This window comes from Azohydromonas lata, from assembly GCF_034427735.1.
Classification (GTDB): Bacteria; Pseudomonadota; Gammaproteobacteria; order Burkholderiales; family Burkholderiaceae_C; genus Azohydromonas; species Azohydromonas lata.
The window spans coordinates 1-57,335 of record NZ_JAXOJX010000029.1; the positions used below are offsets into that span (position 1 = coordinate 1).

The 57,335-nt window shown below is 68.7% G+C and carries 49 protein-coding genes (1 of these 49 running past the window's edge); 32 read left to right on the plus strand and 17 right to left on the minus strand.

The window, feature by feature from the left end; all coding sequences use genetic code 11:
• The first annotated feature begins 107 nt into the window (after nt 1-107).
• Entirely contained in the window at nt 108-455 is a 348-nt protein-coding gene (locus tag SM757_RS17420) for a 2Fe-2S iron-sulfur cluster-binding protein (RefSeq protein ID WP_066341916.1), read from the plus strand.
• Between the two features lie 72 nt (nt 456-527).
• Here SM757_RS17420 and corA read toward each other — a convergent pair whose 3' ends face one another.
• Nucleotides 528-1,496 carry a magnesium/cobalt transporter CorA gene (gene corA / locus SM757_RS17425; RefSeq protein WP_066341921.1) on the minus strand — a complete coding sequence of 323 codons (969 nt, stop codon included), beginning with the start codon at nt 1,494-1,496 and terminating at the stop codon, nt 528-530.
• Between the two features lie 244 nt (nt 1,497-1,740).
• Between corA and nifE the strand changes: the two genes are divergently transcribed.
• The 15 genes from nifE (at nt 1,741) to fdx (ending at nt 16,432) form a co-directional block, all read left to right on the plus strand.
• A complete protein-coding gene (gene nifE, locus SM757_RS17430) occupies nt 1,741-3,150 on the plus strand; it encodes a nitrogenase iron-molybdenum cofactor biosynthesis protein NifE (RefSeq protein WP_066341915.1) in 1,410 nt (469 codons plus the stop codon).
• Between the two features lie 27 nt (nt 3,151-3,177).
• Complete coding sequence (nifN, locus tag SM757_RS17435; protein ID WP_322466459.1) at nt 3,178-4,581, plus strand: nitrogenase iron-molybdenum cofactor biosynthesis protein NifN; 1,404 nt, start codon at nt 3,178-3,180, stop codon at nt 4,579-4,581.
• Nucleotides 4,582-4,612: 31 nt separating this feature from the next.
• Entirely contained in the window at nt 4,613-5,023 is a 411-nt protein-coding gene (gene nifX, locus SM757_RS17440; protein WP_066341913.1) for a nitrogen fixation protein NifX, read from the plus strand.
• Entirely contained in the window at nt 5,020-5,496 is a 477-nt protein-coding gene (locus SM757_RS17445) for a NifX-associated nitrogen fixation protein (protein ID WP_066341912.1), read from the plus strand. Before nifX ends, SM757_RS17445 begins: the two co-directional genes overlap by 4 nt.
• Nucleotides 5,489-5,692 (plus strand): CCE_0567 family metalloprotein, encoded by a 204-nt coding sequence (locus SM757_RS17450; RefSeq protein WP_066341911.1) that lies wholly within the window; start codon nt 5,489-5,491, stop codon nt 5,690-5,692. Before SM757_RS17445 ends, SM757_RS17450 begins: the two co-directional genes overlap by 8 nt.
• Before the next feature lie 115 nt (nt 5,693-5,807).
• Nucleotides 5,808-6,113 (plus strand): ferredoxin III, nif-specific, encoded by a 306-nt coding sequence (gene fdxB / locus SM757_RS17455; protein ID WP_066341910.1) that lies wholly within the window; start codon nt 5,808-5,810, stop codon nt 6,111-6,113.
• 2 nt (nt 6,114-6,115) lie between these two features.
• On the plus strand, nt 6,116-6,517 hold the full coding sequence (locus tag SM757_RS17460) for a nitrogen fixation protein NifQ (protein ID WP_084267894.1): 402 nt from the start codon (nt 6,116-6,118) through the stop codon (nt 6,515-6,517).
• A gap of 170 nt (nt 6,518-6,687) precedes the next feature.
• Nucleotides 6,688-10,566, plus strand: a complete 3,879-nt coding sequence (locus SM757_RS17465) for a Calx-beta domain-containing protein (protein ID WP_322466460.1) — start codon at nt 6,688-6,690, stop codon at nt 10,564-10,566.
• A 380-nt stretch (nt 10,567-10,946) separates the two neighbouring features.
• Nucleotides 10,947-11,300 (plus strand): ribonuclease HepT family protein, encoded by a 354-nt coding sequence (locus tag SM757_RS17470; protein WP_322466461.1) that lies wholly within the window; start codon nt 10,947-10,949, stop codon nt 11,298-11,300.
• 258 nt (nt 11,301-11,558) lie between these two features.
• Nucleotides 11,559-12,773 (plus strand): IscS subfamily cysteine desulfurase, encoded by a 1,215-nt coding sequence (locus SM757_RS17475; protein WP_322466462.1) that lies wholly within the window; start codon nt 11,559-11,561, stop codon nt 12,771-12,773.
• Between the two features lie 62 nt (nt 12,774-12,835).
• Nucleotides 12,836-13,255 (plus strand): Fe-S cluster assembly scaffold IscU, encoded by a 420-nt coding sequence (gene iscU, locus SM757_RS17480; RefSeq protein ID WP_066341907.1) that lies wholly within the window; start codon nt 12,836-12,838, stop codon nt 13,253-13,255.
• A gap of 59 nt (nt 13,256-13,314) precedes the next feature.
• On the plus strand, nt 13,315-13,728 hold the full coding sequence (erpA, locus tag SM757_RS17485; RefSeq protein ID WP_084267893.1) for an iron-sulfur cluster insertion protein ErpA: 414 nt from the start codon (nt 13,315-13,317) through the stop codon (nt 13,726-13,728).
• 78 nt (nt 13,729-13,806) lie between these two features.
• On the plus strand, nt 13,807-14,130 hold the full coding sequence (locus tag SM757_RS17490) for a HesB/IscA family protein (protein ID WP_066341906.1): 324 nt from the start codon (nt 13,807-13,809) through the stop codon (nt 14,128-14,130).
• Nucleotides 14,131-14,144: 14 nt separating this feature from the next.
• Nucleotides 14,145-16,040: a Fe-S protein assembly chaperone HscA gene (hscA, locus tag SM757_RS17495; protein ID WP_066341905.1), complete on the plus strand. Its 1,896-nt coding sequence runs from the start codon at nt 14,145-14,147 to the stop codon at nt 16,038-16,040.
• Nucleotides 16,041-16,051: 11 nt separating this feature from the next.
• A complete protein-coding gene (gene fdx, locus SM757_RS17500; protein ID WP_322466463.1) occupies nt 16,052-16,432 on the plus strand; it encodes an ISC system 2Fe-2S type ferredoxin in 381 nt (126 codons plus the stop codon).
• A 55-nt stretch (nt 16,433-16,487) separates the two neighbouring features.
• On the opposite strand, the gene SM757_RS17505 is transcribed toward fdx, so the two are convergent.
• From SM757_RS17505 to SM757_RS17515, 3 genes are all read right to left on the minus strand, one after another.
• Nucleotides 16,488-17,417, minus strand: a complete 930-nt coding sequence (locus SM757_RS17505; protein WP_322466464.1) for a LysR family transcriptional regulator — start codon at nt 17,415-17,417, stop codon at nt 16,488-16,490.
• Between the two features lie 111 nt (nt 17,418-17,528).
• Complete coding sequence (gene cowN / locus SM757_RS17510; RefSeq protein ID WP_157119245.1) at nt 17,529-17,885, minus strand: N(2)-fixation sustaining protein CowN; 357 nt, start codon at nt 17,883-17,885, stop codon at nt 17,529-17,531.
• A gap of 35 nt (nt 17,886-17,920) precedes the next feature.
• Nucleotides 17,921-18,649: a Crp/Fnr family transcriptional regulator gene (locus tag SM757_RS17515; protein WP_322466465.1), complete on the minus strand. Its 729-nt coding sequence runs from the start codon at nt 18,647-18,649 to the stop codon at nt 17,921-17,923.
• Between the two features lie 268 nt (nt 18,650-18,917).
• Between SM757_RS17515 and nifV the strand changes: the two genes are divergently transcribed.
• From nifV to SM757_RS17560, 9 genes are all read left to right on the plus strand, one after another.
• Nucleotides 18,918-20,060 (plus strand): homocitrate synthase, encoded by a 1,143-nt coding sequence (gene nifV, locus SM757_RS17520; RefSeq protein WP_322466466.1) that lies wholly within the window; start codon nt 18,918-18,920, stop codon nt 20,058-20,060.
• A gap of 25 nt (nt 20,061-20,085) precedes the next feature.
• Nucleotides 20,086-20,436 (plus strand): nitrogenase stabilizing/protective protein NifW, encoded by a 351-nt coding sequence (gene nifW / locus SM757_RS17525; protein WP_066341899.1) that lies wholly within the window; start codon nt 20,086-20,088, stop codon nt 20,434-20,436.
• A 52-nt stretch (nt 20,437-20,488) separates the two neighbouring features.
• Nucleotides 20,489-21,337: an electron transfer flavoprotein subunit beta/FixA family protein gene (locus tag SM757_RS17530; protein ID WP_066341898.1), complete on the plus strand. Its 849-nt coding sequence runs from the start codon at nt 20,489-20,491 to the stop codon at nt 21,335-21,337.
• Between the two features lie 25 nt (nt 21,338-21,362).
• Nucleotides 21,363-22,460: an electron transfer flavoprotein subunit alpha/FixB family protein gene (locus SM757_RS17535; protein ID WP_066341897.1), complete on the plus strand. Its 1,098-nt coding sequence runs from the start codon at nt 21,363-21,365 to the stop codon at nt 22,458-22,460.
• A 9-nt stretch (nt 22,461-22,469) separates the two neighbouring features.
• Nucleotides 22,470-23,786 carry an FAD-dependent oxidoreductase gene (locus tag SM757_RS17540; protein ID WP_322466467.1) on the plus strand — a complete coding sequence of 439 codons (1,317 nt, stop codon included), beginning with the start codon at nt 22,470-22,472 and terminating at the stop codon, nt 23,784-23,786.
• Nucleotides 23,783-24,082: a ferredoxin family protein gene (locus SM757_RS17545; RefSeq protein ID WP_322466468.1), complete on the plus strand. Its 300-nt coding sequence runs from the start codon at nt 23,783-23,785 to the stop codon at nt 24,080-24,082. The genes SM757_RS17540 and SM757_RS17545 overlap by 4 nt, the downstream gene beginning before the upstream one ends.
• 9 nt (nt 24,083-24,091) lie before the next feature.
• Complete coding sequence (locus tag SM757_RS17550; protein ID WP_322466469.1) at nt 24,092-24,547, plus strand: ferritin-like domain-containing protein; 456 nt, start codon at nt 24,092-24,094, stop codon at nt 24,545-24,547.
• A 323-nt stretch (nt 24,548-24,870) separates the two neighbouring features.
• Nucleotides 24,871-26,658: a nif-specific transcriptional activator NifA gene (gene nifA / locus SM757_RS17555; protein ID WP_322466470.1), complete on the plus strand. Its 1,788-nt coding sequence runs from the start codon at nt 24,871-24,873 to the stop codon at nt 26,656-26,658.
• 288 nt (nt 26,659-26,946) lie between these two features.
• The gene (locus SM757_RS17560) at nt 26,947-28,104 is read left to right on the plus strand and encodes an HD-GYP domain-containing protein (RefSeq protein ID WP_238455948.1); all 1,158 of its coding nucleotides are present in this window, start codon (nt 26,947-26,949) and stop codon (nt 28,102-28,104) included.
• Nucleotides 28,105-28,165: 61 nt separating this feature from the next.
• Here the strand turns inward: SM757_RS17560 and SM757_RS17565 are convergent, their stop codons facing one another.
• The 6 genes from SM757_RS17565 to SM757_RS17590 all read right to left on the minus strand — a co-directional run bounded on the left by SM757_RS17565 (nt 28,166) and on the right by SM757_RS17590 (nt 36,007).
• Nucleotides 28,166-30,718: a catalase gene (locus tag SM757_RS17565; protein ID WP_322466471.1), complete on the minus strand. Its 2,553-nt coding sequence runs from the start codon at nt 30,716-30,718 to the stop codon at nt 28,166-28,168.
• 140 nt (nt 30,719-30,858) lie between these two features.
• The gene (locus tag SM757_RS17570; protein ID WP_322466472.1) at nt 30,859-31,914 is read right to left on the minus strand and encodes an acyltransferase family protein; all 1,056 of its coding nucleotides are present in this window, start codon (nt 31,912-31,914) and stop codon (nt 30,859-30,861) included.
• Between the two features lie 366 nt (nt 31,915-32,280).
• A complete protein-coding gene (locus tag SM757_RS17575; RefSeq protein ID WP_322466473.1) occupies nt 32,281-33,135 on the minus strand; it encodes a FecR domain-containing protein in 855 nt (284 codons plus the stop codon).
• Nucleotides 33,136-33,139: 4 nt separating this feature from the next.
• A complete protein-coding gene (locus SM757_RS17580) occupies nt 33,140-34,834 on the minus strand; it encodes a CHASE2 domain-containing protein (RefSeq protein WP_322466474.1) in 1,695 nt (564 codons plus the stop codon).
• Between the two features lie 137 nt (nt 34,835-34,971).
• Nucleotides 34,972-35,478, minus strand: coding sequence for a hemerythrin domain-containing protein (locus SM757_RS17585; protein WP_322466475.1), 507 nt, complete (start codon nt 35,476-35,478; stop codon nt 34,972-34,974).
• 112 nt (nt 35,479-35,590) lie between these two features.
• Nucleotides 35,591-36,007 (minus strand): hypothetical protein, encoded by a 417-nt coding sequence (locus SM757_RS17590; RefSeq protein WP_322466476.1) that lies wholly within the window; start codon nt 36,005-36,007, stop codon nt 35,591-35,593.
• 110 nt (nt 36,008-36,117) lie between these two features.
• Here SM757_RS17590 and SM757_RS17595 point away from each other — a divergent pair, with 110 nt between their 5' ends.
• The 3 genes from SM757_RS17595 to SM757_RS17605 all read left to right on the plus strand — a co-directional run bounded on the left by SM757_RS17595 (nt 36,118) and on the right by SM757_RS17605 (nt 38,544).
• Entirely contained in the window at nt 36,118-36,387 is a 270-nt protein-coding gene (locus SM757_RS17595) for a response regulator (protein WP_322466477.1), read from the plus strand.
• Between the two features lie 182 nt (nt 36,388-36,569).
• Nucleotides 36,570-37,853: a PAS domain-containing sensor histidine kinase gene (locus SM757_RS17600; protein WP_322466478.1), complete on the plus strand. Its 1,284-nt coding sequence runs from the start codon at nt 36,570-36,572 to the stop codon at nt 37,851-37,853.
• A 1-nt stretch (nt 37,854) separates the two neighbouring features.
• Entirely contained in the window at nt 37,855-38,544 is a 690-nt protein-coding gene (locus SM757_RS17605; protein ID WP_322466479.1) for a response regulator transcription factor, read from the plus strand.
• 812 nt (nt 38,545-39,356) lie between these two features.
• On the opposite strand, the gene SM757_RS17610 is transcribed toward SM757_RS17605, so the two are convergent.
• The 3 genes from SM757_RS17610 to SM757_RS17620 all read right to left on the minus strand — a co-directional run bounded on the left by SM757_RS17610 (nt 39,357) and on the right by SM757_RS17620 (nt 42,364).
• Nucleotides 39,357-39,641 carry a hypothetical protein gene (locus tag SM757_RS17610; RefSeq protein ID WP_322466480.1) on the minus strand — a complete coding sequence of 95 codons (285 nt, stop codon included), beginning with the start codon at nt 39,639-39,641 and terminating at the stop codon, nt 39,357-39,359.
• A gap of 89 nt (nt 39,642-39,730) precedes the next feature.
• Nucleotides 39,731-40,705: a bestrophin family protein gene (locus SM757_RS17615; RefSeq protein WP_322466481.1), complete on the minus strand. Its 975-nt coding sequence runs from the start codon at nt 40,703-40,705 to the stop codon at nt 39,731-39,733.
• 132 nt (nt 40,706-40,837) lie between these two features.
• Nucleotides 40,838-42,364, minus strand: a complete 1,527-nt coding sequence (locus tag SM757_RS17620) for an acetyl-CoA hydrolase/transferase family protein (RefSeq protein WP_322466482.1) — start codon at nt 42,362-42,364, stop codon at nt 40,838-40,840.
• A gap of 114 nt (nt 42,365-42,478) precedes the next feature.
• On the opposite strand from SM757_RS17620, the gene SM757_RS17625 reads away from it, so the two are divergent.
• Complete coding sequence (locus SM757_RS17625; RefSeq protein ID WP_322466483.1) at nt 42,479-43,444, plus strand: LysR substrate-binding domain-containing protein; 966 nt, start codon at nt 42,479-42,481, stop codon at nt 43,442-43,444.
• 22 nt (nt 43,445-43,466) lie between these two features.
• Here the strand turns inward: SM757_RS17625 and SM757_RS17630 are convergent, their stop codons facing one another.
• From SM757_RS17630 to SM757_RS17645, 4 genes are all read right to left on the minus strand, one after another.
• Complete coding sequence (locus SM757_RS17630) at nt 43,467-46,628, minus strand: efflux RND transporter permease subunit (protein ID WP_322466484.1); 3,162 nt, start codon at nt 46,626-46,628, stop codon at nt 43,467-43,469.
• Nucleotides 46,628-47,806 carry an efflux RND transporter periplasmic adaptor subunit gene (locus SM757_RS17635; RefSeq protein WP_322466485.1) on the minus strand — a complete coding sequence of 393 codons (1,179 nt, stop codon included), beginning with the start codon at nt 47,804-47,806 and terminating at the stop codon, nt 46,628-46,630. The genes SM757_RS17630 and SM757_RS17635 overlap by 1 nt, the downstream gene beginning before the upstream one ends.
• A 43-nt stretch (nt 47,807-47,849) precedes the next feature.
• Complete coding sequence (locus tag SM757_RS17640) at nt 47,850-49,142, minus strand: TolC family protein (RefSeq protein WP_322466486.1); 1,293 nt, start codon at nt 49,140-49,142, stop codon at nt 47,850-47,852.
• Nucleotides 49,143-49,341: 199 nt separating this feature from the next.
• On the minus strand, nt 49,342-49,581 hold the full coding sequence (locus SM757_RS17645; RefSeq protein ID WP_322466487.1) for a hypothetical protein: 240 nt from the start codon (nt 49,579-49,581) through the stop codon (nt 49,342-49,344).
• Nucleotides 49,582-50,245: 664 nt separating this feature from the next.
• On the opposite strand from SM757_RS17645, the gene glgB reads away from it, so the two are divergent.
• The 3 genes in view from glgB to treS are tightly spaced (at most 7 nt apart) and all read left to right on the plus strand, a layout consistent with a single transcriptional unit that may run on beyond the window.
• Nucleotides 50,246-52,171: a 1,4-alpha-glucan branching protein GlgB gene (gene glgB, locus SM757_RS17650; protein ID WP_322466488.1), complete on the plus strand. Its 1,926-nt coding sequence runs from the start codon at nt 50,246-50,248 to the stop codon at nt 52,169-52,171.
• Entirely contained in the window at nt 52,113-54,314 is a 2,202-nt protein-coding gene (locus tag SM757_RS17655) for an alpha-1,4-glucan--maltose-1-phosphate maltosyltransferase (RefSeq protein WP_322466489.1), read from the plus strand. The genes glgB and SM757_RS17655 overlap by 59 nt, the downstream gene beginning before the upstream one ends.
• A gap of 7 nt (nt 54,315-54,321) precedes the next feature.
• Nucleotides 54,322-57,335 carry the 5' portion of a maltose alpha-D-glucosyltransferase gene (treS, locus tag SM757_RS17660; protein ID WP_322466490.1) on the plus strand. Its footprint extends 328 nt past the window's final position, so 3,014 of the gene's 3,342 nt are visible here — the first part of the coding sequence; it begins with the start codon at nt 54,322-54,324; its stop codon lies off the right edge, out of view.

The window sequence follows — 57,335 nt, forward strand, 5'->3', positions numbered from 1 at the left end:
CATCCGCTGATCACGCCGTTTTCCGATCAGCATCCCCGGCCCGCCCGGCATGGCAAGTTTGCCCATGCCTGGTGGGCCTTTTTTCGAGGTAGACCAAGGAGACTCCCATGGCCAATGTGACTTTCTCTTCCCCAAGCATGAAGAAGGACGTGACGGTGTATGCCGTCGCGGGCGACACGCAGACGCTGCTGAGCGTGGCCCAGGCGCACAAGATTCCCGTGCACTTCGAGTGCGAGAACGGCGAATGCGGCTCGTGCGCCGTGGAGGTCATGGTGCTGTCGAACAAGACGCCGTGCGCCGTGGCCCTGACGGAGAAGGAAAAGGCCGTGCTGCGCCTGTCCGGCAAGATCACGCCGGAGCAGATCGCCCAGGCCGAGAACGCCGACACGCCGCCGCCCTACCGCCTGGCGTGCCAGTTCATCGTCCGCAACGAGGACATCGTGGTGAAGTTCTGATCGGTCGGCGATCGGCCGGGCTCGCCCGCCCCAACCGAAAAGCGGCCCGCGGGCCGCTTTTTCATGGGAGCTTCATAGCCAGCCGGCCTTCTTGAAGCGCCGGTACAGGAACACGCAGGTCAGCACGATGGTGCTCAGGGCCAGCGGGTAACCGTACTTCCACTTCAGCTCCGGCATGGTCTCGAAGTTCATGCCCCAGATGCCCGCAAACGCCGTGGCCGCGGCGAAGATGCCCGCCCAGGCCGCGAGCTGCTTGGTGATCTCCGACTCCTCGATGGTCACCATGGACAGGTTGACCTGTATGGCCGTGCCTATGGTGTCGCGCAGCGAGTCCAGGCTGGCGTTGATGCGCAGCAGGTGGTCGTAGACGTCGCGGAAATATTCACGGTTGCCTTCGCACACGGCGGGCACGCGCCCGCGCCAGAGCTTGCTCACGGCTTCCAGCAGCGGGGTGACGGCGTGGCGCACGGTCATGATGCGCTGCTTGAGGTGGTAGAGCTGGCGGATGTTCTGCCGCGCCGCGCCGGACTCGAAGATCTGCGCCTCCAGCGCTTCCAGTTCGGTTTCCATCATGTCGATGAGCGGGAAGTAGCGGTCCACCACCGCGTCCAGCAGGCCATACAGCACGAAGCCGGCACCATGGCGAAGCAGGTGGGGCTCCTGTTCGGCGCGCTGGCGCACGCCCAGGAGGCTGTGGCGGCTGCGGTTGCGCACCGAGAGCACGAAGTTGCGGCCCACGAAGGCGTCCACCTCGCCCAGTTGCAACTGGTCCAGCGCGTCTATCTCCACGGTGTGCATCACCACGAAGAGCTGGTCGCCGTACTCCTCCACCTTGGGCCGCTGCTGGCCGTGGCTGGCGTCCTCGATGGCCAGGTCGTGCAGGCCGAACTCGCGCTGCATGGTGGCCAGCTCCTCGTCGCTGGCATCGCGCAGCGCCACCCACACGAAGCAGTCCGGCCGCTCCACGTAGCGGCTGATGTCTTCCACGGAGATGTCGGAGAGCTTTTTCCCCTCCTGATAGACGACGCAGTTGATGAGCATGGCGGCTGGCTTTCTGGACAACCCGCCATTCTTGCGCATCGTGAAACCCATCACGGCTGGAAGCGGGGCGGGCGGCACGGCGGCCAGGAGCATCGGGCTTTGGCGCCGCCCATGTCGCAATTGTCGCGAACCGTCCAAGCCGCGGCCACTAAACCCGCGCCGCGCGGCCGATTTGTTCCAGATCATGCGGGGAAAACCCTGGCATCGAACCTGCATAGGAGACAGCGCACGCCTAGGAGAACCCATGCTGCCCAGCCTGAAGGACAAGATTGCGCAGGTCTTCGATGAGCCCGGTTGTGAAATCAACCAGGCCAAGGATGAGAAGGCGCGCAAGAAGGGTTGCACCAAGCAGCTCACCCCCGGTGCCGCCGCAGGCGGCTGCGCCTTCGACGGCGCCAAGATCGCGCTGCAGCCCATCGTGGACGTCGCGCACCTTGTGCATGGCCCCATCGCCTGCGAGGGCAACTCGTGGGACAACCGGCACAGCGCCTCCTCCGGCTCGGAGCTGTACCGCATCGGCTTCACCACGGACATCAACGAGCTCGACGTCATCTACGGCGCCGAGAAGCGGCTGTTCAAGGCCATTCGCCAGATCCTGGACACGCAGGACCCGGCGGCGGTGTTCGTCTACCAGACCTGCGTCACCGGCCTGATCGGCGACGACATCGAGGCCGTTTGCAAGCGCGCCGCGGAGAAGTTCGGCCGCCCGGTGATCCCGGTGAACGCGCCCGGCTTCGCGGGCCCCAAGAACCTGGGCAACAAGCTGGGCGCCGAGGCGCTGCTGGACTACGTGGTCGGCACCATGGAGCCGGAGTACACCACGCCCTACGACATCAACATCATCGGCGAGTACAACCTCTCCGGCGAGCTGTGGCAGGTCAAGCCCATGCTCGATGCGCTGGGCATTCGCATACTGAGCTGCATGTCCGGCGACGGCCGCTACCGCGAGGTGGCCAGCGCACACCGCGCCAAGGTCAACATGATGGTGTGCTCCAAGTCGATGATCAACATCGCCACGCGCATGCAGCAGCGCTGGAACATCCCGTTCTTCGAAGGCTCGTTCTACGGCATCTCGGACATGAGCATGACGCTGCGCGAGATCGCGCGGTTGCTGGTGGAGCAGGGCGCCGACGCCGAGCTCAAGGACCGCACCGAGGCGCTCATCGCCGTGGAGGAGGCGCGCGCCTACGAGCGCATCCGCGCCTACCGCCAGCGCCTCGCGGGCAAGAAGGTGCTGCTCATCACCGGCGGCGTCAAGAGCTGGTCGGTGGTCTCGGCGCTGCAGGAGGCCGGCCTGGAAGTGGTGGGCACCAGCGTCAAGAAGAGCACCCGGGAAGACAAGGAAAAGATCAAGGAAATCATGGGCGACGACGCCCACATGATCGACGACCTGAGCCCGCGCGAGATGTACGCCATGCTGCGCGACGCCAAGGCCGACATCATGCTCAGCGGCGGCCGCAGCCAGTTCGTGGCCCTCAAGGCGCGCATGCCCTGGATGGACATCAACCAGGAGCGCCACTACGCCTTCGCCGGCTACGAGGGCATGGTCACCATGATCAACGAGATCGACAAGGCGATCTTCAACCCCGTGTGGCAACAGGTGCGCGCGCCGGCCCCGTGGGAAGACACCGCCCAAGCTGCATTGCCCGTCTGAGCCGCAGTCCACTTACCGGAGCAAGCCATGGCACTGGTCACCGAGTCGAAGAAAGCCGCCGCCGTCAATCCGCTCAAGATGAGCCAGCCCCTGGGCGCGAGCTACGCCTTCATGGGCCTGGCCTCGTGCATGCCCGTGATGCACGGCTCGCAGGGCTGCACCTCCTTCGGCCTGGTGCTGCTGGTGCGCCACTTCAAGGAGGCCATCCCGCTGCAGACCACGGCGATGAACGAGGCCACCACCATCATGGGCGGCTACGACAACCTGGAAAAGGCGCTGATCAACATCCGCACCCGCGCCAAGCCCAGGCTCATCGCCATCTGCTCCACGGGCCTGACCGAGACCAAGGGCGACGACGTCGAGGCGTTCATCAAGCTGGCCTACGAGAAGCACCCGGAGCTCAACGACACCGCCGTGGTCTACGTTTCCACGCCGGACTACGTGGGCGCCTTCCAGGACGGCTGGGCCGCCGCCGCCGCCGCGCTGGTGGCCAAGCTGCCGCGCCAGGACGAGCCCAAGGTGGCCGGCAAGGTGGCCGTGCTGCCGGGCTGCCACCTCACGCCGGGCGACATCGAGGAGCTGCGCGAGATCATCGAATCCTTCGGCCTGCAGCCCGTGTTCGCGCCGGACGTGTCCGGCTCGCTGGACGGCCACATCCCCGACGCCTGGCTGGGCACGACGCTGGGCGGCACGGCGCTGGAAGACCTGCAGGCCCTGGGCGGCGCGCAGCACACCATCGCCATAGGCGAGCAGATGCGCGCGGCCGCCGCAGCCCTGCAGGCCCGCTGCGGCGTGCCCTACACGATGTTCGACCGGCTCACCGGCCTGACGGCATCGGACGCCCTGATCAAGTTCCTGGCCCAGCTCAGCGGCAAGCCCGTGCCCGCGAAACTGCGCCGCCAGCGCAGCCAGCTGGTGGACGCCATGCTGGATGGCCACTTCCACTTCGGCAACGTCAAGGTGGCGTTGGGCGCCGAGCCGGACCTGCTGTGGTCGGCCGGCAACTTCCTCGCCGAGATGGGTGCGGAGCTGTCGGTGTGCATCACCACCACCAAGTCGCCGCTGCTGGAGCGCATGCCCACGGGCGAAGTGCTGATCGGCGACCTTGAAGACCTGGAGCGCAGCGCACAAGCCGCGGGCTGCGACCTGTTGATGACGCACTCGCATGGCCGGCAGGCCGCGCAGCGTCTGAACAAGCCGCTGTTCCGGCTTGGCATTCCGACGTTCGACCGCATCGGCAACTCGCACATTTGCCACGTCGGTTACCGCGGCAGCCGAAACTTCGTCTACGAAGTCGGCAACCTGTTGATGGATCAGATTCACCATGCAAGCCCCGACGATTGGCCGCTCACGCCTGCGGCCCGTGCAGCGGCCGCCGGTCTGGCGCAGCCTGCTGCCGCGAGCGATGACGTTGCCGAAATCGGACTTTGAACCGTACCGCCCCCTCAAGGAGTACCCGCCCATGAAAGTTGCCTTCGCCACCCAGGACCAGCAGCGCGTGGACGCGCACTTCGGCTGGGCCAAGCACCTGGCCGTGTACGAGGTGAGCGCCGACGGCGCCACCTTCATCGAGGACTATGCCTTCGGCGACAACCTGGCCGAGGACGGCGACGAGGACAAGCTCGCGCCCAAGCTCGCCGCCATCCACGACGTGGCCATCGTCTACGTGGCGGCCATCGGCGGCTCGGCCGCCGCGCGCGTGGTGGCCAGCGGCATCCATCCCGTCAAGGTGACGGGCCCGGACCCCATCAGCGAAATTCTGGAAAAACTCCAGGGGGTGCTCAAGGGCACGCCGCCGCCCTGGCTGCGCAAGGCGCTGCAAAAGGGCAAGGAAAAGAGCTTCGATTTCGACGAAGAAGAGGTGAAACAATGAGCGAAGAAGTGCAGGAGCACGGCACCGACGAGGCGCTGCTGCAGGACCGCTTCATCCGCGAGCTGATCAAGCAGCTGCGCGCCCAGGACACCCACGGCACGTGGGAAGGCAAGAGCGACCTGAATCTGCTGGAGCCCTACATCATCACGGCCGAACAGCGCCGGCAGATGCCGGTCATGGGCGACCCCGATCCCGATACGCTGTGGCGGCTGGACCTGTTCCACAACGCCATCGGCCTGGCCATCGAGCGCGCCACGGGCTGCATGGTGTCGCCCATGATGAAAATGAGCCACGAAGGCTTCGGCCGCGCGGTGCTCACCACCGGGCGCCTCATCGTCGTCAACCGCTACCTGCGCGACGTGCACCGCTTCGGCTACGCCTCGCTGCAAAAGCTCGCCGACGCGGGCAACAAGCTGGTCGACGAGGGCATCTCGATGATCGAACAGTACAAGGAGGTTGCGACCTATGGCTGACATCGACGCGATCAAGGCGGAGCTCAAGAAGCTCAACGCCAAGGCCACGCAGGCCAAGATGGACCTGCACGACCTCAGCGAAGACTTGCCCACCAACTGGGAACGCATTCCCGAGGTGGCGCGCATCGCCCACGAGGCGCACGAGGCCCTGATGGCCGCGCGCGCCAAGCTGGCCGCGGCCCAGGCGGCGGCCTGACCCCAGGCCGCCGGATCATCGGAAGAGGAATCCTTTCGGACTGAGGTATCGAGGCCTGGCCGCGGGCCCCTCGATACCTCAGGGCGACAGGACATCACGACACACAGAGACTGTCATGGCTAATTTCAGCGTCACCATGCCCTCGGGCGAAAGCTGGACCCCGGCTTTCGTTGAAGAAATCAACGAAGACAAGTGCATCGGCTGCGGCCGCTGCTTCCGCGTTTGCCCGCGCGGCGTGCTCGAGCTCATCGGCCTCGACGAGGACGGCGAGCGCATCTCGCTGGACCCCGATGGCGACGATGACGAGGAATACGAGAAGAAAGTCATGACCATCGCCCACAAGGAGCTTTGCATAGGCTGCACCGCCTGCTCCAAGATCTGCCCCAAGAAGTGCTACACGCACGCTCCCGCGGCGGCCTGATCATGCTCTCCCAGCAGCGTTTCCTTCCCCAGCCCCTGCCCATGGCCCTGTCGCGCCGCGCCACGCGCGACGACGAGGTGCAGGACGTGAGGCAGCTGCTGCTGGACCATGCCGATCCATCGGCCGGCACACCGGCCGAGATCGAGCACATGGCCGACACCGTGGCCGTGGCCTGCCTGGGTGACAACCACCTCTGGCAGGACCTGCAACTGGCTTCGCGCGCCGAGCTCTCGGCGCTGATGAGGCACTGGTTCCCCTCGCTGGTGGTACGCAATACCGGCGACATGAAATGGAAGAAGTTCCTCTACAAGCAACTGTGCGAGCGCGAGGAAATCTTCATCTGCAAGGCGCCCAGCTGCGCCGTGTGCACCGACCATCCGGTGTGCTTCGGCCCCGAAACCTGAAGCGCGGCAGATGTGTTTGGTCACCGTGCGTGGCACGGTGCAATAGCTCATTACATCCTTAGCCCAGACCCGGGGAAGCCCCGAGGGGAGGCGATACCTAAGCTCACTTGCGGAGCCGGCGCACACAAAGCTTGCGTCCGGCATCCCATAACCGCAAGGAGAGCTGCGCCATGCCCATCACGGTGGACGACGTCGACGTCGACGAGTCAAGTACGGTTGCCCGTTTCACATTGCGCCTGACTGCGCCCAGCGCGCTGCCCGTCAGCGTCAGCTACAGCAACTCCAACGCCACGGCCGCCAACGGCTCCGACTACAGCGCGCGCTCAGGCACCGTGACCTTCGCGCCCGGCCAGACCGTGCTGACCGTGGACATCCCCATCCTGGCCAACACCACTGCGGAGCGCACCGAGTTCTTCCTGCTCAACCTGTTCAGCCCGGTCAACGACACCATCGCCCGCAACACCGCCTGGGCCACCATCTACGACAACGACCAGATCCTGCCCGGCGCGCCGGTCATCCGCGTGGGCGACAGGGTGGTCGACGAAAGTGCCGGCGTGGTGAGCTTCACGGTCACGCTGGACCGGCCGGCGACTGGCAACGTCAGCGTCCACGTCGCCACGGCCAACGGCACGGCACTGGCCGGGTCGGATTACACCGCACTGTCGCAGACGCTGCTGTTCTCGCCAGGCCAGACGGCCAAGACGGTCAGCGTGGCGCTGATCAACGACGCGGTGGCCGAGGGCGCGGAGACTTTCGATCTCGTGCTGTCCGCCCCCGCGGGCGGCGTACTGGCGGCGCCTGCCTTGGGCCGCGCCACCATAGGCGCCAACGACGCCACGCCGGTGATTTCACCGCTGATCAGCGTTTCGGACGCGGTTGCCGACGAAAGCGATGCGAGCCTGCGCTTCGTGGTCAGCCTCAGCGCTCCCGCCACCCAACAGGTGAGCGTGAGCTACAGCAATTCCAACGTCACCGCGGCCAACGGGTCCGACTACCTGGCAGGGAGCGGCACGCTGGTCTTCCTGCCTGGGCAAACCACGCAGGTCGTGACGGTGCCCGTGCTCGACGACACCACGGCGGAGCGGACGGAACTGGTACGCCTGAACCTGTTTTCCGCGGTCAACGGCACCATCGTGGACAACGACGGCCTGGGCACCGTCCATGACAACGACGCGCTCAGCGGGACGCCCGTCATCCGCGTGGCCGATACGGTCGTGGACGAGTCCGCGGGTTTCGTCACTTTCACGGTGGCACTGGACCGGCCCAGCACCAGCAACGTCAGCGTCAACGTCGCCACGGTCAATGGGACGGCCATTGCCGGCTCGGACTACACCGCGCTGGCGGCGCAGACATTGACCTTCACCCCGGGGCAAGTCGCCAAGACCGTCAGCGTCGCGCTGGCCAACGATGGCGTCGCGGAACTGGACGAAACCTTCATGCTGCAGTTGTCCGCCGCGGTGGGCGGCGTGTTGGCAGCCCCCACCTTTGGGCGCGCCACCATAGGCGCCAACGACGCCACGCCCGTGGCGCAGCCGCTCATACGCGTTTCCGACGCCGTGGCTGATGAAAGCGACACGGCATTGCGCTTCGTGGTGAGCTTCAGCGCGCCGTCCAACCAGACGGTGAGCGTGAGCTACAGCAATTCCAACGTCACGGCCGCCAACGGCAGCGATTACGTGGCCTTGTCCAACACGCTGGTGTTCGCGCCCGGGGAGACCACCAAGGTGGTCGTGATTCCCGTGCTGAACGACACCACGCAGGAGCGCGTGGAGTTCGCCCGCCTGAACCTGTTCTCCGCCGTCAACGGCGTGATCGTGGACAACGATGGGCTGGGCACCCTTTACGACAACGACGCCCCGAGCGGCACGCCCGTCATCCAGGTGGCGGACAGCGTGGTGGACGAGGCCGCAGGCAGCGTCACCTTCACCCTTGCGCTGGACCGCCCAAGCACCAGCAACGTGAGCGTCAACGTGGCCACGGCCAACGGCACGGCGCTGGCGGGCGCCGACTACAGCGCACAGGTGCTTCAAACCCTGACCTTCACCCCCGGCCAGACCGTCAAGACGGTGACCGTCGCACTGGCCAACGATGCGCTGGCCGAGGGCACCGAGTACTTCGACCTGGTGCTGTCCTCGCCCGTGAACGCCACGTTGCCGGACAACGGCGCACGGGCCTTCATCGGTGCCAACGATGCGCCGGCGGCCATCCTGCCGCTGGTGAGCGTGTCGGACGCCCAAGCCGGCGAGAGCGACGGTGCGCTGCAGTTCATCGTCAGCCTCAATGCGCCCTCGACGCAGCAAGTCAGCGTGAGCTACAGCAACAGCAATCTCACGGCAGCCAATGGCAGCGACTATGCCGCCCAGTCGAACACGCTGGTGTTCGCGCCCGGGGAGACCACCAAGGTGTTGTCCATCCCCGTCCTGGACAACACCACGGCCGAACCTGCCGAGCTGCTGCGCTTGAACCTGTTCAGCGCCGTCAACGCCACCATCGTGGATGGCGCGGGCCTGGGCTGGATCCAGGACAACGACGCGCCCAGCGGCGTGCCCGTCATCAGGGTGGACGATGGCATCGCGGACGAGGGCGGCGGGTTCGCGCGCTTCAACGTCACGCTGGACCGTCCAAGCACCAGCCAGGTCACGGTGGTGGCGGCAACCGCGGACGGGACGGCCTCGGCCGGGGCGGACTACGACGCGCAGGCCGCCCAAGTCCTGGTGTTCGCCCCGGGCGAGACCAGCAAGACCGTGCTGGTGCCGATGCGCAACGACGCAGTGGCCGAAGGCGTGGAGTTCTTCGACCTCCAACTCAGCAGCGCAGTCAACGCCACCATCGGCGACGTGCGCGGGCACATGGCCATCGCACCCAGCGATATGGCGACGGCGGCCACGCCCACCGTATCGGCCGCCGCGATTTGGGCGCCGGAGGCGGGCACGGCACTGGACTTCGTGGTCAGCCTCAGCGCGCCGTCGGCGCAGCAAGTCAGCGTCAGCTACAGCAACTCCAACGGCAGCGCCGCCAATGGCAGCGACTACGTCGCGCTCAGCGGCACGCTGGTGTTCGCGCCCGGCCAGACCATGCAGGTGGTCCGCATTCCGCTGCTGGACAACCTGGTGGCGGAAACGCCGGAAACCTTTGCCCTCAACCTCTTTAGTGCGGTCAATGCGGTGGTCGGCGGCACGCCGGTGGTGGCGACCATCGTCGACGACGACCCGGCGCCGGCCGGGCAGCTCACCATCGCCGGCACCGGCAACGCCGACGTTCTCGTCGGCCGGCCCGGGGCCAACATCGTCAACGGCGGAGCCGGCAACGACCTGCTGGATGGCGAAGCCGGCGTCATCATGCGCGGCGGCGCGGGCAACGACGTCTACATCGTCGAGGCCGCCGGTGACACGGCGGACGAGACCGGCGGGTCGGGTACGGACACCGTGGTCGCCTACATCAACCACACGCTGGCCGCCGGACTGGAAAACCTGCTGCTGCGAGGCGCGGCTGTCAGCGGCGCGGGCAACGCCGCGACGAACTTGCTGCAAGGCAACGCGTTGGGCAACACGCTGTCCGGGGGCGCCGGCAACGACACGCTGCGCGGTGCCGCTGGCGCCGACACGCTCAGCGGCGGCACGCAGGCCGACAGCTTCGTCTTCGACAACCTGGCCGGCATGGACAGCATCACCGACTGGAGCAGCGCCGACGACAGCCTGCTGTTCAGCATGGCCGGCGTGCGCGTCGGAGACGGCGACACCGTGGTCGAGAACGCGCTGTTGCGCAATGCGCCCGGCGGCTTCGGTACGGCAGCGGAACTGGTGGTGTTCAGCCAGGACATCGCGGGCGCCATCACCACGGCCAGCGCCGCGGCGGCAATAGGTTCGGCCACGTCGGCGTATGCCGTGGGCGACGCCCGGCTCTTCGCCGTGGACAACGGAGCGCAGACCGGCGTGTTCCTGTTCCGCGCCGCGGCCGCGGATGCGCTGATCAGCGCCGCCGAGCTCACGCCGCTGGTGCTGGCCACGGGCGGCGCGTCGGCACTGTCGGACTACCTCTTCGTGGCTTGAGGTCCGGGCGGCGCGGTCCGGCGCCGCGCCTTCAAGCCGGAAAAGAAAACAGGCCGCCCAAGGGCGGCCTGATATTTTTTGGCAACCGGCCGTCGCCTCGGCCGGCTCTGCCTCAATGCCGTTTTAGTTGTTTTAGCAACTTCACACACGAAAGGGCCCTTGCCGGGCCCACATCCCGGATCAGGGCAGACGCATTGCACCATCGGCATGCCGCCTGGATACTGACGGACGTCAACACCAGCCAGGCCTCATCGCCGGATGCGCAGGCAACTGACATGGATCAAACACTCACCACTCAAGGGATTTATGTGGCGCGCAACGGTGCGTGGCCGCACGTTGGCGGTGCGGCCGGGCGCGGAAATTGCAGCCACCCCGCCATCATGTTCACCGCCCCCCTGTTCAAGCTCATAGAAGAAGCCGGCGAAGGCGTGCTGATGCTGCTGGAAGACCTGCAGGAGGCCGAGTTCCTTCGCTCGCGGCTGACGCGCCTGGAAGTGCTGCGCCAGCTCCACACCATGGCCGACACGCTGGGCGCCTTGCCTCCTGAGGTGCGCACGGCCATGCCGGAGCTCGAATGGGACGGCTGGCGCAGTGCCGCCGCCGCGATGGCGGCCGAGGGGGCGCAGCGCGACGAGACCGCATGGTTTGCCGCGCGCTCGCTGGTGCCGGCCACGCTGTCGTGGCTGCGCGTGTACCGCAACGCCGAGCCGGCAATGTTCGAGTACCGCGCATAAACCTGCGAAGCCTGCGCGAGCCGCGCGGACTCCGCCCGGCTGCCCGCCGGCCCGTCTGCGCGAGCGGTCACAGCCCCCGGCGGCCTTCGCGTCGCAGACCCTACAAAAGCGACACCGCCAACGGCGCGGCGATGTCGGCATGTGCGCCTTTGCACCCAAAGTAATTGATAAGGTCTTGATGCAGCGCAACTTTTCGCGCTGACCCAGGGTTGGCACGGTACATGCGAATCACCCGGCAACGCAGCACGGGAGCCTTCAATGGACAGCGCAAAGCCGATCTACCTGGACTACGCAGCCACCACGCCGGTTGACCCGCGGGTGGTGCAGCAGATGGTGCCTTACCTCTACCAGCAGTTCGGCAATCCCGCCTCGCGCAGCCATGCGTACGGCTGGGCAGCCGAAGAGGCGGTGGAGATTGCCCGCGAGCACGTCGCCGCGCTCATAGGCGCCGACCCTCGCGAAGTGGTCTGGACCTCCGGCGCCACGGAGTCCAACAACCTGGCCATCAAGGGCGCGGCGCAGTTCCACCGCAGCCGCGGCAAGCATCTCATCACGGTCAAGACCGAGCACAAGGCCGTGCTGGACACCATGCGCGAGCTGGAGCGCGAAGGTTTCGAGGTCACCTACCTCGACGTCCAGGAGGACGGGCTGCTGGACCTCGCCGCGCTGCAGGCCGCGCTTCGCCCGGACACCATCCTGGTGTCGGTGATGTGGGTGAACAACGAAATCGGCGTGATCCAGGACATCCCCGCCATCGCCGCCATGTGCCGTGCCCGCGGCATTCTCTGCCACGTCGATGCGGCGCAGGCCAGCGGCAAGGTCGAGATCGACATGAGCACGTTGCCGGTGGACCTGCTGAGCCTGTCCGCGCACAAGACCTACGGTCCAAAGGGCATAGGCGCCCTGTACGTGCGCCGCAAGCCGCGCGTGCGCATCGAGGCCCAGATCCACGGCGGCGGCCATGAGCGCGGCATGCGCTCCGGCACGCTGCCCACGCACCAGATCGTGGGCATGGGCGAGGCCTATCGCCTGGCCAAGGAAGGCATGGGCCGCGAGAACGAGCGCATCCGCGCGCTGCGCGAGCGGCTGCTGGCCGGGCTGCAGGACATCCCGGCCGTGCGCGTCAACGGCAGCCTGGACAAGCGCGTGCCGCACAACCTCAACGTCAGCTTCGAGTTCGTCGAGGGCGAGTCGCTGCTCATGGGCATCAAGGGCGTGGCCGTGTCCTCCGGCTCGGCCTGCACCTCCGCCAGCCTGGAGCCCAGCTACGTGCTGCGCGCGCTGGGCTTGTCCGACGAGGTGGCGCACAGCTCCATCCGCTTCTCGGTGGGCCGCTTCACGACCGAGGACGAGATTGACGCCGCCGTCGCGCAGGTGCGCTCCACCGTGGAGCGGCTGCGCAGCCTGAGCCCGCTGTGGGAAATGCACCAGGCCGGCATAGACCTCAAATCCATCCAGTGGGCCGAGCACTGACACCACGTCTGCCGACCAACTGAAACCGCCAACACATCCAGTCCAGACCAGGAGCACGTCACATGGCATACAGCGACAAGGTCCTAGACCATTACGAAAACCCGCGCAACGTCGGCAGCCTGGAGACCGACGATAGCGTCGGCACCGGCATGGTGGGCGCACCGGCCTGCGGTGACGTGATGAAGCTGCAGATCAAGGTCAACCCCGACACCGGCGTGATCGAGGACGCCAAGTTCAAGACCTACGGCTGCGGCTCGGCCATCGCGTCGAGCTCGCTGGTGACGGAGTGGGTCAAGGGCCGCACGCTGGAGCAGGCACTGGCCATCAAGAACACGGCCATCGCCGAGGAGCTGGCGCTGCCGCCGGTGAAGATCCACTGCTCCATCCTGGCCGAGGACGCCATCAAGGCGGCCGTGGCCGACTACCGCTCGCGCCGCAGCCCCGTCACCGAGCAAGCGGCCTGCGCCAGCAGCAACGGCTGAACCCCAGCCACCGTCTCCCACTCAACGATCCACGCCACCTTCTCACCAGGAGAACCCACATGGCCTGCCAATCCCAGCCCAACGCCTCCGGCAGCTGCAGCACCTCCGCCGTGCCGCCGGCCCCCATCGAATTGCCCGAGGGCACCGACCCCATCCGCTTGACCGAAGCGGTGGTGAGCAAGGTGTCGGAGATGCTGGCCGAGGAGAGCGATCCTGCGCTGCAACTGCGCATTTTCGTCACCGGCGGCGGCTGCTCGGGCTTCCAGTACGGCTTCGCCTTCGACGACGAACGCAAGGAAGATGACTTCCGCATCGAGCGCGACGGCGTCAAGGTGGTGGTGGATGCCATGAGCCTGCAGTACCTGGTGGGCGCCGAGATCGACTACGAGGACAAGCTCGAAGGCGCTCGCTTCGTCATCAAGAACCCCAACGCCTCCAGCACCTGCGGCTGCGGCAGCTCTTTCTCCGTCTGATTTCCGTTCGACCCGATCAGGCCCGCGCGCCGGTCTACGGTGCACGCGCGGGCCCATGAACACAGAAAGGCATTCCCCATGTCCATCAGCGTGACTCCCAAGGCCGCGAACCAGATCCGCAAGGCGCTCGCGCAACGCGGCGGCGGGCTGGGCCTGCGCCTGGCGGTGAAGACCAGCGGCTGCTCCGGCTATGCCTACGCGCTGGAGTTTGCCGACGAGCTCGGCGCCGAAGACCTGCGCTTTGACAGCGAAGGCGTGACGCTGCTGGTGGACGCGGCCAGCCTGCCCATGATCGAAGGCACCCAGCTCGACTGGGTGCGCGAAGGCCTCAACGAGGGCTTCAAGTTCAACAACCCCAACGCCAGCGCCACCTGCGGTTGCGGCGAGAGCTTCGCCGTCTAAGAAGGAGCAAGGCCATGGCCCTGTTGCAAATCGCTGAACCCGGTCGCAGCGCCGCCCCCCACCAGCACCGCCTGGCCGTGGGCATAGACCTGGGCACCACGAACTCCCTGGTGGCCACGGTGCGCAGCGCCGTGCCCCAGGTGCTCAGCGACGAGCAGGGCCGTGCGCTGCTGCCCTCGGTGGTCCACTACGGCGCCTTCGGCGGCGTGACGGTAGGCCACGAGGCCCAGGCCCTGGCCGCCTCCGACCCGCTCAACACCATCGCCTCGGCCAAGCGCCTCATAGGCCGGCGCCTGGCCGACGTGCAAAAGGCCATGCTGCCCTACGAGCTGCAAGCCCTGTCCGACACCGCCGTGGGCGTGCAGACGCGCCAGGGCGTCAAGAGCCCCGTGGAGGTGGGCACGCAGGTGCTGCGCGCGCTGCGCGAACGCGCGGAAGGCGCGCTGGGCGGCGCGCTGGTGGGCGCGGTGATCACCGTGCCTGCCTACTTCGACGACGCGCAGCGCCAGGCCACCAAGGACGCCGCGCAGCAGGCCGGGCTGCACGTGCTGCGCCTGCTCAACGAACCCACCGCCGCGGCCGTCGCCTACGGCCTGGACAAGGGCAGCGAAGGCACTTTCGTGGTCTATGACCTGGGCGGTGGCACCTTCGACGTGTCCGTGCTGCGGCTGCAGCGCGGCGTTTTCGAAGTCATCGCCACCAACGGCGACGCCATGTTGGGCGGCGACGACTTCGACCACCGCCTGGCCGAACACTTCATGGCCGCCACCGGCGGCTGGACTTCCGAAACCGGCGCGCTGCTGGCCGCGGCGCGCAGGGCCAAGGAGGCGCTCAGCGAACAGGAAGCCGTCGACATGCGCTGCCTGCGCGCCGACGGCAGCGAGGCCGTGCTCACGCTCACCCGCACCGCTTTCGACGAGCTGACCCGCCCCCTGGTGGAACGCACCCTGGGCCCGGTCAAGCGCGCGCTGCGCGACGCCAAGCTGCGCGTCGAAGAGGTTGACGGCGTGGTGCTGGTCGGCGGCTCGACCCGGCTGCTGCAGGTGCGCGCCGAAATCGAAAAGCTTTTCGGCAAGCCCCCGCTCACCGACATCGACCCGGACCAGGCCGTGGCCCTGGGCGCGGCCATCCAGGCCGACCAGCTCGCGGGCAACCGCACCGGCGACGGCCTGCTGCTGCTGGACGTGTGCCCGCTGTCGCTGGGCATCGAGACCATGGGTGGCCTGGTCGAGAAGATCATCCCGCGCAACAGCAGCGTGCCCGTGGCTCGCGCACAGGACTTCACCACCTTCAAGGACGGCCAGACCGCCCTGGCGCTGCACGTGGTGCAGGGCGAGCGCGAGCTGGTAGGCGAGTGCCGCTCGCTGGCGCGCTTCACGCTGCGCGGCATCCCGCCCATGGCCGCCGGCGCCGCGCGCATCCGCGTGAGCTTCCAGATCGACGCCGACGGGCTGCTCTCCGTGAGCGCCGTCGAGCAGATTTCCGGCGTGCAGGCGCACGTGGAAGTGAAGCCCAGCTACGGCTTGGCCACCGAGACCGTCACCGGCATGCTCAAGGACGCCATGAGCGCCGCGGCCGACGACAGCGCCGCGCGCATGCTGCGTGAGGCGCAGATCGACGCCCGCCGCCTCATCGACGCCACCGAAGCCGCGCTGCGCGAGGACGGCGAGGCGCTGCTGCAGCCGCAGGAGCGCCAGGAAATCCTGGCCGGCATGCAGGCCGTGGCCGACCTGCTGGCCGAAAGCGCGTCGCTGGACGGCACGCAGGAAGACTGGCGCCGGTTGCGCGACGCGCTGCGCGCCGCCTCCACCGCGCTCAACAACATCACCACGCCCTTTGCCGGACGGCGCATGGACGTGCGCATACGCCAGGCCCTCTCGGGCCAGCGCATGGACCAGATCGCAGCCTGAGGCCCGCCACCATGAGCACCGAAGCCAAGGACGCCACCGCCACCAAGCCCGTGGTGCTCACGCACGTCCGCGTGCTGCCGCACCCTGACCTGTGCCCCGAGGGCAAGGTTTTTGAGGCCAAGCCCGGGCGCAAGCTGGTGGACACCATGCTGGACAACGGCATCGCCATCGAGCACGCCTGCGAGAAGGTGGGCGCCTGCGCCACCTGCCACGTGCACGTGCGCGAGGGGGCCCAATTCCTCGCCCCGGCCGACGAAGAGGAAGAGGACCAGCTCGACGACGCCTGGGGGCTGGACGCGCAGTCGCGCCTGTCCTGCTGCGTCAAGGTCAAGGGGCCGGAGCTCGTCATCGAGCTGCCCAAGTTCACGCGCAACCACGCGCGCGAGCGCTGAGGCCAGCGCGGCAGCGGCAGGGCCGCTGTCCAAGGGTCTCAGGGGCAGGCGTGCATCAGGGTGCGCTGGCGTCCAGCCGGCGCGCCAGGCTCTCGGCCGTGAATCGCTCCACGAGGAAATCCACGAACGCCCGTGCCTTGCCCCCTTGCGGCGCATCCGCGGCATGGGCCACGGCGATGGTGCCGGCGTCCGCCCACCACTGCGGCAGCAGCCGTACCAGCGCGCCGCGCCGCAGGGGCAACAGGACATCGGCCAGCGGCAGCAGCGCCACGCCCAAGCCCAGCAGGCAGGCTTCGCGCACGGCGGTCGGATCGTCGAAGACCAGGGTCTCCGACAGCAGGGCCTGCTGCGCAGAGCCGTCGGCCTGGCGCATGGACCAATGCCGCACCCGGCCACCCGCCGGCGGGCGCAGCACGATGCCGTCCAGCGCCGCCAGCCGCGAAGGGAGGTTGGGCGCGGCACGCCCCGCCATGTAGGCCGGCGCAACCACCGCCACCAGATGCGCTGGCGCCAGCGTCCGCGTCACCACGCCGGAGCCAAGCTCCAGCCCCGGGCCTATGGCCACGTCCAAGCCCTCGGCCACCAGGTCCACGGCCCTGTCCTCGAAATGCCACTGCGGCTGGAGCCGAGGCCATTGCGCACGAAACTCCGGCAACAGCGGCAGCACATGGGCCAGGCCGAACGCGCGCGCCATGCTGACCTTGAGCACGCCGCCGCCCGCGTCGCCCTGCGGACCGATATCGGCCATGGAAGCCCGCAGCGCCCGCAGCGGGCCGTCCACGGAGGACAGGAAGCGCTCGCCCGCCTCCGTCAGCTCCAGCCGCCGCGTGGAGCGGTGAAACAGCCGCACCCCCAGGCGCTGCTCCAGTTGCCCCACGTTGCGGCTCACCGCGGCAGGCGTGAGCCCAAGCTGCCGCGCCGCCGCGGAAAAACTGCCGGACTCGGCGGAACGCACGAAGGATTCAAGATTGGCCAAGCTTTCCATGGGCGGCGACTTTAAAGCGCCGCTTGAAAGCCTCCGGCGGGATTGCCTGCAAAACTCACGCAAATCCCATGCTGTGAAATCCGAAGCGCGTTTCGAGCGGTCGGCTGGTGCTCAGAAGCACTCGTCTTCGAGCTTCTCCAGCAGCGCCAGGCCTTCGGCGTCGCCCTTGGCCTCGAACAACTCGCGCACCGGGTTGACGAAGCTGGAGAGCAGCAGCAAGTCGTCGAAGCGCGGGCCCAGCGTGGCGGCACGGCGCTTGTGGAAGTAGCTCCAGAAGGCATCCAGCGGCTCGCCTCCCAAGGTGTAGCGGTCTATGAGCGCCATCACGCGGCGCGTGTTGCCTTCGCAATCGATGCCCTGGAAGGACACGTAGCGGTCGGTGGCGCCCTGGGCGTGGGGCGTCGGGGTTGGCGAGTCGCCGGTGGCGGCCTGAGCAGCGGACTGTGAATTGCGGCAGATGCAGGACATGGCTGAAAGCGCGTTGGGTTGCGATGCCTGCAAGGCTAGGGCGCACGCGCCACCGCCGTCTGTCGCGCAGCGGACGTTTCACGCGCCTCGCGCGCGGCGTCTCGCGCCGTGCCCTCGCGCAGCCAGGCTTCCAGGCGGGCCAGGTCGGGAATGAAAAGCTGCTGGCGGCCCTGGCGGCGCACCAGCCCGTCCCGCTGCATCTCGCCCAGCACGGCCGACACCGTCTGGCGCCGCGAGCCCAGCAGCAGCGCGATGTCGGTGAGCGACATGCGCAGCGGCACCACCCAGCCGCCGCCCTGGTCCGCCGCAACGCTGCCGCGGCGGCGCGCGCTGTCCAGGAGAAAGTGCGCCAGGCGCTGGCGTGCGTCCCGAAACGCCAGGTTCTCGACGATGGCGATGGTGCTGCCCAGCAGCGTGCCCAGCGTTCGCATGATGGCGCCCACGGCCGCAGGAGCCCGCGCCAGGCAGGCCGTGAAATGCCGCGTCTCGATGAGGCTCAGCTCCGTGGGCTCTACCGCCATCACGAAGGTGGGCGTGTGCGTGGTGAAGAGGGTGCCCGGCTCCAGAAAGGCCAGCGTGAGCTCGCGCTGCTCGTCGGCCAGGTAAATGCGCAAGCGGCCGCTGCGGACGATGAACACGCTGTTCACCGCGCCTCCCGGCATGCTCACCATCTGCCCGCGCGCGAAGCGCCGCGGCGTGAACTCGCCCAGGAACGCCGTCCCGGCGGGCGATTGGAGAAACTGCACGAAATCGCTCGGATTCATGGCACGCCTGTGCGCAACAAGCGGGCCACCACGCTGAAATGCCTTTGACGCCACGGTGCAAGGCCGCGGCTTGATGCAGGGCAAGCCGCAGACACTCCAGCCGATCGCCGCACGTTCGCCCTGTAGGTAAGACGACAAAACACACATCCCCCGGCGCGGGGGCACAACAGCGAAAAAACGCTTGCCAGTCAATGGCTTAAGGGGCACGAAGGACATGGCACGGGGCTTGCGAACGCCCCGGCCACGACGTCCGGAAACCGGAGCCCCCATGAAGCCAATCAGTTTCGTTCTCAACGACACCACCCTGCGCGACGGCGAACAGACGGCAGGCGTGGCGTTCACCGACCTGGAGAAGCTGGCCATCGCCAGCGCGCTGGACGAAGCCGGCGTGGGCGAGATGGAAGTGGGCATTCCCGCCATGGGCCAGCAGGAGGTGGAGCTCATCCGCACCATCGTCTCCAACGTCAAGCGTGCGCGCACCATGGTGTGGGCGCGCATGACGCGCACCGATCTGGAAGCCGCGCTGCGCTGCGGCGCGCACATCGTGCACATGTCGGTGGCCGTGTCGGACCAGCAGATCCAGGGCAAGCTGCGCCGCAACCGCGCCTGGGTACTGGCCACCATCGCCGAGTTCGTGGACCGCGCCCGCGACGCCGGCGCCACGGTCAGCGTGGGCTTCGAGGACGCCTCGCGCGCCGACCCCGCCTTCATCTGCCACGCCGCGCAGGTGGCGCAGGCACACGGCGCCATACGCGTGCGCTACGCCGATACGCTGGGCGTGCTGGACCCGTTCGCCACCTACGAGCGCATCTCCAGGCTGCGCGCCGAAACCGACCTGGACATCGAGATCCACGCCCACGACGACCTGGGCCTGGCCACGGCCAACACGCTGGCCGCGCTGCGCGCCGGCGCCACGCACGCCAGCACCACCGTCAACGGCCTGGGCGAGCGCGCCGGCAACGCGGCGCTGGAAGAAGTGGCCATGGCTGCGCGCCACCTGTACAGCGTGGACTGCGGCGTGGACATGCGCCAGCTTCCGATGCTCTCGCAACTGGTGGCGCAAGCCGCCAACCGGCCGGTAGCCGCGGGCAAGAGCATCGTGGGCGCGGCGGTGTTCCGCCACGAGTCCGGCATTCACGTCGACGGCCTGCTCAAGGACCGCGGCAACTACGAAGCCTTTGCCCCCGAGGAACTGGGCCGCACGCATGAGCTGGTGCTGGGCAAGCACTCGGGCACGCACGGCGTGCGCGCCGCCTGCGCACGCCTGGGGCTGGCGCTGGGCGATGGCCAGGCCGAGCAACTGCTCTTGCACATCCGCGACCTGGCCGTCACCCGCAAGCAGCCCCTGACCGACGCCGACCTGCGCCACCTCTACCTCAACACCGCCATGCGGCAGCACTTGGCCGCCTGAACGGAACCACCCCGGGAGACCCCACATGGACTCGTTCACCCAGCGCCTCAAGGCCCTCTCCAGCGCCGAGGATTTCCTCAATTTCTTCGGCGTGCCCTTCGAGGAGCGCACCGTGCACGTCAACCGGCTGCACATCCTCAAGCGCTTCTACCAATACCTGCACAAGACCGAAGGCCTGGCCGGGCTGGACGAGGTGGAGCTGTTCCGCCGCTACCGCGAGCTGCTGGTGCAGGCCTACCAGGACTTCGTGTCCTCCACGCCCGCCAAGGAAAAAGTGTTCAAGGTGTTCCAGGACACCGACGGCACCCAGCACGTGCAGCTGAGCTCGCTGCGCGACAGCCTGGCCGAGCGCCGCGCCGCGCGCGCCGCGGGCTGAGCGACACCCCACTCAACAGCCTCAAGAGCCGATTCTCAGGAGAACAGTTGCCATGCACATCGTCGTCTGCATCAAGCAGGTGCCGGATTCGGCGCAGATTCGCGTCCACCCGGTCACCAACACCATCATGCGCCAGGGGGTGCCGGCCATCGTCAACCCCTACGACCTCTTCGCCCTGGAAGAGGCGCTGCGCCTGAAGGACCAGTTCGGCGGCCGCGTCACGGTGCTGTGCATGGGCCCCCCGCAGGCCGAAGATGCGCTGCGCAAGTGCCTGAGCTTCGGCGCCACCGACGCCATCCTCGTCACCGACCGCTCCTTCGCCGGCGCCGACACGCTGGCCACCAGCTACGCGCTGGCCGCGGCCATCCGCAAGATCAGCCAGGAGCAGCAGGTGGACCTGGTGTTCACCGGCAAGCAGACCATTGACGGCGACACCGCGCAGGTCGGCCCCGGCATCGCCAAGCGCCTGAACATGAACCTGCTGACCTACGTCAGCCGCATCGTCGAGGTGGACCTCGACGGCCGCCGCATCAAGGTCGAGCGCCGCGCCGAAGGCGGCGTGCAACTGCTCGACACGACGCTGCCCTCGCTGATCACCATGCTCGAAGGCACCAACGAGATGCGCTTCGCCACCATGGACGACATGCTGCGCGCCGGCCGCTGCGAAGTGCGCCGCTGGAACAAGGACGATGCCGGCATCGAAGACGTCACCAAGATCGGCCTCAAGGGCTCGCCCACGGTGGTGAGCAAGGTGTTCGGCCCGACGCCGCGCAGCGAGAAGGCCGACATGATGGTTGTGGCCGATACCAGCGTCAACGACGTCTGCCTCAACCTGCTGCAAAAGATTTTCACCACGCACCCGACGCTCGAAGAAGAGACGGTCGAGCGCCTGAGCGCTTGATGAGTGCCCAAGTCAGGAGAACGACATGAGCGAAGCTGCCAAGCCTGCCGCCCGCCCCGCCGCGCGCGGCGGTCGCAATACCGAGCTGCCCGAGCACCTGAAGTGCTACAAGGGCGTGTGGGTGTTCGTGGAACACGACCGCGGCCACGTCAACCCGGTGAGCTGGGAACTGATGGGCGAAGCCCGCAAGCTGGCCGACAAGCTGGGCGTTGAAGTCAGCGGCGTGGTCATGGGCGGCCCGGACGAGACGCTGGACGCCTTCGCCAAGGAGGCCTACGCCTACGGCGCCGACCACTGCTACATCATGCGCGACCCGGTGCTCAAGGGTTACCGCAATGAGCCCTTCACCAAAGGCCTGACCGACCTGGTCAACAAGTACCAGCCGGAAATCCTGCTGCTGGGCGCCACCACCATGGGCCGCGACCTCGCCGGCTCCGTGGCCACCACGCTGGGCACGGGCCTGACCGCCGACTGCACCGAGCTCAACATCGACGGCCGCGCGCTGGCCGCCACGCGCCCCACCTTCGGCGGCTCGCTGCTGTGCACCATCATGACGCTGGCCTACCGCCCGCAGATGGCCACGGTGCGCCCGCGCGTGATGCGCATGCCCCGGCGCGACGACACCCGCACCGGCGACATCATCGAGATGGCGCTGGGCATGGTGGAGACGGACATCGTCACCAAGCTGCTGAGCTTCATCCCCGACGCCGAGCGCAACACCATCAACCTGGCCTACGCGGACATCATCGTCTCCGGCGGCAAGGGCCTGAAGAACGCCGACAACTTCAAGCTCGTGTGGGAACTGGCCCGCGTGCTGGGCGCCGAAGTGGGCGCCACGCGCGCCGCGGTGCAGGCCGGCTGGGCCGAGAACGAGCGCCAGGTGGGGCAGACGGGCAAGACCGTGCGTCCGCGCCTGTACATCGCCGCGGGCATTTCCGGCGCCATCCAGCACCGCGTGGGCATGGAAGGCGCCGACGTGATCGTTGCCATCAACACCGATCCCAACGCCCCCATCTTCGATTTCGCACACTACGGCATCGTCGGCAACGCGATGCAGGTGCTGCCCGTGCTGACCCAGGCGTTCCGTACGCACCTGGAAAAGCGCATCCGCAAGGTCGCCTAAGGAGCGCACATGGCCAAGCAAGCCAAGGAAAAGTTTGACGCCATCGTCGTGGGTGCGGGCGCGTCGGGCAATGCCGCCGCCTACACCATGGCCAAGGCCGGCCTGAAGGTGCTGCAGATCGAGCGCGGCGAGTACCCCGGCAGCAAGAACGTGCAGGGCGCCATCCTGTACTCCAACGCGCTGGAGAAAATCATCCCGGATTTCCGCGATGACGCGCCGCTGGAGCGCCACATCATCGAGCAGCGCATCTGGGTGCTGGACGACAAGTCCTTCGTCGGCACGCACTACCGCAGCGATGACTACAACAAGCCGCCCTACAACCGCTACACCATCATCCGCGCGCAGTTCGACAAGTGGTTCTCGTCCAAGGTGCGCGAGGCCGGTGCGCTGCTCATCTGCGAGACCACCGTCGAAGAGCTGCTCATGGACGGCAAGCGCGTGGTGGGCGTGCGCTGCGACCGCATCGGCGGCGAGGTGTATGCCGACGTGGTGGTGCTGGCCGACGGCGTGAACTCCACGCTGGCGCGCAAGGCAGGGCTGCACGGCGAGATCAAGGCCGACAACGTGGCGCTGGCGGTCAAGGAGATCCTCTTCATGCCCGAGGAGGTCATCCAGCAGCGCTTCAACATCAAGGACGAGGAGGGCGTGGTCATCGAAATGATGGGCACGGTCACCGAGGGCATGGTGGGCACGGGCTTCCTCTACACCAACAAGGACTCGCTCACCATCGGCATCGGTTGCATGCTCTCCGACTTCAAGGCCAACCCGCAGCGCACCGCGCCTTACGCGCTGCTGGAAAGGCTCAAGAAGCATCCGAGCATCGCCCCGCTGATCGAGGGCGGCGAGATGAAGGAGTACACCGCGCACCTCATCCCCGAGGGCGGCTTCCACGCCGTGCCGCAGGTGTACGGTGACGGCTGGATGATCGTGGGCGACTCCGGCGGCTTCGTGAACGCCGCGCACCGCGAAGGCTCCAACCTGGCCATGACCACGGGCCGCCTGGCCGGCGAGACCGTGATCGCCGCCAAGGCCGCGGGCAAGGACATGACGGCCTCGACCCTGTCGGCCTACAAGAAGTCGCTCGACGAGAGCTTCGTCATGAAGGACCTGCACAAGTACCGCGACATGCCGCAGGTGCTGCACACCTCGCCGCAGTTCTTCAACGCTTACCCGTCGCTGCTCAACCGTGCCGCGCAGACCATGTTCACCGTGGACGGCATCGACAAGAAGACGAAGGAAAAAGAGATCTTCGGCAGCTTCCGCTCCGCCCGGCGCCTGGGCGGCCTCGTCTCCGACGCATTCAAACTTTGGAAGGCCTTCCGATGAACGCCGTCGTCGTCAACGTCGAAGAAAAGCTGTTCCAGAACCGCTACAAGGTCGACCACGGCCGCCCGCACATCAAGATCAAGAATGCGGACGTCTGTTCCAACGAGTGCAAGGGCCAGCAGTGCACCTTCGTCTGCCCGGCCGCCTGCTACAAGGCCGAGGGCAACCGCACGGTCACGCTGATCACCGACGGCTGCCTGGAGTGCGGCAGTTGCCGGGTGGTCTGCACCGAGCACGCCAACGTCGCGTGGGAGTATCCGCGCGGCGGCCACGGCATCCTTTTCAAGTTCGGTTGAGCACATTGCATGAATGACGTTGAACGCTTCCTGGCCCACGCCGTCCAGCTTGAACGCGAGGCGGCCCGGCGCTACGAGGAACTTTCCGCCGCCATGGGCACGGATGGCAATGCGGAGCTGAAGGCCTTCTTCTCCAAGATGGCCCGCTATTCGCGGCAGCACCTGGCGCAGGCCAAGGCCCGTGCCGGCTTCCGTGACGTGCCGCCGCTGGGCCGTGACGAGTACGTCTGGCCCGAGGGCACCTCGCCCGAGACGGCCGACTGGGTGGGCGTGGATGCCCAGATGGGCGCGCGCGAGGCGCTGGAACTGGCGCTTGCCAGCGAACGGCGCGGCCATGCGTATTACGCCGCCATCGCCGCCACCACGGCCGACCCTGAGGTGCGCCTGCTTGCGCAGGAGTTCACCGACGAAGAGGCAGAGCACGTGGCCGAGCTGGAAAAGCTCCTGGCCCGCTGCGCCGCCTGAAGGCTGGTTGGCCCTGGCACGCCGCTGCTTTTCGCCCGCGGCTCCCACCGGGCCAATCCCATGCCGCCGGCTGCACTTAACGCAGCCGGCGGCACTTTTGTTCCCGGAACACACATTTTGAAGGTCCGTTCGGACCTCATTTGCGTTGCATCAAAAGCCGCGTAATACGTCACGAGCGTACACGCCCCAGTGGCGTGTTTTTTGCGCGTTGACATGGGTCATGCCCGCCGTCGCCATACCCATGCTCGATGCTGAAGCAGCCGTGCACCGGAGCGTTGCAGCAGGCACCGCAAACGCTCCGAACCCACGCAAGGAGGTCAGCCATGTCCAGTCGTTCACCCGGTGAACAGCGCACCCATTTGGAGCTGGTGACCATTTACGAGATATGCCGCCTGCTGGGGGCCTCGCTGGACATCAGCCGCACGTTCCGTGCAGCGCTCAACGTGTTGACGGCCCACCTCGATCTGCCCAAGGCCATGATCGTCACCGCCGCCGAGGACGGCACCGCGCTGCAGGTTCACAGCAGCGTGGGCCTGACCCGCGAGCAGGCCCAGCGCGGACGCTGGGCCGTGGGCGAGGGCGTGGTCGGGCGCGTCTACGCCACCGGCATGCCCGTGGTGGTGCCCGATATCGCAAACGTCGAGGAGTTCGTGGACCGCACGGGAGCCTTCAGTGCGCCCGGTGACGGGCGCATGCTGGCCTTCATCGTCGTTCCGCTGAAGAACGACGGCGCCGTCACCGGCGTGCTGGCCGCACAGCGCGAAGTGCAGGGCGGCGCGCGCCTCACCGAAGACCAGCGCCTGCTGACCATGGTGGCCACGCTGCTGTCGCAGGCCATGATGCTGCACGAGACGGTGCGCGAGGAGCACCGGCGGCTGCAGCAGGAATCCATGCGGCTGCAAAAGGCGCTGCAGCGCCCGCAGCAGCGCACGCGCTTCGCGCTGGACAACGTGGTGGGCGATTCCGTCCCCATGCAGCAGGTGTTTCTTGAGGTGCAGCAGGCCGCGCCCTCGCGCGCCACGGTGCTGCTGCGCGGCGAAAGCGGCACGGGCAAGGAGGCCATTGCGCGCGCCATCCACTTCCTGTCGCCGCGCAAGGACGCCCCCTTCATCAAGGTCAACTGCGCGGCGCTCACCGAATCGCTGCTGGAAAGCGAGCTCTTCGGCCACGAGAAGGGCGCCTTCACCGGCGCCGCGGGCGAACGCAAGGGCCGCTTCGAGCTGGCCCACGGCGGCACGCTGTTCCTGGACGAGATAGGTGACATCTCACCGGCCTTCCAGGCCAAACTGCTGCGCGTGTTGCAGGAGCGCGAGTTCGAGCGCGTGGGCGGCAGCCGTGCCGTCAAGGTGGACGTGCGCCTCATCTGCGCCACCAACCGCGACCTCGAAAAAATGGTGCAGCGCGGCGAGTATCGGGCCGACCTCTACTACCGCATCAACGTCGTCTCCATCTTCCTGCCCCCGCTGCGCGAGCGCCGCGCCGACATTCCCGCCCTGGTGACCCACTTCCTGGAGCGCTTCAACAAGGAGAACCGGCGCAAGCTGCGCATGACGCAGGAGGCCATGGAAGTACTGGCCAGCTGCTACTGGCCCGGCAACGTGCGCGAGCTGGAAAACTGCGTGGAACGCACCGCCACCATGGTGCAGGGCGACGTGATACGCGACCTGGCCTTCCCCTGCCGCCAGAACCGCTGCTTGACGCAAACGCTGCACTTCGTCGAGAAGGCCGACGCCGTGTCACCGGTCATCCCGCGCCTGAACCCGGCGCCACCGCCACAGCAGCCCCACAGCCCCATCGTCCCGCCATCGCCCGCCTCCAATAGCTGGTCGGAAGCGCCCCAGGAAAGCGACGTCCATGTCGCCGTGGGCGAACGCTCCGATGGCGTCACCACCATAGGCCCCACCGTGCACGTGCGCGCGCCCAGCGAGCGCAACGGGGCCAGCGGCGCCAGCGGCGGCGGCGCCGCGCCGCAGGGCGAGCGCGAGCGGCTGATCTGGGCCATGGAGCAGTGCGGCTGGGTACAGGCCAAGGCGGCAAGGCTGCTGCGCGTGACGCCCCGCCAACTCGGCTACGCGCTGCTCAAGCACCGCATCGAAGTGCGCAAGTTCTGATCGTGCCGCGGCGCGGCGGCAGCGCCGCCGCGCCGGCCGTGAAGATTTCACTGCCGTCCGCCGACCCAGAAGGCTGCCGCGGCAATGTCACGATCCCATCACACCCTGCTTTCCACCGCTGCTACCCTGAGCGGTTGCGCTTGAGGCCTATCGCCACAGGCAGGGCCTCGTCTTGGCGACGTCCCGAGCCCGCAACGCTCTACACTCATCCGACGCCAGGACGAACATGCCTTTTGCCGTGGCATGCGAAGGATCCGGCGTCCGGTGCCGATCATGGGAAGCAGTTTTTTGTCTGGCAGTTCTTTCACCATCCTCATCGTCGACGGCCGGCCGGACAGCCTGGCCCGCTTGAGCGACCTGTTGATGCCGCATTACCAAGTGGTGGCTGCCGACTCCGCCGCCGCGGCCTTGCGCATCGCGGCCCTGGAGCCCCGTCCGCAGTTGCTGCTCATCGACGGCGCTTTGCCGCACGGGCAGGCGCACGAGTTGCTCGCCCGGCTGCGCGTGGACCCGGCCACGGCGACCATCCCCATCGTCTACATCGCCGACAGTGCCGAAGAGGAGCTGCAGGCCTTCGAAGCCGGCGCGGCCGACTGCCTGCTCAAGCCGCTGGCCGCACCCGTGGTGCAGGCGCGCCTGCGTGCCCAGGCCACGCTGCACCAGGCGCGCCAGGTGCTGCACCAGCACGATGCCTGGCTGGAAGCGCAGGTGGCCCGCCGCCTTGCCGAGGACGAGGCCATACAGGCTGCCAGCATCCGGGCGCTGGCCTACGTTGCCGAGAACCGCGACGCCAAGACGGGCAACCACCTGCTGCGCATCCAGGGCTACATCGGCGAGCTGGCCCATTGCCTGGCGCACCGACCCAAGTTCCGCGACCTGCTGAGCCGGCGCTACATCGAGATGATGGTGCGCAGCTCCCCGCTGTACGACATCGGCAAGGTCAGCATCCCGGACGCCATCCTGCAAAAGCCCGGACGCCTCACGCCCGAGGAGTGGGAAATCATCAAGACCCACGCCACGCTGGGCGCCAAGGCCATCGAGCGCGCCGAGCGCGATGCCCATTGCCCGGCCGACTTCCTCGTTCTGGCCAAGGAAATCGCCCGCTGGCACCACGAGAAATGGGACGGGTCGGGCTACCCCGACGGCCTGGTGGGCGACGCCATCCCGCTGCCGGCACGGCTCATGGCCATTTCCGACGTGTTCGACGCCATGATCTCCAACCGCGCCTACAAGCCGGCCATGGCTTACGAAAAGGCCCGCGGCGTCATCGCCGCGCGCCGGGGCCGGCATTTCGACCCCGACGTGGCCGACGCGTTCGACAGCTGCTTCGACCGCATGGTCACGATCGCCGAGCGCTACCAGGACGAGGCCGAGCACGCCCTGCGGCTGGGTTTCCCCAGCACCGAGCGCTTCGGCGGCGCGCGCCCGGACCACCTGGCCATTTGAGCCGGCTGAGCCGGCAGCCGCGCGGCCCGCCGCTGCGGGCTGGCCGGCTGCCGCCACAGCCTCACACCATCGGCGGCTCCGTCTGCCGCTGCCACGCCCGGTGCAGCGCAATGCGGCGGATGAACTCCTCGCCCGCCTGGGCCACCTGATCGTCCGGCACAAACAGCAAGCCCGGGTCGCCCTCGTCCTCCGGCAACGTCGTCACGCCGGCGGCCTGCAGCAGCGTTGCCGCCCCTGTGGGCACCAGCAGGGGCTTGCAGTGCCGGTACTGCTGCTGCACGAACTCCACCGCCAACCCGTCGGCGGCCATGGTGGCCGCGGCGCCGGCGCCCGCGGGCAGCATCACCGCGTCGAACAGCACGCTGGGCGCGGCTTCCATGGTCACCTCCACCGGCAGTGCGTCGCCGCTGCTGCTTTGCACCGAGCCCAGCTTGGCGCCCACGTAGCGCGGCACGGCGCCGGCCTGCACCAGCGCCTGGTACACCGCCTCCAGCGCGGCGCCATCCACGCCGTCGCCCACCAGCAGCGCCACGCGACGCGCCAGGATGCGCCCGTCGCCCGGCCGCGCCAGCAGCGACAGGGCAGGGGAGATGCTCACCTCCGGCGACGCCACCGGCGGCCGCGCCGCGGGCAGCGGCTCGGGCAGGCTGGTCATGCCCAGGTCCTGCGCCACCACGGTGGCCAGGTTCTCGTCGATGTTGCGCAGCATGGCCACAATGCGCTCGCGTATGGCCGGCGTCTGCACCCGCGTGAGCTCGAAGCGCAGCGCCCGCGCGATGTGGTAGCGCTCCACCGGGCTTTGGCTCGCGTAGAACAACTGCGCCTGCGTGTAGTGGTCGGCAAATTTCTCCGGCTTGGCGCGCAGCTTCGTGGGTTCGGCCGTGGCCTGTTGCTCCAGCAACTTCTCGGCGAAAGACGTGAAGCCCTGCGCCGCGCCCGCCTGGTGCGGGCAGCCGCCGGCCAGCGAGTTCGGGTCGTAGGCCACGCGGCCGCGGAAGATGCCGTGCTGGTGGAAGCCGTCGCGCTGGTTGTTGTGCACCTGCGCCACCGGCGCGTTGATGGGGATGAGGTGGAAGTTGGGCCCGCCCAGCCGCGAGAGCTGCGTGTCCAGGTAGGAGAAGTTGCGCCCCTGCAGCAGCGGGTCGTTGGTGAAGTCGATGCCCGGCACCACATGCTGCGTGCAGAAGGCCACCTGCTCCGTCTCGCCGAAGAAATAGTCGGGGTTGCGGTCCAGCACCATGCGGCCCACGGTGCGCAGCGGCACCAGCTCCTCCGGCACGATCTTGGTGGCGTCCAGCACGTCGAAGCTCCAGCCCGCAGCCTGCTCCTCGGTGAAGGTCTGAATCTGCAGCAGGTATTCGGGGAAGGCGCCGCCTTCGATCGCTTCCCACAGGTCGCGGCGGTGGAAGTCGGGGTCCGCGCCGTTGATCTTCACGGCCTCGTCCCAGTCCAGCGAGTGCGTACCCGGCACCGGCGACCAGTGGAACTTCACCAGCGTGGCCTGGCCCTGGGCATTGACGAAGCGGAAGGTGTGCACGCCAAAGCCCTGCATGGTGCGGTAGCTGCGCGGGATGGCGCGGTCGCTCATTTGCCACATCACCATGTGGGCCGACTCCGGCGTGAGGCCGATGAAATCCCAGAACGTGTCATGCGCGCTGGAAGCCTGCGGCATGGCGTGGTGGGGCTCGGGCTTCACGGCGTGCACCAGGTCCGGGAACTTCATCGCGTCCTGGATGAAGAACACCGGGATGTTGTTGCCCACCAGATCCCAGTTGCCCTCGTCGGTATAGAACTTCACCGCGAAGCCGCGCACGTCGCGCACCGCGTCGGCACTGCCGCGCTCGCCGGCCACGGTGGAAAAGCGCACGAACACCGGCGTCTTCTTGCCCACGGCCGCGAAGGGCGCGGCACGGGTGAGGTCGGTGATGTCCTCGGTGCACTCGAAGTAGCCGTGCGCGGCGGAGCCGCGGGCGTGGACCACGCGCTCCGGAATGCGCTCGTGGTCGAAGTGCGTGATCTTCTCGCGCAGGATGAAGTCTTCCAGCAGCGTCGGCCCGCGCTCGCCCAAGCGCAGCGAATGCTGGTTGTCGGCCACGGGCACGCCCTGGTTGGTGGTGATGTGGCGGCCGCCGGAATCGATCCGGTGCTTCTGCAGCGGGACGATGTTGAGGTTGTTGCCCGGCTCGGCCTTGGAGCCGTTCTTGGGCGAAGTGTTGTCCTCGGTGATGGTGCTGCCCGTGGCGTCGAGGTTGTCCGGCGCGGCATGCACGCCCGCAGGCGCCGGCATGGCTTGGCCGCCCTGGACGTACTCGGCCGGCTTGTTGGCGTTGTGCGGCAGCGCGGCCGAGAGCGCCTGCGTGGCGTCGTACTTGGCTTCGAGCCGGTCGGCGACGGCGAGGTTGCGCACGGCGTCGTTGTCGCTGCTGGTGCCGCTGCCCAGCGCGGTGGCGGCGCGCTCCAGCAGGCTGCGCCGCGTGCGCGCGGCCGGCTTGGATTCGGCCGCCGGTCCCGCCATGGACTGCTTGCCGCTGGCGGTGGTCGTCTTTCTGGCGGCGCCGCTGGACTTGTCAGGCTCGGAGGGCGACTTGGCAGCCGGCGTTTTCTTGGTGGCCATGGGGAGGTTCCTGCATTGGTTGCGTGCGAAGCCCCATGGCAATCGATATTCCTCAGCTTCCAGCCCGAGGTTGAAGCCCCAGCGTCACTTTACATAAGCTGTATTGCACACACTTCACCCACACCAGGCCGATTCGCGCTTCAAACCTCTCTGGGGCGGCTTGAAGCCCGCCACTTGAGGCGGTTCTTGAAGCGCAGGATGGGCTCTTCCATGAACACCCAGGACACCCAGGCGACGAGGACGGATACCAGGCACAGCAGCACGAAACCCACCCAGCTCGTGCCTTCAAAAACACCGCCCGCCATGGGCAGCTTGCGCAGAATTTCCGGCAGGAACATGTGGTACACGAATATGCCGTAGCTGATTTTTCCAATCTGCCTCAACTTGGCATTGCAAAGCCAATCCAGCACCCTGTTGGTACCCGGCTGTGCCGCCGCAAAAACCAAAGCTCCGAAAAACAACGCACCCGCGAACGGATAAAAAACCACACGGGAAATGACTGCCCATGGCAGCGACACTGAAACCGCGAGAAATACGAGGCCGGACGCCAGAAGAAATTTTCGGTTGCAAGCGGTCCGGGTGATGAACGCCAGGCGGCTGTCATTTTCAGCCTGCGCGAGCAAGGCGCCCATCGTCAGGCTGACCAGGTTGCCCGGCAGGAGCACGGTTGACAAAGGGCTCCACCCCATCGAGAAAACCGCCAACCTGTAAATCAGCGTGATCACGAAGCACAGCAGTATGACGGGTACAAGGCGGTGGCGGGGCAAGGCCACGGCCACGAAAAACCACAGCAGATAAAACTGCTCTTCGGTACACAGACTCCAGAAATGGTCGGCCCCTGTGCCCCAATGGCCACTCAGGCCAATTTTCAGATTGGTCAGGTACAAGCCATGGACCAGCCAATTTTCCCTCATGCCGGGCAAGCCCAGGAGTGCCGCAAGGCCTATGGCAACAAAAAATGGCGGGGTCAACCGCAAGAAGCGCCGCCAATAAAACTGGACTGCAGATTCCATCAGCGAAGACCGGCTCTCCGCATACTTGATGAGTATTCTGGTAATCAAATAACCGCTCAACACGAAAAACAAGGTAACGCCCGCGCCGCCGGGACTGAGATTTCGAATGGCGCCGAATGGAATAAAATGCTCTACGAGTACCGCCATCACCGCAATGGCCCGCAAGCCATCGAGCCTAGGCATATACTCCAAGGAAGAATCACCCCTGGATTCATTGTGACCCATCAACTCCCCCCTATCGTCTTGATTTTATAAACCGTTTTTGCCAGGCTCGATCAAATCGCGAGCCGGCACAAACAAATTATGATTGCCTCATGCTCGCGGCATTGCAAGAAAATTACCCTTTGAGCCAGGGAGGAAGCCTCCCCACCGGGACTGGGTATCAACCCCATCCATATATCTGCGCAGAGCAAAGTGAAAAATGACTAAAACTTCGGATCCTGTCGCCTCAGACAATATTCCGCTTCAGAGCCGACCCCGCCCAGGCACCGTGCCCGCGCGCAGGCGGGTGAGCTGACACGCTCACGCCGCCTGGCGGCATGCGTCATGTCAGCGCAGCCGTATCGGCGCTGGCGTGGGCTGACTGTCCGGCGTGCCCGCGGGGGCGGGGGCCGGCGTGCCTGCGGGCGTTGCACCGCGGCCTGCCGGTGTGGCCGGCGTGCTGCCCCGGTCGCCACCGCTCTTGCCGCCGAGGATGGCCGCGATGAGCGCCCCAATGGTCACGGCCGTGATGGCCACGCCCAGCCCGCTGTAGGAGCGCACCGGGACGAGCTTTTCGATGCGCTCCACCCACGCCTGCGTCTGCTGCAACTCTGCCGGCGCGGCCGCCACGGGTTGCGGCGCCTGCGGATGCGCCACAGCCGTGCTGCCGCGCTCCATGGTCACCGGCAGCCAGCGGCCTTGCAGCGAATCCACCTGCACACGCCCGTCGAACACCGTCACCAGCACCGAGCCGCCGGGGCCCGTGCGCACCAGGTAGGCCGTGCCCTTGGCGCCGGCGCGCACGAAGTCGGTCTCCACCGCGAACAGCCCGCGCACCTTCACGAAAAACTCGCCGATTGCCCGCCGCAGCGAGCCGATGTCCGCCGCGCTGCCGGGCCGCATGTAGACCTCGCTGCCGGACGGCCAGCGCACCACAGCGTAGGCGCGCGGGCCGGTTTCCACCCGGTCGCCCGGCATGAGCGCCATGCCGGCCTGCACCGGCAGCGCCGCGCCGCCGCGCCACACCCGCAGCACGGCGCCGGCCTCCTGCGCGCTGGCCAAGCGTTCGCCGTCGATCACGACGCCCGCCAGCACCACCGTGCCGGGTCCACCGCCCAAGGTCTCGCAGCCCGCCAGCGGCAAGAGCGCCAGGGACAGGCTCAGCCACCACAGCAGCCACCGTCGCCAACCCGACATGCGCATCGCACTACTCCCGCGTCATGCGCCGGGCCAAGCCCGCGCCCAAGGCCAGCGCCAGCCAGCCGTAATGCGGCGGCACCAGTTGCTGCTCGCTGCGAAACCACAGCACGCAGCCTAGGCCGAACACCAGCCCAAGCGCCGCCACCGCGGGCCAGGCCCAGCGCCGCCGCGTGCCGCGCAGCAGCGTGGCCACGCCGGCACCGGCCACGGCCAGCGCCAAAAGCATGAGCCACAGCGGCAGGGGCCGCAACGGGCGCACGGCCGCGCCGCGCAGCAGGCCCTCCACCTGCGCCGCCAGCAGCTCCACGCCATAGCGGGTGCCGGCCGGGGTGCGGTGCAAATCCTCATCGCCGCTCATCACGCCCAACAGCACGATGCGCCCGCGCAGCGCCTGCAGCGCCGACGCGTCGCCGCGCAGCACGCCGGCCAGGGACACGCGTGCCGGCGCCGCGGCCCAGGCCGGCACCGCGTAGCCGTCCAGCAACTGGCTGACCACGAAGTCCCCCGCCCGCATCGCGCCGCAGCCCGGCGGCTGGGCCGCGAGCGTCTCGGCGCTGAAGCCCTGCAGCAGCGCCGTGCCGTCGTCGCCCGCACGCGCCACGGGCAGCGACAGCCCCAGCGCGTCCAGCGCCGCCGCCGAGCGCAGCGGCACGCCGCCCGTGAACGCCGCCAGACTGAACGACGGCCACAGCGCCGCCGCAGTGCCCTCGCCCCGCCGCAGCAGCAGCGGCATCAGATAGGCCATGTCCTGCCGCTGCCCCAGGCAGGCCACGCCCCAAGCCGCGTGGGGACGCAGCCGCGCCAGCAGCGCTGGCTCGCCGTACACGTCCAGCCGCTGCACGGCCACCACCACGGGCATGCGCGCCTTGGCGGCGGCCAGGGCGCGCTCCAGCGCCGCGTCCTTGGCGGGGTCGCCCGGCTCCTCGAAGGTCAGGTCCAGCGCCAGCGTGCGGGCGCCGGCCCCGGCCACGCGGCCGACCACGAGCGCAATCCGGTCGCGCCACTGGGCCCCCAGCGGCAAGCCGACGGCGGCGCGCGCCTCGTTGTCCAGCGCCAGCAGCACGACGCCGCCGCTCCACGCCGGCGGCGCGTCGCCCGGCAGCGCGTGGGCAGCGCGCAGCGTCAGCGCCTGCATGCGCGTGTCCAGCCCAAGCAGCTCGAACAGCGCCAGCCAGGCGGCCAGGAACAGCAGCGGGCTCAGCAGCGCCGCCCAACGGCGCGCACGCCGCTCACGCTGTCCACGCCGCTCCCGGTCGTCGAAGCGCTCGCCCTGCACCGCCTCCACCAGCCGCGCCATGTCGTCGCGCAGCGCGCGGTCGCGCAGCTCGCGCGCGTCCAGCCGGCGCAGCGCGTCGATGTCGGCCGGCAGCGGCTGGTTGGGCAGCCCGGCGCCCCCCACCAGCACGGGCAGCACCCGTATGCCGTCACGCGCACGGCGCGCCAGCGCAGCCTTCACCTCGTGGCGCACCCAGTCGTCGCCGCGGGCGCGTTCCTCGATCAGACGGGTCCAGTGGGGGCCGATGACGACCACCACCACGTCGGCGCGGGCGATGTGCTCGTCGATGACTTGGGCGAAGTCGTCGCCCCAGCCGATGTCGTCGACGTCCATGAAGACGTCGAAATGTTGCGACAGCTCGTTGTTGATCAGCCGCGCATGCGCGGCGCTGTCATCGCGGCGATAGCTGATGAAGACGTTTTGCATCCGCGCCGCGCCGCGGCAGTCGGGCCGGGCGCGGCAAGGAGCATAGGCTTGCGCCGGCGTGCCGCCACCTTGGCCGACATGACCAAAGTGATGCTCGCGGGCCGCCGCCGCGGGCGGCCCTCAGCGGCGGCGGCCACTCAGACCGCCGCGCGCGCGGCCAGCAGCTTGCGTGCCGCGGGGAACACCGCCCCCTCCTCCAACGACACGTGCTCCAGGTACAGCTCGGCGAACACCGCCACGCCCTGACGCAGCACGTCCACTTCGTAGCCGCTGTAGCCGCCGGCCAGGCCCACGAGCTGCGGGCCGATCTCCAGCCAGTCCTCCTCCAGCCAGCCGTGATCCTGCTGCAGGCGCTTGACCTGCTCCACCAGCTCGGCGTCGCCGTGGGCCAGCAGCATGGGGAAGACCTGCTCCTCCTCGTCCTCGTGGTGGCGGCGCGCGGTGAAGCCGAAGAAGCCGCAGATCTCGTCAGCCTGCGCCCGCGTGCGGGCATCGGCGCCCTGCGCCTCGATGCGGTCCAGCAACTCGCGCAGGCCACCCAACTGGCGCAACACCTCGCGGTGCGTCTGGTCCAGCGCGTCCATCGGGTCGATCAGCGGTACCGCGGGCCGTGCGGGCCGCTGTCGGTTGACCGGGGCTTCCATGCGCATCTCCTTGTCTGACGGTTGAAAACCATTGTTGACAAGGCATGCGCCGGCAGTTTGTCGCGCATCAATGCCTGTGCGCGCAACCTCAGGGGCCGCCGGCCCCAACGCCTCAGCCCTTTTCCACGAGCCAGCGCAGGGTGTCGGCCTGCTTGCGCGAATCGTCGGCCTCGGTTTCGGACTGCCGCGCGTGTGCTTCGTCGCCCGCACTGCGGTCGAGCTCGGCGATCTTGCGCAGCAGCTCCTTTTCCTGCAGCGAGCGCACGACCGACCACAGGGCGGTCTCCGTGGCTTCCTGCTGCACGGCGGCCAGCGTGCGCAGCGAGAAGGCGTGCCCGGTGTGGCAGCGGTAGCGCAACGCATCGCCCGTGGCCGCGTGCACCGCCGGCAGCGCGCTTTTGAACGCGCCCACGTGCAGCACCACGCACATGGCGGCGTCGAAATCCGCCAGTAGCGCGGCGGTGAGCGCGCGCAGTGCCCGCACGCCGCCGGCGCGGGCACCCACCACCACGAGGTCGCGTCGGGGCATGGAAGCGTCCTTTGTCAAGATGGCGCAGTCGGCCAATTCGTGTGCCCGCCACAGGTTCCTCAACCACGCCATGCACGAGGAAAATCACGGGCTCAACGCGTGACCCACCCATGCTCCTACCTCCGTCCCCGATCACTCTGCAGCCGGACTTCGTCATCACCGACATCGCCCTGCCCGGCATGGACGGCCAGCAATTGCTGCACGCCTTGCGCGAACGCGAGGGGCTGCGCGCGCTGCCCGTGATTGCGCTCACCGGCGTGGGCCGCCCGGGCAACGCCCGGCGCGCCATCGCGGCAAGCTTTGCCGCACACCTGCGCAAGCCCGTGATGCTGGACAAGCTGCTGCCCACCCTGCGCGAGCTGGCGCCCCAGCGCGAATGAACGGCTGCGCGGGCACAAGGGATGCCCGCAACCCGGCGAAGCAGGACCCCGCTGCATGCAACATGCCACCTGTCCCCCGGCACCTCCGGTGCAAGTCCTGGGCCTTATGGAACCCAGCCGCACAGGCACGCCCTTCAACGGCGCGGCCTGGGCACCCGCCCTGGCGGCGTGAGGTCCGGGCCATGAACCGCAATGCCCTGACACCCGGCCCGCCCTGCGCCGCCGCGGACGAGCGCGCCGCGCGGCACGGGCATTTCGAGGTGCCGGCCCTGGGCCAGCGCAGCCGCGCCGAGCAGATGCTCGCGCAAGACAAGGAGCGGCTGGAGCTGGCGCTGGACGCGGCCCAACTTGGGCTTTGGGAGTGGAGCTTGCGCAGCGGGCGGCTCTGGTTCTCGGAGGCGGTGCTGCGCATCACCGGCCTCACGCGCGAGGCGCTGGAAGCGGACCACGACTGCTGGCGCCACCTGGTGGACCCGCAGGACTTGGAGGCGATCTGGGCCATGGACGAAGCCGCGCGCGAGGGCCGGGGCTTTCATGCCGAATACCGGCTGCTGCGCCCGGATGGCGGCCTGCGTTGGGTGGCCAACGACGCGCGCTGCGTGTGCGACGCCGCCGGCAAGCCCCAGCGCATGGTGGGCACGCTGGCCGACGTCACCGCGCGCAAGCAGGTTGAAGAGGCTTTGCGCCTGGCGCACGACGAGCTGGAGCAGCGGGTGCAGGAGCGCACCGCCGCGCTGGAGCTGGCCAACACGCAACTGGCCAACGAGGTGGCGGAGCGCGGCGCCACGGATGCGCAGATCCGCGAGCTGCTCGACCAGCTCGTCAATGCCGAGGAGGATGAGCGCCGCCGCCTGGCGCGCGAGCTGCACGACTCGCTGGGCCAGCACCTGACCGCGCTCACCCTGGGCCTGCGCGCCGTGCTGGAAGACCCCGCCCTGCCCCGCGCCCTGCGCGAGCGCCTGGCGCAACTGCGCGAGGTCACGCGGCGGCTGGACGACGACGTGGACCGCCTCTCCTACCAGCTTCGCCCCGCGCTGCTGGACGACTTGGGCCTCAACGACGCGCTGCGCGAGCTGGCCAGCAGTTGGGCCGAGGACAGCGGCATTGCCGTGGACCTCCACACCCGCGGCCTGCGCGGGCGGCGCTTTGACGCCGCGCTGGAGACCACCGTGTACCGCGTGGTGCAGGAGGCGCTGACCAACGTGCGCAAGCACGCGCAGGCGTCGCGGGTCGGCCTGATCGTGGAGCTGCAGGACGGCGAGCTGCGCGCCATCGTCGAGGACGACGGCCGAGGCATGGCCGTCGAAGAGGAGCTCCGGCCCCGCGCCGGCCCGGGGCGCCGCCTGGGCATGCGCGGCATGGCCGAGCGCGCCCGCCAGGCCGGCGGGCGGCTGGACTTGGAAACCGAGGCGGGCCAGGGCACCACGGTGTACCTGAGCATCCCGCTGCAACCTGAAGGAAGTTGAAATGCATCTGGTGGAAGGGACAAGTCACCGCTGGCGCGTGCTGCTGGCGGACGACCATGCGGTGCTGCGCGAGGGGCTGGCGATGCTGGTGTCCACGCAGCCGGACATGGAGGTGGTGGCGCAGGCGCGCAGCGGCCGCGAGGCGGTGCAGATGGCGCAAAAGCTCAAGCCCGACGTGGCGGTGCTGGACGTGTCCATGCCGGACGTGGGCGGGGCGGAAGCCGCGGAGCAGATCCACGAGAGCTGTCCCGAGGTGCACGTGCTGGCGCTCACGCGCCACGCCGACCAGGGCTACCTGCGCCGCATGCTGCGCGCGGGCGCGGCCGGCTACGTGGTCAAGCGCGCCGCGGGCGAAGCGCTCATTGGCGCCATCCGCACGGTGGCCGGCGGCGGCACCTACGTGGACCCGAGCATGGCCGGCGCCCTGGTGGCCCGCATGATCCGCAGCCCCGGCCAGGACACCGGCGGCCGCAAGCGCCCGGCGCTGAGCGAGCGCGAGGAACAGGTGCTGCGGCTGATCGCCTGGGGCAAGAGCAACAAGGAAGTCGCCACGCAATTGGGCATCAGCGTCAAGACGGTGGAGTTTTACAAGGCCGGGGCGCTGGAGAAACTGCAATTGCGCACGCGCACCGACATATTGCGGCATGCGCTGGCGGAGAAATGGTTGAGCGAGGAGGACGATCCGGAATAAGCTGGCAAAGCGAACAGTCAACATAAAGGGGTCGATGGCGGCCCCTTTTATTTTATGTCCACAGATATATGACAAAGAAATAAAAATAACCCATCGGCAATTGGTAATTGGCAATTTCGCTGCCTATATCCAAAGCACTATTTCAAAAGACACTCTATTTTTGACGCCAGCCTAAGCCGTTAAGCCGCGATCTCTGCGCACTGCTGTCCGGGGAAAACAGAGAAGGACTCCGCATCCCGTCAGCTCAGGCGCCTCTCCCTATTCACCGCCATGCCCGCGAAAGCGGGCATCCACGAACGCCGAGGTGGGGCTTTCGAACGGCGTCACGCAGAGCCAACGCCAGCGCGCCAGCACCCCGGCAGGCGTGGATACCCGCTTTCGCGGGTATGACGGATGAGGGCGCGAAGTGCCTTGGCTCACGGGGCGCCAACGGCGGCCGGTTTCCCCGGACAGCCAAGCGCGCAGGCGAGGACCCAGGCGGCCCCACGCCGGAGCAAAGAAAATCAGCAAGCGCCGCGCGTCGGAATACGGAAAATATTGAGGCATAGGCATATGCCTGTGTTTTTGCGAATCCACCTTTAAATGTTATTGAGCCACCACCGGCACCGCAGCGCTCGTAGGTCCGGCAGGAGCCGTCCACCAGCAAGGCCTGCGCCTCGGAGCGCTTGGTTCCAGCGACGTCCAACACGGCGGGTGCCGCCACCAGCGGGCGGCTCTACGCGCTGCCGGCGCTCAGGCGTGTATGGCCTGCGTGTCCTCGCTGACCGTGCTGCCGCCAGCACCGCGCCGAGGCGATGCGGGCGCGGGCCGGCTCAGCCGGACGCAGCGTCGTTGACACCGCCGCGCACTTCGTCCTCGCCGGAGCGGCGCAGCGGCTCTCGTCCGCCGGGGCCGCTGGCGTCGCGCCCGCCCACGGTGCCGGCGCCGGTGTCGCGCGTGCCACCACCGACCACGGCGCCGTCTCCGTCGCTGCGCACTTCAGGCGACACCGCGTCCGGCGACACGGGATTGAGCTGGCCCACTTCCTCAGGGCCGGCGGGGTGGCGCTCGCCGAGGGCCTCGTCGTCATGGGCGGCGGTATTGCGGGGGTCGGCCATGGCAGTCCTTTCACATCAATGGGTTTGCCAACAGCCGGCAAGGCCGGTGCCCGTGGCGGCGGGGCACTCGCGCTCGCACGGTCAGCCGCTCAGCGCAGCAGGCAGTTCTCGTCCGGCTGCGGCAGCGCGGGCAGCGGGTCGCCCAACAGCTCGCGCAGGTTGGATTCGATGCCCACCACCATCGCGTCCAGCGCCAGGTCGTTGGGCTGCACGCCGAAGGGCTCCTCGATTTCGTCGCTCAGCGACTCCAGCGCGAAGAACGTGTAGGAAACGAAGCCCACCACCAGCGGCGTCATCCAGCCTATGGAATCGACCAGGCCGAAGGGCAGCAGGAAGCAGTAGCAGTAGGCGCTGCGGTGCAGGATGACGGAATAGGTGAAGGGCAGCGGCGTGCCGGCAATGCGCTCGCAGCCTCCCAACAGGCCCATGAGCCGGTCCAGCGACTGCTCCATCACCATGGCCAGCGCCGGCTGCAGCCGCTCCTGCGCGCGCCAGTCCTGCAACTGCCGGCCCAGCCACAGCCCAACGCCCTGCGGCGCGTGGCGCAACCCCGGCAGCCGCGCCACCAGCGCGGCGGGCAGCAGCGCGTGCAGGCCGCTGTCGGCCGGCATCACGCGCAACTGGTTGCGCATGGAGACGGCAAAACCGGCCAGGCCCAGGACGAAGGCGCGCACGTCGGCTTCCACGTCGCCGGGCGCCGCGGGCGTGGGCTCGGCATCGGCCGGCCCGGGCACGACGCGCACCGCCGGCGCGATGACGGTGAGCGCCTGGCGGGCGAGGTTGCGCGTCTCGATCAGCACGCCCCCCCAGAGCTTGCGCGCCTCCCAGTAGCGGTCGTAGCTGGCGTTGATGCGAAAGCCCAGGAAGATGGCCAGCGACACGCCCATGAGCGAGAACGGCGCGGCGGTGAGCGTGACCTTCCAGTGGAACAGCGTGCCGTGCGCCGCCACCACGGCGAAGGACAGCGCATAGACGAACAGCAGTTGGCCGGCGATGCGCGGCATCAGCGAGCCGCGGCGGGCGAAGAGCAGGCCAAACCAGCTCGGACGGGGGCGGACGATCATGCGGGGTCCAGTCCTTGACCGGGAACGTCAAACGAAAAAGCCCGGCGGCATCCTCAAAGGAGCCGTCGGGTCTGAACCCGCGGCACGCTGCCGCGGGCTGGAGGCATCGACGAGCAGCGGCTGTGCCGGGGCTCAAGCCTTGGGCAGGCCGCCCATGCGCTCGCCGGCCTGGGCCTGCAGGTGCCAGTTGAACGCTTCCTGCAGCAGGTGGGGCGTGTGGCGGCCGCTGCCGCTTTCCAGCGCGCGGCGCACGTAGTCGCGCAGCAGCGGCTTGTAGTCGGGGTGGGCGCAGTTTTCGATGACGAGCTGCGAGCGCTGCTTGGGCGAGAGGCCGCGCAGGTCGGCCAGGCCCTGCTCGGTGACGATGACCTGCACGTCGTGCTCGGTGTGGTCCACGTGCGAGGCCATGGGGACGATGCAGGAGATGGCGCCGTTCTTGGCCGTGGAGGGCGTCATGAAGATGGACAGCCAGGCGTTGCGCGCGAAGTCGCCGGAGCCGCCGATGCCGTTCATGATGCGCGTGCCGTGCACGTGGGTGGAGTTGACGTTGCCGTAGATGTCGGCCTCGATCATCCCGTTCATGGCGATCACGCCCAGGCGGCGGACGATCTCCGGGTGGTTGGAGATCTCCTGCGGGCGCAGGACGATGCGGCTGCGGTAGAAGTCCAGCTCGCGCTCGAACTCGGCCAGCGCTTGGGCGCCCAGCGACAGCGCGGTGGCCGAGGCCGAGCGCAGCTTGCCGCTCTTGAGCAGGGCCAGCATGCCGTCCTGCAGCACCTCGGTGTAGGCGGTCAGATTGTCGAAGGGCGCGTCCTGCAGCCCGGCCATCACGGCGTTGGCGATGTTGCCCACGCCGGACTGCAGCGGCAGCAGCTCGCGCGGCAGCCGCCCCTTCTTCACCTCGTGCTGCAAGAATTCGATGATGTGGCCGGCAATGCGGCGCGAGGCGTCGTCCACCAGGGAGAACTTGGTGTCGCGGTCGGGGGCGTTGGTCTGCACCACGGCCACGACCTTGGCCGGGTCGCAGCGGTAGTAGGCCTCGCCGATGCGGTCGTCCGGACGCACCAGCGGGATGGGCATGCGCTGCGGCGGCAAGTGGGTGCCGTAGTAGATGTCGTGCATGCCTTCGAGGTCCGGCGACGCGGCGTTGACCTCCAGGATCACGCGGTCGGCCTGGTCCAGCCAGGTCTTGTTGTTGCCGATGGAGGCGGCGGGGACGAGGCGGCCGTCCTCCAGGATGCCGGCCACCTCCACCACGGCCACGTCCAGGTGGCCGATGAAGCCGGACCACACGAACTGCGCCACGTGCGAGAGGTGGATGTCCAGGTACTCCATGCGGCCGGCGTTGATGCGCTCGCGGCACACGGGGTCGGATTGATAAGGCAGGCGCAGCTCGATGCCGTCCACCTGGGCCAGCGCCGCGTCCAGCTCCGGCGCGGTGGAGGCGCCGGTCCACACGCCGACCTTGAAGGGCTCGCCGTCGCGGTGCGCCTGCGCGATGCGCCGCGCCAGCGCCGCCGGCACGGCCTTGGGGTGGCCCGTGCCGGTGAAGCCGCTCATGCCCACGTTGTCGCCGGGCCGTATCAGCGCGGCGGCCGCGTCGGCGGACATCAGGCGTTGGCGCAAGAGAGGGTTCAGCACGCGGCTCGGTTCGGTCATGGTGGGTCGTTGGAAGCGGAAGTGCGCTGGGCACGAAGGCGGTGTGACTGTAGGTAACACCTTGAGCGCGGACAAACGAGCTTTGGTGAGCCTATGAATTAGCCATACTTAAGCATGGCTTTTTCCTCCTTGCCTTCTTCGTCCCGCCTGCCCCCGCTGCCCCTGCTGCGCACCTTCGAGGCCGCCGCGCGGCACCTGAGCTTTACCAAGGCGGCGCAGGAGCTGCACGTCACGCCCGCGGCGGTGAGCCAGCAGATCAAGGCGCTGGAGGAATCGCTGGGCGTGGCGCTGTTCCAGCGCCTCACGCGCGCGCTGCGGCTGACGGACGCGGGCGCGGCGCTGCTGCCGGGCGTGACGGAGGCTTTCAACTGCCTCACCGCCGCGGTGGAGCGGGTGCGCGCGCCGGCCGCCGCGACGCTGGACTTGGCCGCGCCGCCCTCCTTCGCCAGCCACTGGCTGGTGCCGCGGCTGGACGACTTCTGCCGCCGCCACCCCGCCATCGAGCTGCGCCTGTCCAGCGGGCTGGACGCCGTGGAGCACGGCGGCGAGGCGACGGCGCTGCAGCGGCTGCGCGCGCTGGCCGGCGACGGGGTGAACCACGTGGCCATCCTGTTCGGCACCGGCAGCCACCCCGGCTGGCACGTGGATACCCTTTTCACCCCGCACTACCTGCCGGTCTGCGCGCCGGCATTGGCGCAGGGCCTGCGCGAGCCGGCGGACGTGCTGGCGGCCACGCTCATTCACGACGAAACCCTGGCCGGCGCCGGGACGCTGGGTTTTGGATGGCCGCAGTGGCTGCAGGCCGCGGGCGTGCGCGGCACCGCACCCGCTCGGCAGACGCGGCGCTTTGCCAACGGCGTGCTCGCCATGGAAGCCGCGCGCGCCGGCCAGGGCGTGGCGCTGGCCGCGCGCGAGATGGTCGCGTCGCACTTGGCGGCCGGCACGCTGGTGGCGCCTTTCGCGCTCAGCGTGGAAGCCCCCTTCTGCTACTGCCTGGTGGCCCCTGAAACCATCGCGGCGCGGGCGGACGTGAAGGCGTTGCGGGAGTGGCTGACGGGGCAGGCCGGCCAGCAGCCTTGAGCGCTGGCCGGCCCGCCAGGCCTCAACGCGCCTCGCTCAAGCTGGGCACGTGCGGCCCGTTGGCCGGTTCGGTGTCGAACCAGCGGAACACCGCCGGCAGCATGACCAGCGTCAGCAGCGTGCAGCTGATGAGGCCGCCGATCACGACGATGGCCAGCGGGCGCTGAACCTCCGAACCCGGCCCGGTGGCGAACAGGAACGGGATCAGGCCCAGCATGGCCACGGTGGCCGTCATCATCACCGGCCGGAAGCGCAGCTTGGCGCCCTCCAGCACCGCATGCTCCACCGACAGGCCACGGCTGCGCAGGTCGCGGATGTAGCTGATGAGCACCACGCCGTTGAGCACCGCCACGCCCCACAGCGCGATGAAGCCCACCGACGCCGGCACCGACAGGTACTCGCCCGTCAAGAACAGCCCCACCACGCCGCCGACCGAGGCAAACGGCAGCACCAGGATGATGAGCGAGGCCATGCGCACGCTGCGGAACAGCAGGAACAGCAGGAAGAAGATGGCCCCCACCGTGATGGGCACGATCACGGACAGGTGCCCCAGCGCGCGCTCCATGTTCTGGAACTGCCCGCCCCACTCCAGCCGGTAGCCCGCGGGCAGCTTCACGTCCTGCGCCACGGCCTGCTGCAGCTCCGCCACGAAGCCGCCCAGATCGCGTTCGGCCACGTTGATGCCCACCACGATGCGGCGCTTGCCCATCTCGCGGCTGATCTGCGCCGGCCCCTCCACCAGGTGCACCTTCGCCAGGCTGGCCAGCGGCAGCCGCGCGCCGCTGGGCGCGGAGACCTGCAGCTTGCGTATCGCCTCGATGTCGTCGCGGTAGTCCTGCGGCAGCCGCACGAAGGCCGCAAAGCGGCGCTCGCCCTCGTAGATGTCGGTGGCCGACTTGCCGCCAATGGCGATCTCGATGACGTCGTGCACGTCCGACACGTTCAGGCCGTGCCGCGCGATGGCCTGCCGGTCTATCTCGATCTGCAGGTACTGCTGCCCCGTGATGCGCTCCACGCGCAGGTCCTGCGCGCCGCGTATGCCGCCGGCCACCTTGGCGATGTCGTCGCCCAGCCGCTTGAGCGTGGGCAGGTCGTCGCCAAAAATCTTGACCGCGATGTCCGCCCGCACACCGGTGACCATCTCGTCCACCCGGTCGGAGATGGGCTGCGCCATTACCACCTGCACGCCGGGCAGCGCGGCGAGCTTCTTGCGAATCTCGTCGGCGATGGTGTCCTGCGTCCAGCCCTCGGGCCACTGCTGGCGCGGCAGCAGCGAAACGATGGGCGTGGACTCGTTTTGCGCCTGCGGGTCTGCCGGCGACTCGCCGCGGCCCACGCCGGAGACGGCCGACTTCACGCCCGGCACCTGCATGGTCAGCCGCATGGCCTCCATCTCCATGGCGATGGACTCCTCCAGCGAGATGTTGGGCACGCGGTTGATGCCGGGCACCACCGAGCCCTCCTTCATCTCCGGTATGAAGGCACTGCCCAGGAAGGGCACGAGCGCGCCCGCCGCCACCAGCACGCCCAGCGCGCCGGCGGCCGTGGCCTTGGGCCGCGCGATGGCACGCTGCAGCACCGCGAGGTAGGGCTTCTTGAGCTTGCGGATCAGCCAGGTGTCGTGCGCCTCCTCGTCATGCGCCTGGCCGGCCGGCGTGGGCTTGACCTTGAGCAGCAGCGAGGACAGCACTGGCGACAGCGTGAGCGACACCACGAGAGAGATGCCCAGCGCGATGGCTATGGTGTAGGCCAGCGGCGCGAACATCTTGCCCTCCATGCCGGAGAGCGTCATCAGCGGCAGGAACACCACGATGATCACGCCCACGCCGAAAATCACCGGCGTGGCCACCTCCTGCACCGCGTGCAGCACGATGCGGCTGCGCGGCTCGTTGGCCGAGTGCGGGCGCGACAGGTGCGACACCGCGTTCTCCACCACCACCACGGAGCCGTCCACCATCAGGCCTATGGCGATGGCCAGGCCACCCAGCGACATGAGGTTGGCCGAGAGCCCCAGGTGGTTCATGGCCAGGAAGGTCAGCAGCGGCGTGAGCACCAGCGTGGCGATCACCACCACCGCCGCGCGCAGGTTGCCCAGGAACAGCAGCAGCACCACCACCACGAAGGCAATGCCTTCGAGCAGCACCTTCACGACGGTGGCCACGGCCGAGTCCACCAGCTCCGAGCGGTCGTAGTAGGCAACGATCTTGAGCCCGTCAGGCAGCATGCCGCGCTCGTTGATCTCGGCCACGCGCTGCTTCACGCCGGCCACCACCTGCTTGGCGTTGCCCCCGCGCAGCATCATCACGATGCCGCCCACGGCCTCGGTGACGCCGTCCTTGATGACGGCGCCGGCGCGCACGGCCGTGCCTATGCGCACCTCGGCCACGTCATGCACCATCACCGGCGTGCCCTCGTGCTCCTTGAGCACGATGCGGCCCAAGTCGTCCACCGACTGCGCCAGGCCCACGCCGCGTATGAGGTACTGCTCCGCGTGGTGCGGCAGCACCCCGCCGCCGGAGTTGGCGTTGTTGCGCGCCAGCGCCTCGAACACCTGCTGGATGGTGAGGCCGTAGTAGCGCAGCTTGTCCGGCGAGATCAGCACCTGGTACTGCCGCTCGTAGCCGCCCTGCGAGTTGATTTCGGCGATGCCGGGAATGGTGCGCAGCAGCGGCCGCACCACCCAGTCCTGCACGGTGCGGCGCTCGGTCAGCTCCTCGGCCGTGAGCGCGCGCTGGCCGTCGTTGGGCCCTTGCAGCGTGTACTGGTAGATCTCGCCCAGGCCGCTGGAGACGGGGCCCAGCACCGGCACGATGCCCGGCGGCAGCCGGCTGCCGGTTTCTATGAGCCGCTCCATCACCAGCTGGCGCGCGAAGTACACGTCCGTGGCGTCCGTGAACACCAGCGTGATGAGGGACAGGCCCGGCCGGTTGAGCGAGCGCATTTCCTCCAGCCCCGGCAGGCCGGTCATGGCCATCTCCACGGGCACGGTGGCAAAGCGCTCCACCTCCTCGGGGCTTCGCCCCGGAGCCTCGGTGGCGATCTGCACCTGCACGTTGGTGACGTCGGGGAAGGCGTCCAGCGAGAGCTTGCGCGCCGCGTCCAGGCCGAAGGCCAGCAGCATCACCGCCACGACGACGACGACCAGGCGCTGCGCGAGCGCCTGTCGGATCAGCGATTCGACCATCAGCCCTCCACCCCGGTCTGCTTGCGCTCATTGTTGAGGTGGAAACTGCCTTCGACGACGATGCTCTCGCCGCCCTGCAGCCCGCCCTGCACCACGCGCAGTCCGCCCACCTCGTCGCCCAGCTGCACGCGCGTGAGGCGGTAGGTGCCGGCGGGGCCCTGGCGGACGAAGACGTGGTCGGCGTTGTCCTCGCGCACAACGGCGGCCGAGGGCACCACCAGGCGCGGCACGGGCAGCGGCTCTATGGCCATGGTGGCCAGCATCTCCGGCTTGAGCAGCCGCTTGGGGTTGGGCAGCTCGGTGCGAACGGTGACGGTGCGGGTCTCGGGGTTGACGGTGTCGCCCACCCAGTCGATGCGCCCCTCCAGGGGCTCCATGCCGTTGGAGGGAATGGACACCCGCACCGCCTGGCCGGCGCGCACGCGCGCGCTTTCGGCCTCGGGCACCTGCGCCACCACCCACACGTTGGAGAGGTCGGCCACCGTGAACAGCACGTCCGCCGGCTGCACCACCTGCCCGCGGTTGACGCGCCGCTCTACCAGCACGCCGCTGGTGGTGGAGACGATGGAGGAGCTGGAGTTGATGACGCCATCCACCTTGGCCTGCGGCGGCACGCCCATGACGCGCAGCGTGTCGGCCGCGGCGCGGCGCTCGATCTCGGCCACGGACAGCTCGTTCTCGCGGCGCTGCAGCTCGGCGCTGCCTATGACGTCGGACGCCAGCAGCATGCGCGCGCGCTCCACGGCCTTGGCCGCCATCTCGCGCTGCGCGTTGGCCTTGAGCAGTGCCAGCTGCGCGGCGGCCAGCTCGGCGCTGTGCAACTGGGCCAGCACCTGGCCGGCGCGCACGCTTTGCCCGGGCAGGGCATGCAGCTCCGTGATGCGGCCGGTGACGGCGGCGCCTATGCGCGCCACGGTCTGCTCGTCGAAGTCGATGCGCGCGGCCACCTGCAGCGGCTCGGTCACGGGCGTGAGCGCCACCTGCGCCTCCTTCATGCGCGGCACCAGCGCGGCGCTGGGCCGCACCACCAGCGGGTCCACCGGCGCGGCAGGCTTGGCGACAGCCACGGTGGTGTCGGCCTGCGATTCGGACAGGCAAGCGCTCAGGCCGGCAGCGCCCAGGGCGCACAGGAGGGCCAACGGGACCGCGCGCCAGCGCGTCGAAACGGAAATGTTCATGGATGGATTGCGCAAGGCTTTAAAGGAATGGAAGACGGGCGGCTCACAGGTCGGCGACCTGCAGGCCTTGGAGGCGGTCCAGCTCGACGCGGGCCGCGCGCAGCTCGTAGCGGGCGGCATCCAGGTCGTTGCGCGCCTGGCGGAAGGCGCGCTGCGCATCCAGCCACTCCAGGATTCCGCGCTCGCCGCTGCGGTAGGCCGCCTCGGCAATGCGCATGGCGTTCTGCGCCTGACGCAAGATGCCGCTGTCCAGCGCAACGACCTGGCCGGCGGCAATCTGGTGCTGCTGCCACGCGGCCTCCAGTTGCTGGGTCAATTGCAGCTCGCGGTCGGCCAGCGCATGGCTCAGGCGGCGCAGCTCGGCCTCGGCCTCGGCGATGGGCCCCACGCGGCGGTCCAGCAGGGGCACGCTCATGACCAGGCCCACGCGATGCCCCTGGATATCGGGCTCGCGATCCACCCCCGCGCGCAACGCGAAGCTGGGCAGCCGCGCCTGCCGCTCCACGCCCAGCCGCGCCTGGGCAGCGCGCAACTCCGCGCGCGCGGCCAGCAGCTCGGGATGGCGCGCCAGCAGCACGGCCTGCATCTGCTCCAGGGGCGGCGGCACGCCGCCGGCCAGCGGATCGTCCGCAGCGGGCGCCAACTGGAACTCCGCGGGCAGCCCCGGGCCGACCTGGCGGCGCAGCTCGTGCCGCACCTGCCGCACGCGCAGCTCCGCCACGCGCAGCACGCGCTGCGCATTGAGCAGCTCGGTGTCGGCGCGCACCAGCTCATAGCGCGGCGCCTCGCCGCTGTCCACGCGCACGGCCACGCGCTCGCGGATCTGGTTGGCCAGTGCCAGGTCGTCGCGCGCATTGCCCAGCTCGGCCTCGCTGCGCAGCACCGCGTAATAACGGCGCTGCACCTCGGCCAGCAGGTCCAGCGCCAGGCTGCCCGCACCCGCACGGCTGCCCTCCAGGGCGGCCTCGGCAGCCTGCACGCGCGCCTGGCGCAACGCCGGGAGCTCGATGGGCTGCGTGACCGAAACGCTGAAGGTGGACCCCGGCGCCGCACCGTCCATGCGCGCACGGTTGCGGCCCGTCGACAGCTCCAGCTCCGGATTGCGCAGCGCGGCGGCACTGCGCACGGCGGCCTGCGCGCCATCCACGCGTGCATGCGCGGCGCCCAGCACGGGATGTGAGGCGCGGGCCAAGGCCAGGAGCTGATCGAGCTGATAGGACGGCGGCTCTGCCGGCTGGGCATGAGCCGCCCCGCCCGTGCCGGCCAGCAGCGCGGCCAGCGCGCCGGCCCACAACAAGCGCCTGCAGCGGCCAGCGAACACGGAAGTTGCAGGCAAGCGCCTGCCCGTAGGGTTTGGGTACATGAATGGGACGATGACGAGCCGCCCAGGCCCCGCGTGGATGCAGGCCGGGGCAACGGAGAACCCATCCCGGGCCACGGCGCGCACGGCGGCGCGCGGCCAGGATCAGGCAGCGAAAAAGCAGGAGGTGATCAAGCCGGGCTGGCCCGCGAACCACGGGCGCCGGACGCGAGGATCAGCCCAGGTCGGGCGGTCTCGCCAAGCCGCGCTGCGGCGCGGCGTAAATGCCCGCGGGCGCGTACAGCGGCCGCGCTACGGGCAGGACGACGGAACAATCAGGCATGGCCGGGGGCAGCGCACAGTCAGGCTGCTCATGCTCCAGGTCCACGGTGAGCGGATGCGGGCGCTCAGGCCCGGCAGGACCTGCGTCCACCGTCCAGGCCGTTTGCCGCGCAACCATGACAGGCGGCGACACGCACGCCTGCTCGCAATGCGGCTGCACCCCCAGGGGCATGGCGGACGCCGCCAGCAGCTCGCACCCCTGCCCGATCCCGCACCAGGCCGCCAGGCCCGCCCGCCCATCCGCCGGGACGGAACCCAACGCCCACCATGCCCCAAGCAGCAGCGCCAGCACCCAGTAAAGAGGCTGGCGAATGCTCGGAAATCGGCAGGAACGTGGCCCGGGCAGTTGCACGCGTAACGGAATCGGATGGAAGACGCAAGACAGGCGCCCCGTTTGCTCAGGGCGTCGCCGCATTCTAAGCGGCATCAGGGTAAACGCGGAGCCGTGGCTTCTTAAATCCGGCCCCATTCGCCCAAGCGCCTCCCTGGCAGAAGCTTGTTGCCAAAGGTAATGGCCAGCAACCCAGGCCCGCCGACGTCCAGGCGCCATCGGTGCACGCGCACAGTCCCCCCGGTGATTGTCCCGGGCGTCGAATAAGCGCCCTGTAACACCTTCGCCTGCGCGTGGGCACACGCATTGCGGCATGGCGGCGCTCCAACGAGCGTCAAGACGAGAGCCATGCCGCCCAATCCGTTCACGAATCCCTGTATCTCCTCCCTCTCCTCTCGCCGCACGGGCTCTACAGCCCGCGCTGGTGGAACGATTGGCCGCAAAAAAGGTGCGGGAGCGTTTCGCCATGTGGGGTGAGCAGGACCGCTACCTCTTCCGCGAGGGCACGCACGCGCGCCTGTACGAGCACTTGGGCGCCCGGCTGGACGAGCAGGGCACCGTGCACTTCGCCGTGTGGGCGCCCAACGCGCGCCACGTCAGCGTCATCGGCGACTGGAACGGCTGGAACCCCGACGCCGACCCCATGGCGCAGCAGGACGACAGCGGCGTCTGGCGCGTGTCGGTGGGCATCGCGCAGCCGGGCCAGCGCTACAAGTACCGTGTCGTCGGCCAAAACGGCGACGCCGTGGACAAGGCCGACCCGCTAGCGCTGACGTCCGAGCTGCCGCCGGACACCTCCTCGCGCATCACCCGCCTGGACTACGAGTGGCGCGACCAGGCCTGGATGCAGGAGCGCGGGCGCCGCAACGCGCTGGACGCGCCCATGTCCATCTACGAAGTCCACGCCGGCTCCTGGCGCCGCCCAAGCGGCGCGCCCATGGGCTGGCGCGAGCTCGCGCGCGACCTGGCCGACTACGTGCGGCAGCTCGGCTTCACGCACGTGGAGCTGATGCCCGTGACCGAGCATCCCTTCTACGGCTCCTGGGGCTACCAGACCACCGGCTACTTCGCGCCCACGTCCCGCTACGGCTCGCCGCAGGACTTCATGTACTTCGTGGACCACCTGCACGAGGCCGGCATCGGCGTGATCCTGGACTGGGTGCCCTCGCACTTCCCCACCGACGCGCACGGGCTGCAGTTCTTCGACGGCACCCACCTCTACGAGCACGCCGACCCGCGCCAGGGCTTCCACCCCGAGTGGAACTCCAGCATCTTCAACTACGGGCGCGGCGAGGTGGCGAGCTTCCTCATCTCCTCGGCCCTGTTCTGGCTGGACCGCTACCACATCGACGCGCTGCGCGTGGACGCGGTGGCCTCCATGCTGTACCTGGACTACGCGCGCCGCGACGGCGAGTGGATTCCCAACATCCACGGCGGCCACGAGAACCTGGAGGCCATCGCCTTCCTGCGCCGGCTCAACGAGGCCGTCTACCGCGAGTTCCCGGACACGCAGACCATCGCCGAGGAGTCCACCGCCTGGCCCATGGTGTCGCGCCCAACGTCCATGGGCGGCCTGGGCTTCGGCATGAAATGGAACATGGGCTGGATGCACGACACCCTGGCCTTCATGCAGGAAGACCCGGTGCACCGCGGCCACCACCTGGGCAAGCTCAGCTTCTCGCTGGTCTATGCCTTCAGCGAAAACTTCGTGCTGCCGCTGTCGCACGACGAGGTCGTGTACGGCAAGGGCTCGCTGATCCAGAAGATGCCCGGCGACGACTGGCAGCGATTCGCCAACCTGCGCGCGCTGCTGGGCTGGATGTGGACGCACCCGGGCAAGAAGCTGCTGTTCATGGGCGGCGAGTTCGGCCAGTGGCGCGAATGGACGCACGAGGGCGAGCTGAGCTGGGGGCTGACGCAGCAGCCCCTGCACGCCGGCGTGCAGCGCCTGGTGGCCGACCTCAACGCCCTGCTCAAGAGCCAGCCCGCGCTGCACGAGCTGGACTTCGGCTGGGAAGGCTTCCAGTGGCTGGAGGCCCAGGACAGCGAACGCTCGCTGCTGGCCTTCCTGCGCCGCCCCGCGCGGCGCGATGCCAAGCCGCTGCTGGTGGCCTGCAACTTCACGCCCGTGCCGCGCGAGAACGTGCTGCTGGGCGTGCCCGCTCGCGGCGTCTGGCGCGAGCTCCTCAACACCGACGCCGAACCCTACGGCGGGTCGGGGTGGGGCAACTTGGGACGCATCGAATCCTCGCCGCTGCCCGCGCATGGGCAGTTGCACTCGATACGCGTCGTCCTGCCTCCCCTGGCAGTCATCGTTTTGCAGCACGAGAGCTATGGCGACAACAACCCGCAAGTCCGCAACGTCAACCCCGGCCCAGACGCCCACGGTTGAGGCCCAAACCAAGCCGGCGCGCAAGCGCAGCAGCGCGCCGCGCAAGTCCGCTGCGGCCCAGGCCGCGGCACCGCTGTCCGCGGGCGAGCTGCTGCTGCCGCGCGCCGAGGCCGGCGTGTCCTCGCTGCCGCCGCCGGGCGATGGGCGCGTGCGCGTCATCGTGGACGCCGTGGTGCCGCAGGTGGACGGCGGCCGCTTTGCCGGCAAGTGCATCGCCGGTGAGCCCGTCACGCTCAGCGCGCACGCCTTCACCGACGGGCACGACAGGCTGCGCGTGCAACTGCACTGGCGCGCCGAGGCCGACGCGGCCACGCACCACGTGGAGATGGCGCAGAGCTTCAACGACGAGTGGCATGCCCAGGTCTGCTTCCCGCACCCGGGGCGCTACTTCTTCGGCGTCACGGCCTGGGTGGACTCCTTCAGTTCCTGGCGCCACGACTTCAACCGCCGCGTGGACGAGGCCGACATCCGCATCGCCGCCAAGGTGGGCGCGGAGCTGATCGAGGGTGCCGCGTCACGGGCCGAAAGCGGCGAGGCCACCACGACCGGCGACGCCCAGGCGCTGCGCTCCTGGGCCGAGCAGTTGCGCCTGGAGGCCGACACGGCCGACCCCGACGCGCTCAAGGCGCTGGCGCTGGACGAGCGCCTCAACCAGTTGGCCGACGCCTATCCGGACAAGCGCTTCGCGGTGGGCTTCCCCGAGCGGCCGCTCTTCGCCGACCGGCTCAGGGCGCGCTTTTCCACCTGGTACGAGCTGTTCCCGCGCTCGGCATCGGACCAGCCCGGCCGCCACGGCACGTTCAAGGACGTCATCCAGCGCCTGCCCTACGTGGCCGCCATGGGCTTCGACGTGCTGTATTTCCCGCCCATTCACCCCATTGGGCGCGAGAAGCGCAAGGGGCCCAACAACACGCTGGTGGCGGGTCCGCAGGACGTGGGCAGCCCCTGGGCCATAGGCGCGGCCGAGGGCGGGCACAAGAGCATCCACCCGCTGCTGGGCACGGAAGAAGATTTCGCCGAGCTGGTGCAGGCCGCTGGCCGGCTGGGCATAGACATCGCGCTGGACATCGCACTGCAGTGCGCGCCGGACCACCCCTACGTCCAGGAGCACCCGCAGTGGTTCCGCTGGCGGCCGGACGGCACGGTGCAGTACGCGGAGAACCCGCCCAAGAAGTACCAGGACATCTACCCGTTCAACTTCGAGACGGACGACTGGCGCGCGCTGTGGCAGGAGCTCAAGAGCATCTTCGACTTCTGGATAGCGCGCGGCGTCAAGGTGTTCCGCGTGGACAACCCGCACACCAAGTCTTTCGCGTTCTGGGAGTGGTGCATCAGCGAGATCACGCGCGAGCACCCGGACGTCATCTTCCTGGCCGAGGCGTTCACGCGCCCAAAGGTCATGCACCGGCTGGCCAAGCTGGGCTACAGCCAGTCCTACACCTACTTCACCTGGCGCAACACCAAGGCCGAGCTGACGGCGTATTTCACCGAGCTGTCGCAAGGCCCGGGCTACCACTGGTTCAGGCCCAACGTCTGGCCCAACACGCCCGACATCCTCAACGAGCACCTGCACCACGCCCCGCGCTCGGTGTTCATGCAGCGCCTGGTGCTGGCCGCCACGCTGTGCGCGAGCTACGGCATCTACGGCCCGGCCTACGAGCTGATGGAGAACCGCCCCGTGAAGCCCGGCAGCGAGGAGTACCTGGACTCCGAGAAGTACCAGCTTCGCCACTGGGACCTGGAGCGCGAGGACTCGCTGCAGTGGTTCATCGGGCTGGTCAACCGCATACGCCGCGACAACGCCGCGCTGCACGACAACCGCTCGCTGCGCTTCATGCCCGTGGACAACGAGCACCTCATCGCCTACGCCAAGCGCACGCCGGACGGGCGCAACACCGTGCTCACCGTGGTCAACCTGGACCCCGACAACGTGCAGTCCGGCATGGTGGACGTGAACCTGCAGGCCCTGGGCATACAGCCCGACACCGACTACACCGTGCACGACCTGTTGAGCCAGCAACGATTCACGTGGCGCAACGGCCGCAACTTCGTGCAGCTTGACCCGAACCACACGCCCGCGCACGTTTTCGTGGTCCGCCAGACGCGGCGCAGCGAACGCGATTTCTTCACTTTCGAAGGCTGATCACCGCATGGATGCACGCCGTCTCACCCTTCCCGACCCGCTGGTGCAGGACGCGCCGGCCGAGGATGCATCCCTTTGGTACAAGGATGCGGTCATCTACCAGCTCAACGTCAAGGCCTTCTTCGACTCCAACGACGATGGCGTGGGCGACTTCAACGGCGTCACGGCGCGGCTGGACTACGTCAAGGACCTGGGCGTCAACACCCTGTGGCTGATGCCCTTCTACCCCTCGCCGCTGCGCGACGACGGGTACGACATCGCCGAGTACAAGAGCATCCACCCGTCCTACGGCACGCTGGACGACTTCAAGCGCATGCTGGATGCGGCGCACGAGCGGGGCCTGCGCGTGATCACGGAGCTGGTGATCAACCACACCTCCGACCAGCACCCCTGGTTCCAGCGCGCGCGCCGCGCAGCCCCCGGCACGCCGGAGCGGGACTTCTACGTCTGGAGCGAAACCAACCAGAAGTACCAGGGCACGCGCATCATCTTCACCGACACCGAGGTGTCCAACTGGACCTGGGACCCGGTGGCCAACGCCTACTTCTGGCACCGCTTCTTCAGCCACCAGCCCGACCTCAACTTCGACAACCCGCTGGTGATGGATGCGGTGCTGGACGTGATGCGCTTCTGGCTGGACATGGGCGTGGACGGCTTCCGGCTGGACGCCATTCCCTACCTCGTGGAGCGCGAGGGCACCAACAACGAGAACCTGCCGGAGACGCACGTCCTCATCAAGCGCCTGAGGGCGGCGCTGGACGCGGAGTACGGCAGCCGCTTCCTGCTGGCCGAGGCCAACCAGTGGCCGGAGGACGTGCGCGAGTACTTCGGCGACGGCGACGAGTGCCACGCCTGCTACCACTTCCCGCTGATGCCGCGCATGTACATGGCCATCGCGCAGGAGGACCGCTTCCCGGTCGTGGAGATCATGGGCCAGACGCCGGAGATCCCGGCCAACTGCCAGTGGGTGGTGTTCCTGCGCAACCATGACGAGCTCACGCTGGAGATGGTCACCAGCCGCGAGCGCGACTACATGTACAACACCTACGCCGCCGACCCGCAGGGGCGCATCAACGTGGGCATACGCAGGCGGCTGGCCACGCTGCTGGACAACGACATCGACCGCATCCAGCTCATGAACAGCCTGCTCATGTCCATGCCGGGCAGCCCCATCGTCTACTACGGCGACGAGCTGGGCATGGGCGACAACGTCTACATCGGCGACCGCAACGGCGTGCGCACGCCCATGCAGTGGAGCCCGGACCGCAACGCCGGCTTCAGCCGCGCCGACCCACAGCGGCTGTACCTGCCGCCCATCATGGACGCCATCTACGGCTACCAAGCGGTCAACGTGGAGTCGCAGCAGCGCGACCCCTCCTCGCTGCTGCACTGGATGCGCCGGCTGCTGGCCGTGCGCCAGTCCACGCAAGCCTTCGGCCGCGGCTCGCTGCGCTTCTTGAAGCCCGGCAACCGCAAGGTGCTGGCCTACCTGCGCGAGCATGGCGACGACGTGATCCTGTGCGTGGCCAACCTCGCCCGCACGGCGCAGCCGGCGGAGCTGGACCTGGCGGCCTTCAAGGGCCGCGTGCCGGTGGAGATGATGGGGCGCACGGCCTTCCCGCCCATAGGCGAGCTGCCCTACCTGCTCACGCTGGCGGCGCACGGCTTCTACTGGTTCCGCCTGAGCGCCGACGCCGAGGCGCCGGCCTGGCACACGGAGCTGCTGCCCTCCGAGGAGCTGCCCGTGCTGGTGTTCTCCAACGGCTGGCAAAGCCTGTTCGCGGACCAGGTCGGCCCCTGGCGCGCGGCGCTGGCCACGCGCACGCGCAACCAGTTCGAGACCGTGCTGCTGCCGCGCTTCATCGAGAACCAGCGCTGGTACGCCAGCAAGGGCGTGCACCTCACGCGCGCCACGCTCCTGGACCACTGGCTGTGGCAGCGCGACGACGAGTCCTGGCTCATCCCGCTGCTGGAGCTGCAGGGGCTGCCGGAGCCGGTGCACTACTTCGTGCCGCTGTCGCTGTCCTGGGAGGAGCGCGACGAGGAGCGCACGCGGCTGCTGGCCGTCAACGCCGTGGCGCGCGTGCGCCAGCAGGCGCAGGTGGGCGTGATGGGCGACGCCTTCGGCGACGAGCGCTTCGTGCGTTCCGTGCTGGCCACCATGGCCGACGACACCACGCTGCCCACCTCGCGCGGGCGCATGAACTTCCGCGGCAGCCCGCTGCTCAAGGCCTATGCCGAGACGGGCGAGCTGCCCACGCTGCCCATAGGCCGGCCGCTGGCGCAAAGCAGCAACACCATCGTGCAGATAGCCGAGCAGTTCCTGCTCAAGGGCATTCGCCGCCTGCGCCCGGGCCACAACCCGGAGCTGGAGGTCACGCGCTTCCTCACCGAGGTGGCCCAGTTCCCGCACTGCGCGCCGCTGGCCGGCTCGCTGGAGTACGTGGCCGAGGACGGCACGCCCGTGACGCTGGCCGTGCTGCAGGGCTACGTGAACAACCAGGGCGACGGCTGGACGCTGGGCACCGAGTACCTGCGCCGCCACCTGGAGCTGCGGCTTGGGCACAGCGAGCCCGAGCCGCAGGACGCGCACGCGGCCTTCGAGGAGCGCGCGCGCACGCTGGGCCGCCGCACGGCCGAGCTGCACCAGGCCTTCGCGCTGCGCACGGGCAACCTCGCCTTCGACCCCGAGCCGCTGACCGAGGACGACGTGCAGGCCGACCTGCACCGCGTGCGCGACGACCTCAAGCACGGCATGGACCAGTTGCGCGATCGCCTGCCCACGCTGCCCGCGGCGGCGCAGCCGCTGGCGCAGTCGCTGCTGCAGCACCAGGCCGGGCTGCACAAGCACCTGGCCACGCCCGCGCTGCCGCCCATGGCCATGAGGTCGCGCCACCACGGCGACTACCACCTGGGCCAGGTCCTGGTGACGAAGAACGACTTCGTGATCATCGACTTCGAGGGCGAGCCCGGGCGTACGCTGGAGGAGCGCCGCGCCAAGCGCTCGCCGCTGCGCGACGT

Excerpts from the sequence above, each read along its gene's own strand:
- SM757_RS17620 (WP_322466482.1), bottom strand. The coding sequence starts at position 42,364 with ATGACCGAACCGAGCCGCGTGCTGAACCCTCTCTTGCGCCAACGCCTG.
- SM757_RS17450 (WP_066341911.1), top strand. The coding sequence starts at position 5,489 with ATGGCTGACATCGACGCGATCAAGGCGGAGCTCAAGAAGCTCAACGCC.
- nifE (WP_066341915.1), top strand. The coding sequence starts at position 1,741 with ATGCTGCCCAGCCTGAAGGACAAGATTGCGCAGGTCTTCGATGAGCCC.
- SM757_RS17610 (WP_322466480.1), bottom strand. The coding sequence starts at position 39,641 with ATGGCCGACCCCCGCAATACCGCCGCCCATGACGACGAGGCCCTCGGC.
- SM757_RS17530 (WP_066341898.1), top strand. The coding sequence starts at position 20,489 with ATGCACATCGTCGTCTGCATCAAGCAGGTGCCGGATTCGGCGCAGATT.
- SM757_RS17540 (WP_322466467.1), top strand. The coding sequence starts at position 22,470 with ATGGCCAAGCAAGCCAAGGAAAAGTTTGACGCCATCGTCGTGGGTGCG.
- SM757_RS17575 (WP_322466473.1), bottom strand. The coding sequence starts at position 33,135 with ATGCGCATGTCGGGTTGGCGACGGTGGCTGCTGTGGTGGCTGAGCCTG.
- SM757_RS17570 (WP_322466472.1), bottom strand. The coding sequence starts at position 31,914 with ATGCCTAGGCTCGATGGCTTGCGGGCCATTGCGGTGATGGCGGTACTC.
- erpA (WP_084267893.1), top strand. The coding sequence starts at position 13,315 with ATGGCCTGCCAATCCCAGCCCAACGCCTCCGGCAGCTGCAGCACCTCC.
- iscU (WP_066341907.1), top strand. The coding sequence starts at position 12,836 with ATGGCATACAGCGACAAGGTCCTAGACCATTACGAAAACCCGCGCAAC.
- fdxB (WP_066341910.1), top strand. The coding sequence starts at position 5,808 with ATGGCTAATTTCAGCGTCACCATGCCCTCGGGCGAAAGCTGGACCCCG.
- nifN (WP_322466459.1), top strand. The coding sequence starts at position 3,178 with ATGGCACTGGTCACCGAGTCGAAGAAAGCCGCCGCCGTCAATCCGCTC.
- nifW (WP_066341899.1), top strand. The coding sequence starts at position 20,086 with ATGGACTCGTTCACCCAGCGCCTCAAGGCCCTCTCCAGCGCCGAGGAT.
- glgB (WP_322466488.1), top strand. The coding sequence starts at position 50,246 with ATGTGGGGTGAGCAGGACCGCTACCTCTTCCGCGAGGGCACGCACGCG.
- SM757_RS17515 (WP_322466465.1), bottom strand. The coding sequence starts at position 18,649 with ATGAATCCGAGCGATTTCGTGCAGTTTCTCCAATCGCCCGCCGGGACG.
- SM757_RS17625 (WP_322466483.1), top strand. The coding sequence starts at position 42,479 with ATGGCTTTTTCCTCCTTGCCTTCTTCGTCCCGCCTGCCCCCGCTGCCC.
- hscA (WP_066341905.1), top strand. The coding sequence starts at position 14,145 with ATGGCCCTGTTGCAAATCGCTGAACCCGGTCGCAGCGCCGCCCCCCAC.
- SM757_RS17420 (WP_066341916.1), top strand. The coding sequence starts at position 108 with ATGGCCAATGTGACTTTCTCTTCCCCAAGCATGAAGAAGGACGTGACG.
- SM757_RS17505 (WP_322466464.1), bottom strand. The coding sequence starts at position 17,417 with ATGGAAAGCTTGGCCAATCTTGAATCCTTCGTGCGTTCCGCCGAGTCC.
- SM757_RS17655 (WP_322466489.1), top strand. The coding sequence starts at position 52,113 with ATGGCGACAACAACCCGCAAGTCCGCAACGTCAACCCCGGCCCAGACG.
- nifA (WP_322466470.1), top strand. The coding sequence starts at position 24,871 with ATGTCCAGTCGTTCACCCGGTGAACAGCGCACCCATTTGGAGCTGGTG.
- nifV (WP_322466466.1), top strand. The coding sequence starts at position 18,918 with ATGAAGCCAATCAGTTTCGTTCTCAACGACACCACCCTGCGCGACGGC.
- SM757_RS17475 (WP_322466462.1), top strand. The coding sequence starts at position 11,559 with ATGGACAGCGCAAAGCCGATCTACCTGGACTACGCAGCCACCACGCCG.
- SM757_RS17590 (WP_322466476.1), bottom strand. The coding sequence starts at position 36,007 with ATGCCCCGACGCGACCTCGTGGTGGTGGGTGCCCGCGCCGGCGGCGTG.
- nifX (WP_066341913.1), top strand. The coding sequence starts at position 4,613 with ATGAAAGTTGCCTTCGCCACCCAGGACCAGCAGCGCGTGGACGCGCAC.
- SM757_RS17445 (WP_066341912.1), top strand. The coding sequence starts at position 5,020 with ATGAGCGAAGAAGTGCAGGAGCACGGCACCGACGAGGCGCTGCTGCAG.
- SM757_RS17550 (WP_322466469.1), top strand. The coding sequence starts at position 24,092 with ATGAATGACGTTGAACGCTTCCTGGCCCACGCCGTCCAGCTTGAACGC.
- SM757_RS17580 (WP_322466474.1), bottom strand. The coding sequence starts at position 34,834 with ATGCAAAACGTCTTCATCAGCTATCGCCGCGATGACAGCGCCGCGCAT.
- SM757_RS17460 (WP_084267894.1), top strand. The coding sequence starts at position 6,116 with ATGCTCTCCCAGCAGCGTTTCCTTCCCCAGCCCCTGCCCATGGCCCTG.
- fdx (WP_322466463.1), top strand. The coding sequence starts at position 16,052 with ATGAGCACCGAAGCCAAGGACGCCACCGCCACCAAGCCCGTGGTGCTC.
- SM757_RS17565 (WP_322466471.1), bottom strand. The coding sequence starts at position 30,718 with ATGGCCACCAAGAAAACGCCGGCTGCCAAGTCGCCCTCCGAGCCTGAC.
- SM757_RS17630 (WP_322466484.1), bottom strand. The coding sequence starts at position 46,628 with ATGGTCGAATCGCTGATCCGACAGGCGCTCGCGCAGCGCCTGGTCGTC.
- SM757_RS17535 (WP_066341897.1), top strand. The coding sequence starts at position 21,363 with ATGAGCGAAGCTGCCAAGCCTGCCGCCCGCCCCGCCGCGCGCGGCGGT.
- SM757_RS17595 (WP_322466477.1), top strand. The coding sequence starts at position 36,118 with ATGCTCCTACCTCCGTCCCCGATCACTCTGCAGCCGGACTTCGTCATC.
- SM757_RS17465 (WP_322466460.1), top strand. The coding sequence starts at position 6,688 with ATGCCCATCACGGTGGACGACGTCGACGTCGACGAGTCAAGTACGGTT.
- SM757_RS17615 (WP_322466481.1), bottom strand. The coding sequence starts at position 40,705 with ATGATCGTCCGCCCCCGTCCGAGCTGGTTTGGCCTGCTCTTCGCCCGC.
- cowN (WP_157119245.1), bottom strand. The coding sequence starts at position 17,885 with ATGTCCTGCATCTGCCGCAATTCACAGTCCGCTGCTCAGGCCGCCACC.
- SM757_RS17635 (WP_322466485.1), bottom strand. The coding sequence starts at position 47,806 with ATGAACATTTCCGTTTCGACGCGCTGGCGCGCGGTCCCGTTGGCCCTC.
- SM757_RS17545 (WP_322466468.1), top strand. The coding sequence starts at position 23,783 with ATGAACGCCGTCGTCGTCAACGTCGAAGAAAAGCTGTTCCAGAACCGC.
- SM757_RS17605 (WP_322466479.1), top strand. The coding sequence starts at position 37,855 with ATGCATCTGGTGGAAGGGACAAGTCACCGCTGGCGCGTGCTGCTGGCG.
- SM757_RS17490 (WP_066341906.1), top strand. The coding sequence starts at position 13,807 with ATGTCCATCAGCGTGACTCCCAAGGCCGCGAACCAGATCCGCAAGGCG.
- SM757_RS17470 (WP_322466461.1), top strand. The coding sequence starts at position 10,947 with ATGTTCACCGCCCCCCTGTTCAAGCTCATAGAAGAAGCCGGCGAAGGC.
- SM757_RS17585 (WP_322466475.1), bottom strand. The coding sequence starts at position 35,478 with ATGGAAGCCCCGGTCAACCGACAGCGGCCCGCACGGCCCGCGGTACCG.
- corA (WP_066341921.1), bottom strand. The coding sequence starts at position 1,496 with ATGCTCATCAACTGCGTCGTCTATCAGGAGGGGAAAAAGCTCTCCGAC.
- SM757_RS17600 (WP_322466478.1), top strand. The coding sequence starts at position 36,570 with ATGAACCGCAATGCCCTGACACCCGGCCCGCCCTGCGCCGCCGCGGAC.